This window comes from Sphingomonas sp. (assembly GCF_965227385.1).
GTDB lineage: Bacteria > Pseudomonadota > Alphaproteobacteria > Sphingomonadales > Sphingomonadaceae > Sphingomonas.
On record NZ_OZ245750.1, the window covers coordinates 1,927,481 to 1,981,053 of the forward strand.

The 53,573-nt window shown below is 66.3% G+C and carries 62 protein-coding genes (2 of these 62 running past the window's edge); 33 read left to right on the top strand and 29 right to left on the bottom strand.

Features of this window, described 5'->3' with window-relative positions; all coding sequences use genetic code 11:
* The 6 genes from tolB to ACO05N_RS09240 form a co-directional block, all read right to left on the bottom strand.
* Positions 1-980, bottom strand: the 5' portion of a protein-coding gene (gene tolB / locus ACO05N_RS09215) for a Tol-Pal system beta propeller repeat protein TolB (RefSeq protein ID WP_422056813.1). 394 nt of this gene lie to the left of the window's left edge; 980 of the gene's 1,374 nt are visible here — the first part of the coding sequence; the start codon lies at positions 978-980; its stop codon lies off the left edge, out of view.
* A complete protein-coding gene (locus tag ACO05N_RS09220; protein WP_422056814.1) occupies positions 981-1,838 on the bottom strand; it encodes a cell envelope biogenesis protein TolA in 858 nt (285 codons plus the stop codon).
* The gene (gene tolR, locus ACO05N_RS09225; RefSeq protein ID WP_422056815.1) at positions 1,838-2,272 is read right to left on the bottom strand and encodes a protein TolR; all 435 of its coding nucleotides are present in this window, start codon (positions 2,270-2,272) and stop codon (positions 1,838-1,840) included. Before tolR ends, ACO05N_RS09220 begins: the two co-directional genes overlap by 1 nt.
* On the bottom strand, positions 2,272-2,985 hold the full coding sequence (tolQ, locus tag ACO05N_RS09230; protein WP_422056816.1) for a protein TolQ: 714 nt from the start codon (positions 2,983-2,985) through the stop codon (positions 2,272-2,274). The genes tolR and tolQ overlap by 1 nt, the downstream gene beginning before the upstream one ends.
* A 7-nt stretch (positions 2,986-2,992) precedes the next feature.
* Positions 2,993-3,460: a tol-pal system-associated acyl-CoA thioesterase gene (gene ybgC / locus ACO05N_RS09235; RefSeq protein ID WP_422056817.1), complete on the bottom strand. Its 468-nt coding sequence runs from the start codon at positions 3,458-3,460 to the stop codon at positions 2,993-2,995.
* An 88-nt stretch (positions 3,461-3,548) separates the two neighbouring features.
* The gene (locus ACO05N_RS09240) at positions 3,549-3,950 is read right to left on the bottom strand and encodes an EVE domain-containing protein (RefSeq protein ID WP_422056818.1); all 402 of its coding nucleotides are present in this window, start codon (positions 3,948-3,950) and stop codon (positions 3,549-3,551) included.
* A gap of 178 nt (positions 3,951-4,128) precedes the next feature.
* On the opposite strand from ACO05N_RS09240, the gene ACO05N_RS09245 reads away from it, so the two are divergent.
* Both ACO05N_RS09245 and ACO05N_RS09250 read left to right on the top strand, forming a co-directional pair.
* Positions 4,129-4,497 carry a hypothetical protein gene (locus ACO05N_RS09245; protein ID WP_422056819.1) on the top strand — a complete coding sequence of 123 codons (369 nt, stop codon included), beginning with the start codon at positions 4,129-4,131 and terminating at the stop codon, positions 4,495-4,497.
* An 81-nt stretch (positions 4,498-4,578) separates the two neighbouring features.
* Positions 4,579-4,851, top strand: a complete 273-nt coding sequence (locus ACO05N_RS09250; protein WP_422056820.1) for a DUF3297 family protein — start codon at positions 4,579-4,581, stop codon at positions 4,849-4,851.
* Between the two features lie 122 nt (positions 4,852-4,973).
* Here ACO05N_RS09250 and ACO05N_RS09255 read toward each other — a convergent pair whose 3' ends face one another.
* The 3 genes from ACO05N_RS09255 to ACO05N_RS09265 all read right to left on the bottom strand — a co-directional run bounded on the left by ACO05N_RS09255 (position 4,974) and on the right by ACO05N_RS09265 (position 7,793).
* Positions 4,974-5,720: an isocitrate lyase/PEP mutase family protein gene (locus tag ACO05N_RS09255; protein WP_422056821.1), complete on the bottom strand. Its 747-nt coding sequence runs from the start codon at positions 5,718-5,720 to the stop codon at positions 4,974-4,976.
* Positions 5,721-5,794: 74 nt separating this feature from the next.
* Complete coding sequence (locus ACO05N_RS09260) at positions 5,795-6,595, bottom strand: LytR/AlgR family response regulator transcription factor (protein WP_422056822.1); 801 nt, start codon at positions 6,593-6,595, stop codon at positions 5,795-5,797.
* 100 nt (positions 6,596-6,695) lie between these two features.
* The gene (locus tag ACO05N_RS09265) at positions 6,696-7,793 is read right to left on the bottom strand and encodes a sensor histidine kinase (RefSeq protein ID WP_422056823.1); all 1,098 of its coding nucleotides are present in this window, start codon (positions 7,791-7,793) and stop codon (positions 6,696-6,698) included.
* Positions 7,794-7,932: 139 nt separating this feature from the next.
* Here ACO05N_RS09265 and ACO05N_RS09270 point away from each other — a divergent pair, with 139 nt between their 5' ends.
* On the top strand, positions 7,933-8,358 hold the full coding sequence (locus ACO05N_RS09270) for an OsmC family protein (RefSeq protein WP_422056824.1): 426 nt from the start codon (positions 7,933-7,935) through the stop codon (positions 8,356-8,358).
* A 127-nt stretch (positions 8,359-8,485) separates the two neighbouring features.
* On the opposite strand, the gene gpmA is transcribed toward ACO05N_RS09270, so the two are convergent.
* A complete protein-coding gene (gpmA, locus tag ACO05N_RS09275; RefSeq protein ID WP_224921531.1) occupies positions 8,486-9,172 on the bottom strand; it encodes a 2,3-diphosphoglycerate-dependent phosphoglycerate mutase in 687 nt (228 codons plus the stop codon).
* 68 nt (positions 9,173-9,240) lie between these two features.
* On the opposite strand from gpmA, the gene ACO05N_RS09280 reads away from it, so the two are divergent.
* On the top strand, positions 9,241-9,966 hold the full coding sequence (locus tag ACO05N_RS09280; RefSeq protein WP_422056825.1) for a dienelactone hydrolase family protein: 726 nt from the start codon (positions 9,241-9,243) through the stop codon (positions 9,964-9,966).
* A gap of 238 nt (positions 9,967-10,204) precedes the next feature.
* Here the strand turns inward: ACO05N_RS09280 and ACO05N_RS09285 are convergent, their stop codons facing one another.
* Positions 10,205-10,786, bottom strand: coding sequence for a hypothetical protein (locus ACO05N_RS09285; RefSeq protein ID WP_422056826.1), 582 nt, complete (start codon positions 10,784-10,786; stop codon positions 10,205-10,207).
* Between the two features lie 51 nt (positions 10,787-10,837).
* Positions 10,838-12,151, bottom strand: a complete 1,314-nt coding sequence (gene purB / locus ACO05N_RS09290; protein ID WP_422056827.1) for an adenylosuccinate lyase — start codon at positions 12,149-12,151, stop codon at positions 10,838-10,840.
* Positions 12,152-12,411: 260 nt separating this feature from the next.
* On the opposite strand from purB, the gene ACO05N_RS09295 reads away from it, so the two are divergent.
* Positions 12,412-12,972 (top strand): calcium-binding protein, encoded by a 561-nt coding sequence (locus tag ACO05N_RS09295; RefSeq protein ID WP_422056828.1) that lies wholly within the window; start codon positions 12,412-12,414, stop codon positions 12,970-12,972.
* A 216-nt stretch (positions 12,973-13,188) separates the two neighbouring features.
* The gene (locus tag ACO05N_RS09300) at positions 13,189-13,422 is read left to right on the top strand and encodes an excalibur calcium-binding domain-containing protein (RefSeq protein ID WP_422056829.1); all 234 of its coding nucleotides are present in this window, start codon (positions 13,189-13,191) and stop codon (positions 13,420-13,422) included.
* 5 nt (positions 13,423-13,427) lie between these two features.
* Here ACO05N_RS09300 and radC read toward each other — a convergent pair whose 3' ends face one another.
* Entirely contained in the window at positions 13,428-14,117 is a 690-nt protein-coding gene (radC, locus tag ACO05N_RS09305; protein WP_422056830.1) for a RadC family protein, read from the bottom strand.
* A 169-nt stretch (positions 14,118-14,286) separates the two neighbouring features.
* On the opposite strand from radC, the gene ACO05N_RS09310 reads away from it, so the two are divergent.
* The 6 genes from ACO05N_RS09310 to ACO05N_RS09335 all read left to right on the top strand — a co-directional run bounded on the left by ACO05N_RS09310 (position 14,287) and on the right by ACO05N_RS09335 (position 17,433).
* Entirely contained in the window at positions 14,287-14,604 is a 318-nt protein-coding gene (locus tag ACO05N_RS09310; RefSeq protein WP_422056831.1) for an AtpZ/AtpI family protein, read from the top strand.
* A gap of 63 nt (positions 14,605-14,667) precedes the next feature.
* Complete coding sequence (locus ACO05N_RS09315; protein ID WP_422058727.1) at positions 14,668-15,432, top strand: F0F1 ATP synthase subunit A; 765 nt, start codon at positions 14,668-14,670, stop codon at positions 15,430-15,432.
* Positions 15,433-15,474: 42 nt separating this feature from the next.
* Positions 15,475-15,702 (top strand): F0F1 ATP synthase subunit C, encoded by a 228-nt coding sequence (locus ACO05N_RS09320; protein WP_066658331.1) that lies wholly within the window; start codon positions 15,475-15,477, stop codon positions 15,700-15,702.
* A 67-nt stretch (positions 15,703-15,769) separates the two neighbouring features.
* Positions 15,770-16,261: an ATPase gene (locus ACO05N_RS09325; protein WP_422056832.1), complete on the top strand. Its 492-nt coding sequence runs from the start codon at positions 15,770-15,772 to the stop codon at positions 16,259-16,261.
* Positions 16,254-16,883, top strand: coding sequence for a F0F1 ATP synthase subunit B (locus tag ACO05N_RS09330; protein ID WP_422056833.1), 630 nt, complete (start codon positions 16,254-16,256; stop codon positions 16,881-16,883). Before ACO05N_RS09325 ends, ACO05N_RS09330 begins: the two co-directional genes overlap by 8 nt.
* 157 nt (positions 16,884-17,040) lie before the next feature.
* Positions 17,041-17,433: a YidH family protein gene (locus ACO05N_RS09335; RefSeq protein ID WP_422056834.1), complete on the top strand. Its 393-nt coding sequence runs from the start codon at positions 17,041-17,043 to the stop codon at positions 17,431-17,433.
* Here ACO05N_RS09335 and ACO05N_RS09340 read toward each other — a convergent pair.
* On the bottom strand, positions 17,423-18,742 hold the full coding sequence (locus ACO05N_RS09340; RefSeq protein WP_422056835.1) for an amidohydrolase: 1,320 nt from the start codon (positions 18,740-18,742) through the stop codon (positions 17,423-17,425). The two genes, ACO05N_RS09335 and ACO05N_RS09340, sit on opposite strands and share 11 nt — an antisense overlap.
* 106 nt (positions 18,743-18,848) lie before the next feature.
* Between ACO05N_RS09340 and ACO05N_RS09345 the strand changes: the two genes are divergently transcribed.
* Together ACO05N_RS09345 and uvrC are read left to right on the top strand one after the other, a co-directional pair.
* A complete protein-coding gene (locus ACO05N_RS09345; protein WP_422056836.1) occupies positions 18,849-20,336 on the top strand; it encodes a hypothetical protein in 1,488 nt (495 codons plus the stop codon).
* Positions 20,337-20,364: 28 nt separating this feature from the next.
* The gene (gene uvrC, locus ACO05N_RS09350) at positions 20,365-22,284 is read left to right on the top strand and encodes an excinuclease ABC subunit UvrC (protein WP_422056837.1); all 1,920 of its coding nucleotides are present in this window, start codon (positions 20,365-20,367) and stop codon (positions 22,282-22,284) included.
* Positions 22,285-22,360: 76 nt separating this feature from the next.
* Here uvrC and ACO05N_RS09355 read toward each other — a convergent pair whose 3' ends face one another.
* The 3 genes from ACO05N_RS09355 to ACO05N_RS09365 form a co-directional block, all read right to left on the bottom strand.
* Positions 22,361-22,789, bottom strand: a complete 429-nt coding sequence (locus tag ACO05N_RS09355; RefSeq protein ID WP_422056838.1) for a hypothetical protein — start codon at positions 22,787-22,789, stop codon at positions 22,361-22,363.
* A gap of 75 nt (positions 22,790-22,864) precedes the next feature.
* A complete protein-coding gene (locus ACO05N_RS09360) occupies positions 22,865-24,094 on the bottom strand; it encodes a DUF2254 domain-containing protein (protein WP_422056839.1) in 1,230 nt (409 codons plus the stop codon).
* 116 nt (positions 24,095-24,210) lie between these two features.
* The gene (locus tag ACO05N_RS09365; protein ID WP_422056840.1) at positions 24,211-25,050 is read right to left on the bottom strand and encodes a 23S rRNA (adenine(2030)-N(6))-methyltransferase RlmJ; all 840 of its coding nucleotides are present in this window, start codon (positions 25,048-25,050) and stop codon (positions 24,211-24,213) included.
* Positions 25,051-25,151: 101 nt separating this feature from the next.
* Here ACO05N_RS09365 and ACO05N_RS09370 point away from each other — a divergent pair, with 101 nt between their 5' ends.
* The 7 genes from ACO05N_RS09370 (at position 25,152) to ACO05N_RS09400 (ending at position 31,525) form a co-directional block, all read left to right on the top strand.
* Positions 25,152-25,472, top strand: coding sequence for a hypothetical protein (locus tag ACO05N_RS09370; RefSeq protein WP_422056841.1), 321 nt, complete (start codon positions 25,152-25,154; stop codon positions 25,470-25,472).
* 264 nt (positions 25,473-25,736) lie between these two features.
* On the top strand, positions 25,737-26,690 hold the full coding sequence (locus ACO05N_RS09375; protein ID WP_422056842.1) for a polysaccharide deacetylase: 954 nt from the start codon (positions 25,737-25,739) through the stop codon (positions 26,688-26,690).
* On the top strand, positions 26,687-27,607 hold the full coding sequence (locus tag ACO05N_RS09380; protein ID WP_422056843.1) for a GNAT family N-acetyltransferase: 921 nt from the start codon (positions 26,687-26,689) through the stop codon (positions 27,605-27,607). The genes ACO05N_RS09375 and ACO05N_RS09380 overlap by 4 nt, the downstream gene beginning before the upstream one ends.
* A gap of 9 nt (positions 27,608-27,616) precedes the next feature.
* Positions 27,617-28,348, top strand: coding sequence for a DNA repair protein RecO (recO, locus tag ACO05N_RS09385; RefSeq protein WP_422056844.1), 732 nt, complete (start codon positions 27,617-27,619; stop codon positions 28,346-28,348).
* A 49-nt stretch (positions 28,349-28,397) separates the two neighbouring features.
* Positions 28,398-29,444, top strand: coding sequence for a 3-isopropylmalate dehydrogenase (gene leuB, locus ACO05N_RS09390; protein ID WP_422056845.1), 1,047 nt, complete (start codon positions 28,398-28,400; stop codon positions 29,442-29,444).
* Complete coding sequence (locus tag ACO05N_RS09395; RefSeq protein ID WP_422056846.1) at positions 29,441-30,541, top strand: glycosyltransferase family 2 protein; 1,101 nt, start codon at positions 29,441-29,443, stop codon at positions 30,539-30,541. The genes leuB and ACO05N_RS09395 overlap by 4 nt, the downstream gene beginning before the upstream one ends.
* A 42-nt stretch (positions 30,542-30,583) precedes the next feature.
* Complete coding sequence (locus ACO05N_RS09400) at positions 30,584-31,525, top strand: TraB/GumN family protein (RefSeq protein WP_422056847.1); 942 nt, start codon at positions 30,584-30,586, stop codon at positions 31,523-31,525.
* A 65-nt stretch (positions 31,526-31,590) separates the two neighbouring features.
* Here ACO05N_RS09400 and ACO05N_RS09405 read toward each other — a convergent pair whose 3' ends face one another.
* Positions 31,591-32,829, bottom strand: coding sequence for a glycosyltransferase family 39 protein (locus ACO05N_RS09405; protein ID WP_422056848.1), 1,239 nt, complete (start codon positions 32,827-32,829; stop codon positions 31,591-31,593).
* A gap of 81 nt (positions 32,830-32,910) precedes the next feature.
* Between ACO05N_RS09405 and ACO05N_RS09410 the strand changes: the two genes are divergently transcribed.
* The 4 genes from ACO05N_RS09410 to ACO05N_RS09425 are packed head-to-tail and all read left to right on the top strand — an operon-like array spanning position 32,911 to position 35,854.
* Positions 32,911-34,119, top strand: a complete 1,209-nt coding sequence (locus ACO05N_RS09410; protein WP_422056849.1) for a trans-sulfuration enzyme family protein — start codon at positions 32,911-32,913, stop codon at positions 34,117-34,119.
* Positions 34,116-34,514 carry a Co2+/Mg2+ efflux protein ApaG gene (apaG, locus tag ACO05N_RS09415; RefSeq protein WP_422056850.1) on the top strand — a complete coding sequence of 133 codons (399 nt, stop codon included), beginning with the start codon at positions 34,116-34,118 and terminating at the stop codon, positions 34,512-34,514. The genes ACO05N_RS09410 and apaG overlap by 4 nt, the downstream gene beginning before the upstream one ends.
* A gap of 3 nt (positions 34,515-34,517) precedes the next feature.
* Positions 34,518-35,312 (top strand): LysR family transcriptional regulator, encoded by a 795-nt coding sequence (locus tag ACO05N_RS09420; protein WP_422056851.1) that lies wholly within the window; start codon positions 34,518-34,520, stop codon positions 35,310-35,312.
* Entirely contained in the window at positions 35,309-35,854 is a 546-nt protein-coding gene (locus ACO05N_RS09425) for a GNAT family N-acetyltransferase (RefSeq protein WP_422056852.1), read from the top strand. The genes ACO05N_RS09420 and ACO05N_RS09425 overlap by 4 nt, the downstream gene beginning before the upstream one ends.
* Here the strand turns inward: ACO05N_RS09425 and ACO05N_RS09430 are convergent.
* The 4 genes from ACO05N_RS09430 to parE form a co-directional block, all read right to left on the bottom strand.
* The gene (locus ACO05N_RS09430) at positions 35,836-37,149 is read right to left on the bottom strand and encodes a serine hydrolase (RefSeq protein ID WP_422056853.1); all 1,314 of its coding nucleotides are present in this window, start codon (positions 37,147-37,149) and stop codon (positions 35,836-35,838) included. The genes ACO05N_RS09425 and ACO05N_RS09430 overlap by 19 nt on opposite strands.
* Positions 37,150-37,160: 11 nt before the next feature.
* Positions 37,161-37,754 (bottom strand): hypothetical protein, encoded by a 594-nt coding sequence (locus ACO05N_RS09435; protein WP_422056854.1) that lies wholly within the window; start codon positions 37,752-37,754, stop codon positions 37,161-37,163.
* Positions 37,751-38,299: an RNA polymerase sigma factor gene (locus tag ACO05N_RS09440; protein ID WP_422056855.1), complete on the bottom strand. Its 549-nt coding sequence runs from the start codon at positions 38,297-38,299 to the stop codon at positions 37,751-37,753. The genes ACO05N_RS09435 and ACO05N_RS09440 overlap by 4 nt, the downstream gene beginning before the upstream one ends.
* Positions 38,300-38,360: 61 nt before the next feature.
* A complete protein-coding gene (parE, locus tag ACO05N_RS09445; RefSeq protein ID WP_422056856.1) occupies positions 38,361-40,343 on the bottom strand; it encodes a DNA topoisomerase IV subunit B in 1,983 nt (660 codons plus the stop codon).
* Between the two features lie 145 nt (positions 40,344-40,488).
* Here parE and ACO05N_RS09450 point away from each other — a divergent pair, with 145 nt between their 5' ends.
* Positions 40,489-41,313, top strand: a complete 825-nt coding sequence (locus tag ACO05N_RS09450) for an outer membrane protein (RefSeq protein WP_422056857.1) — start codon at positions 40,489-40,491, stop codon at positions 41,311-41,313.
* A gap of 60 nt (positions 41,314-41,373) precedes the next feature.
* On the opposite strand, the gene ACO05N_RS09455 is transcribed toward ACO05N_RS09450, so the two are convergent.
* The 3 genes from ACO05N_RS09455 to ACO05N_RS09465 form a co-directional block, all read right to left on the bottom strand.
* On the bottom strand, positions 41,374-42,924 hold the full coding sequence (locus ACO05N_RS09455; RefSeq protein WP_422056858.1) for a methyl-accepting chemotaxis protein: 1,551 nt from the start codon (positions 42,922-42,924) through the stop codon (positions 41,374-41,376).
* Positions 42,921-43,232: a hypothetical protein gene (locus ACO05N_RS09460; protein WP_422056859.1), complete on the bottom strand. Its 312-nt coding sequence runs from the start codon at positions 43,230-43,232 to the stop codon at positions 42,921-42,923. The genes ACO05N_RS09455 and ACO05N_RS09460 overlap by 4 nt, the downstream gene beginning before the upstream one ends.
* A 68-nt stretch (positions 43,233-43,300) precedes the next feature.
* Entirely contained in the window at positions 43,301-43,987 is a 687-nt protein-coding gene (locus ACO05N_RS09465) for a GcrA family cell cycle regulator (protein ID WP_422056860.1), read from the bottom strand.
* Between the two features lie 63 nt (positions 43,988-44,050).
* Here ACO05N_RS09465 and ACO05N_RS09470 point away from each other — a divergent pair, with 63 nt between their 5' ends.
* Positions 44,051-44,896, top strand: coding sequence for an ABC transporter permease (locus tag ACO05N_RS09470; protein WP_422056861.1), 846 nt, complete (start codon positions 44,051-44,053; stop codon positions 44,894-44,896).
* Here the strand turns inward: ACO05N_RS09470 and ACO05N_RS09475 are convergent.
* Positions 44,893-46,758 carry a sensor histidine kinase gene (locus tag ACO05N_RS09475; RefSeq protein WP_422058728.1) on the bottom strand — a complete coding sequence of 622 codons (1,866 nt, stop codon included), beginning with the start codon at positions 46,756-46,758 and terminating at the stop codon, positions 44,893-44,895. The two genes, ACO05N_RS09470 and ACO05N_RS09475, sit on opposite strands and share 4 nt — an antisense overlap.
* 274 nt (positions 46,759-47,032) lie before the next feature.
* Here ACO05N_RS09475 and ACO05N_RS09480 point away from each other — a divergent pair, with 274 nt between their 5' ends.
* From ACO05N_RS09480 to queE, 6 genes are all read left to right on the top strand, one after another.
* Positions 47,033-48,229 carry an aspartate aminotransferase family protein gene (locus ACO05N_RS09480; protein WP_422056862.1) on the top strand — a complete coding sequence of 399 codons (1,197 nt, stop codon included), beginning with the start codon at positions 47,033-47,035 and terminating at the stop codon, positions 48,227-48,229.
* Between the two features lie 57 nt (positions 48,230-48,286).
* On the top strand, positions 48,287-49,210 hold the full coding sequence (gene argF, locus ACO05N_RS09485) for an ornithine carbamoyltransferase (RefSeq protein ID WP_422056863.1): 924 nt from the start codon (positions 48,287-48,289) through the stop codon (positions 49,208-49,210).
* Between the two features lie 159 nt (positions 49,211-49,369).
* Entirely contained in the window at positions 49,370-50,260 is an 891-nt protein-coding gene (locus ACO05N_RS09490; protein ID WP_422056864.1) for an Hsp33 family molecular chaperone HslO, read from the top strand.
* Between the two features lie 50 nt (positions 50,261-50,310).
* Positions 50,311-50,712 carry a DUF3617 domain-containing protein gene (locus tag ACO05N_RS09495; RefSeq protein ID WP_422056865.1) on the top strand — a complete coding sequence of 134 codons (402 nt, stop codon included), beginning with the start codon at positions 50,311-50,313 and terminating at the stop codon, positions 50,710-50,712.
* A gap of 54 nt (positions 50,713-50,766) precedes the next feature.
* Entirely contained in the window at positions 50,767-51,453 is a 687-nt protein-coding gene (queC, locus tag ACO05N_RS09500) for a 7-cyano-7-deazaguanine synthase QueC (RefSeq protein WP_422056866.1), read from the top strand.
* A 10-nt stretch (positions 51,454-51,463) separates the two neighbouring features.
* The gene (queE, locus tag ACO05N_RS09505) at positions 51,464-52,096 is read left to right on the top strand and encodes a 7-carboxy-7-deazaguanine synthase (RefSeq protein ID WP_422056867.1); all 633 of its coding nucleotides are present in this window, start codon (positions 51,464-51,466) and stop codon (positions 52,094-52,096) included.
* Between the two features lie 18 nt (positions 52,097-52,114).
* Here queE and ACO05N_RS09510 read toward each other — a convergent pair whose 3' ends face one another.
* From ACO05N_RS09510 to lipB, 3 genes are all read right to left on the bottom strand, one after another.
* Entirely contained in the window at positions 52,115-52,798 is a 684-nt protein-coding gene (locus ACO05N_RS09510) for a hypothetical protein (RefSeq protein ID WP_422056868.1), read from the bottom strand.
* 207 nt (positions 52,799-53,005) lie between these two features.
* Complete coding sequence (locus ACO05N_RS09515) at positions 53,006-53,254, bottom strand: hypothetical protein (RefSeq protein WP_422056869.1); 249 nt, start codon at positions 53,252-53,254, stop codon at positions 53,006-53,008.
* 100 nt (positions 53,255-53,354) lie between these two features.
* Positions 53,355-53,573, bottom strand: the final stretch of a protein-coding gene (lipB, locus tag ACO05N_RS09520; protein ID WP_422056870.1) for a lipoyl(octanoyl) transferase LipB. 441 nt of this gene lie beyond the right edge of the window; the window shows 219 of its 660 coding nt (coding positions 442-660); its start codon lies beyond the right edge, outside the window; it ends in the stop codon at positions 53,355-53,357.

A 53,573-nucleotide genomic window follows, 5' to 3' on the forward strand; every position in this document is an offset into this window, starting at 1 on the left:
ATCTTGCTGCCATCGGGCGAATAGCTGCCGCCGGTGTCGATCCCCGGCGCGGTGGTCAGCCGCTGCGGCGTGCCGCCGCTCGCCGCGATGCGATAGACATCGGCATTGCCCGCCACCGACATGGTGAACAGGATCCACCGGCCGTCCGGCGAAAACCGCGGCGCAAAGGCCAGGCTGACATTGGTCACCAACAGCCGCTGCGTACCGTTCGACAGGTCATAGACATAGAGCGACGGCTTGTCGTTCTGGTAGCTCATATAGGCGATGCGCCGCTCGTCCGGCGAGAAGCGCGGGGTCAGCACGATCGACTGGCCATTGGTCAGGAAACGGTGGTTCGCGCCGTCCTGATCCATGATCGCCAGTCGCTTGATGCGGCGGTTCTTCGGCCCGGTCTCGCTGACATAGATCACCCGGCTGTCGAAATACGGCCCCTCGCCGGTCAGCCGGGTATAGATCGCGTCGGAGCATTTATGCGCCGCGCGCCGCCAGTCGGCCGGGCGCACGACAAACCCCTCGCGCGCCAGCTCGGAGCCCAGCGCAACGTCATAGAGATAGCAGCCGACGGTCAGATTGCCGTCGCCATTCGCCCGGACAAATCCCTGCACCAGCGCCTGCGCGGTGGCGCCGCGCCAGTAACCAAAGTCCGGCGCGCTCACCTCGCTCACCGGAATCGCGCGTACGCCCGTAGGGCCGAGCGGCTTGAACAGCCCTGAATTGCGCAGATTGTCGGCGATGATCTGCGACACCTGCCGCCCCAGCACATCGGTGCTGCCCGCCGGCGTGCTGACGACCTGCTGCGTCGGCATCGGCGGGATGATGATGGTCAGGTCCTGCGTGCTCTCATCGGTTACGTCGATGGTCGGCAGCTCCTGGCTCTCGGCGGCCGGCGCTGCGGGCGGGGTGGCCGGCTGTTGCTGAGCCAGCGCGGGAGCCGCCAAGATCAACGCCGCCGATGCGGCGAACAGGGTGCGCAACTTCATTTACAGTCTCCTGTCGAAGGACAGTCGGAAGGCTTTCCAGCCGTCATAATATTCCTCGGGCAACCCTTCAAAGGGCGCCGCAAGCCGGATCGCGGCCAGCGCGCGCTCCTTGTGCAGCTCCTGCTGCGGGCGGTTGCTGTCCGTCTGGCCGGTCTGCTGGACGACGCGCGGTTGCCCCGCCAGCGATCCGTCGCGGTTCAGCCTCACCTCGACAATCGTCGCGAGCAGGTTGACATCGGCCCCGGTTGGCGCCCGCCAATGCGGCTTCACCTGTCGCCGGATCAGGCCGAACACCGACGAGCGGACCTCAGCGCCCATCTGGACCGCCTGCGGAGTCGTCGCCTTGCCCTTGCTCTGCTGATCGGTCAGCCCGTCGGTGATCCCGGTCAGCCGGCCGGTCGGGCGCACCGCCTGGCGCGCGCTCTTCGGCTGCGCCTTGGACTGCGCCGCGTTGGTCTGGGCCTGGGTCCGGCTGTCCGGGCGCGGCGGGGTGGGCGCCTTTTTCGGCTCGGCCTTGGGCTGCGGCTTGGGGGCGGGGGCGGGGGCCGATTTGGGCGGGGTCGGATCGGCGCGCGCGATCGGCTGCGGATCGGGCTGGGGCGCAGGCGGGGGCGTGTCGGGCTCGACCGGGCCGGGCACTTCGGCGAGCTTCTCGGCCGGCGCCTCGCGGTTGATCACCGGCGCCTCGCTCTTCAGCCCGACTTCGTCGGTGATCGAAATCTCGATCGGCGTCGCTTCCAGCTTGACCGGATTGGGGGTGGCGAGGAACCCGACCGACAGGATGCCGAACAGCGCGACATGGCCGATCACGGCCACGCCGATCCCGGCACCCTCCCTGCGGTCGATCGCCACCGCCATCAGCCGCCGTCCGCCGGCGTGGTGACCAGCGACACCTTGTTCAGGCCCACGCGGTTGAGCTCGCCCATCACCCGCATGACCTTGCCATAGTCGAGGCGCATGTCGGCGCGCAGATAGATTTGCGGCTTGTCCTCACCCGCATTGGCGGCAATCTCCTCCAGCATCGGGGCGAGCGCGGTTTCGCTCAGCTCCTGATTGTCGAGGTAGATCACGCCCTTTTCGTCGATCGAGATCTGGACCGGCTTCTGCTCCTGATCCAGCGGCTTGGCGCGGCTTTCGGGCAGGTTCACCTGCACCCCCGCGGTCATCAGCGGCGCGGTGACCATGAAGATGATCAACAGCACCAGCATCACGTCGACCAGCGGCGTGACGTTGATGTCCGCCATCGGCGCGCGCCGCCCCTTGCCGCGCGAGGAGGGGAGCTTGGCCCCCATCAGAGCACCGGCTTGCCGCCCGCCGGCGCGCTGTCGAGCTGGCGGCTGAGCGTCGCGTGGAAGCCGTCAGCGAAGCGGTTCAGCCGCGCTTCAACCCGGTCGATGCCATGGCTGAAGCGGTTATAGGCGATCACCGCCGGAATTGCCGCGAACAGGCCGATCGCGGTCGCGAACAGCGCCTCGGCGATGCCCGGCGCGACGATGGCGAGCGAGGTGTTCTGCTCGGTCGCGATCGCGGTAAAGCTGCGCATGATGCCCCACACCGTGCCGAACAGGCCGACGAACGGCGCGACCGATCCGACCGTGGCCAGGATGTTGAGCCGATCGGACAGCCGGTCGATCTCCAGCGCGACTGCCGCGCCCATCGTCGTCGCCAGCCGCTCACGCGTACCCTCCTTGTCCAGGCCACGCCCGCCGGTGGAGCGCCGCCATTCGGTCACGCCCGCGGCAAACACGCGCGCGGTCGGATGATCCTCGTCGCCATGCAGGCGGTGGAAGGCGTCGATATCGTCGGTCTTGCGATAATCGCCCTCGAACCGGTCGGCGGCCTTGCGCACCTTGGCGATGCGGCCGCGCAGCGACAGGATGATGCCCCAGGTCCAGATGCTGGCCAGCAACAGGCCGATCATCACCGCCTTCACCACCCAGTCGGCCTGAAGGAACAGACCGATGGGGGACATCGAATCGGCGTTGAGATTTACGAACCAGTCCATGTGTCGCTCAGTTTCCCTTCCAGACCAGCGGCACGAACGCTTCGACCCACTCCGGCGGTTGCCGCCGCGCGCGCCCCATCGGGGTCACGAACGCCGCTTCCACATCCGCCTGGGTCAGCAATTCCCCGTTCCGCATGACTCGTTGCTGAATATTCACCGCCGCCGCACGCACGCGCAGAACCCGGCTGACGACCACCAACGCATCGTCGAGCCGTGCGGGTGCGACATAGCGGATGGCGATGTCGCGCACGACGTAAACCCCTTCGCCCGCTTCATGCGCCGCCCGCTGATCGATCCCGGCACAGCGCAGCATATCCGATCGCGCGCGTTCCATGAACCGCAGGTAATTGGCGTGATACACCACCCCCGACAGGTCCGTGTCCTCAAAATAGACACGTACCGGAAAGACATGCTCGACGCCGTCGAAACGGCCCGACGCGGGGGAAAGGTCGAATTCGCTCACCGCATTGCCCATAGCGGCGGGGGGAATCCAAGTTCAACTGTCATGGGCAGGATGGGGCGCACGCGCGATGAACGGGGCGGGGGCGGCGGGGTTCCGCGGGTCAGGCTTTGGCCATCTCCAGTACTACGTCCCATTCCGCCGCGCTGACCTTGCCCACCGACAGCCGCGAATATTTGACCAGTTCCATCGCTTCCAGCCGCGGCTCGGCCTTGACCTGCTTGAGCGTCACGGGGTTGGGCAGCGGTTCGACCGGCTTCATCTCGACCGAAACCCAATGCTTCCCCTCGCCATCGGGCTTGGCCTCGCGGCTCACTTCCATGATGCCGACGATCTCCAGCCCGATATTGCTGTGGTAAAAGAATGCGCGGTCGCCGACCTTCATCGCCCGCAGGTTGCCCGCAGCGGTGTGATTGCGCACGCCGTCCCATTCGGTGCTGCCGTCGCGCACCAGATCGTCCCAGCTGAACACATCGGGTTCGGATTTCATCAGCCACAGGGCCATCGCGGAGTCTCCTTTTGCGGCCCCCATCGCGTCCCTCCACCCAAACCGCAAGTGCCAGCTAAACGCCAAGTGAACGCACGATTCCGCGCCCATTCAGTTCGACTCGTCCAGACAGGCATCCAGACGGACCTCAAATGCGTTGAGACGTCGGAATGTGCAGATGCACGAGGAGGAAGCCATGAAGACGATGATCACCAAGGCGGTGCTCGGTCTCACCCTCGGCGCCACCGCGCTCACCGCGGCCGCGCCGGCAGAGGCCCAGCGCTATCGCCACCGCGACCGCGACAATACCGGTACCGCCATTGCAGCCGGTATCGCCGGTGTCGTGATCGGTGCGGCAATCGCCAGCTCGAGCCGCGACCGTTATTATGACCGCGGCTATCGCGGCTATGACCGCTATGACGGCTACTACCGCCAGCGCGGCTATTACCCGCGGGAGAGCTATTATTATCGCGATTACGAACGGCGCGGCTGGCGCGGCTGCACCATTCGCCGCGTCTACGACCCCTATCTGGGCCGTCGCGTGAAGGTGCGTTACTGCCGCTGAGCGGCGGGATCTCAGGGCGGCGCGAAACTCCGGTTTCGCGCCGCTTTTGTTTGCGTGCATTTCGGGTTAGAGGCGCGCGCCATGAGCGACACTCCCCCCGACCGGCTCTCGGTCAATCCGAAGAGCCCCTATTTCGACCAGACGCTGCTCCAGCGCGGCATCGGCATCCGTTTCAAGGGCGTGGAGCGCCGCGATGTCGAGGAATATTGCATCTCCGAAAGCTGGATCCGCGTCCAGGTAGGCAAGACCATGGACCGCAAGGGCAATCCGCTGACGATCAAGCTCGCCGGCCCGGTCGAGGCGTGGTTCGAGAGCACGCCCGAAGGCGAAGCCGATCCCGAGGCCGAAGCCTGAAATATCGCGTCACCCCGGCCTTGTGCCGGGGTCCGTGGCTCCCCGCGTCCAACGCTTGAGCCTCTTGTTCTGCGCTCGCCTCCCGGCGGACCCCGGCACAAAGCCGGGGGAACCATCGCTGTTCAGCGGAGCACCCCCCGCGCCGCTTCTTCCACCGCGCGCATCGCCGCGCGGAACGGGAAAGGCCCATGGCTGATCCGCGCAACGCCCGCCGCAGCCACCGCCGCCGCGTCCGGCGCCCCCGGAAACGCCATGAAATTCACCGGCAGCGGCGAGTCGCGGCAGACCCGCGCCAACAGGTCGAGATCGGCCAGCCCCGGCACAAAGAACCCGCTCGCCCCTGCCGCCGCATAGGCGTGCGCGCGCACGATGGCGGCGTCCGCTTTGGCCGCGTCATGCGTTTCGGGCGCCGCCTGCAGGAAGATGTCGGTGCGCGCGTTGATAAAAAAGTCCGGCCCGGTCGTCGCGCGGATCGCGGCGATGCGCGCCGCCTGCACGTCGGGCGCGTGCATCCCGCGCCCGCCGATCACCTGATCCTCGAAATTGCATCCGATCGCCCCGGTCGCCGCGAGCAACGCGACGTTGGACGCCACCGCACCGGGATCGACCGCATATCCGCCCTCGAAATCGATGGAAACGGGCAGGTCGACCGCCCCGACGATCCGACGCGCATTGCCCAGCGCCAGATCCAGCGGCAGCGTCTCGGCATCGGAATAGCCGTTCGTGGCAGCGACGGACGCGCTGCCCGTGGCGATCGCCTTCGCGCCCGCCGCAGCCACCGCCAGCGCCGATCCGGCGTCCCACACATTGACCAGCCTCAGCGGCGCACCCGGCACGTGCAACGCGGCGAACTCTTCAAATCGGCTCATGACCGCTCCCTTTCGTCCCGCCCTAGATAGGGCTGGAACGAAAGTGGAACAATCCGATTTTTCCGATCAGACGGTCAGTGAACGAACCGCGCCACCACGTCGCGATAGCTGCGGCTCACTTTCACCTGCGATCCCGAATCGAGGATCAGGAAGCATTCGCCATTGGTATGCGGCTTGACCTGCTTGACCTGATCGAGATTGACGATGGTCGAACGGTGCACGCGCTGGAACCGGCGTGGGTCGAGCCGCTTTTCCAGATCCTTCATCGTTTCGCGCAGGACCAGCGTATTGTCCGCGGTCTTGATGCACATATAATCGCCAGCGGCCTCGACCACCTCGATCGTGTCGACGTCGACGCGGAAAATCTGCCCGCGATCCTTGATGTTGATCAGCTTCTCGTAGCGGCTCGCCGACACGTCGCCATCGCTTGCGGCGAGTTCCTCGGCCGCCTCGGGCGCGACTTCGGCAAGCACTTCCTTGAGCTTCTCGACTTCTTCGACGCCGCGCTTCTCGGTCAGCCGCTGGCGCACGCGCTCCAGCGTGTCGGCCAGGCGCCCTTCGTCGACCGGCTTCATCAGATAATCCATCGCATTCGCCTCGAACGCGCGGATGGCATGGTCGCTATAGGCGGTGACGAACACGAACAGCGGCGGCTCGATCTCCATCAGCCCCTGCACGACCGAAAATCCGTCGAATCCGGGCATCTGGATGTCGAGGAAGACCAGATCGGGCTTGTGCGTCTTGATCGACCGGATGGCCTCACGGCCATTCTGGCATTTGTCGATGATCTCGACATCGTCATGCGCCTGCAATCGCAGTTCTAGGCCCTGAATGGCCAGGGGTTCGTCATCGACCAGGATGGTGCGGATCGTCATATCTCTCTCTACTCAAAAATTCGTCGTTCCGATGCCCCCGGCCCGACGCCCACAACCCCTGCCTTTAATCTCCCAACCAATGATTACGGTCCGGTTCCGGTCAAGCTGCTTCCTTGGCCTGCTCCTCGAACTGGAACGGAATTTCGATCTCAACGCGGAAACCGCCTCCCGGGTCCGAATGTGCCGAAAAGCGGTGTTCCGCGCCGAATGCCTGCGCCAGTCGTTCACGGATATTGGTAAGCCCAACCCCGGTTGAAAGGCTTGGCCGGTTCTTGCTCTCGATCAATCCCGGACCGGTGTCCGATACGGTGATCTGCACCCGTTCGCCGTTGAGCCGAGCGGAAACACGGATTTCGGCTCCTTCCTCCTGCGGCGTCACGGCATATTTGATCGCATTCTCGACCAGCGGCTGGAGCAGCAGCGACGGCAGGCGCGCCTTGGCGGTGCGCGGGTCGATATCGAATTCGGGCTTCAACCGCGAATCGAACCGCATCTTCTCGATCTCGAGATACAGTTTGAGCGTCTCCACCTCCTGCGCCAGCGTGACATGCGCCGTCGGCTCGTTGGCCAGCGTGTAGCGCAGGAAATTGGCGAGCCGCGCGAGCATCGCATTGGCCCGGTCGGTCTGCTTCAACAGCACCAGGGTCGAAATCGAATTGAGCGTGTTGAACAGGAAATGCGGGTTGAGCTGATAGCGCAGCATCGCCAGTTGCGCCGAGCTTGCCTGGCTTTCCAGCACCTGCATGCGGTCGATCTGGTCCTCGACGATCAGATAGAAGTTGATCCCGAAATACAGCGCCGACCACCCCGCCAGCACGGTGAAGTTGAGGAACAGGCTGCCCAGGATCAGCGGCAGCTCGATTCCCGGGTCGCCGCGCATTACCGACACGGTAAAGGCGTTGAGCACGGCATAGACCAATGTCGCCGCCGCCAGTGTCGCGATCGACGCGAGCACGCCCGTGATCCGCGGGAACCGCCGATAATAGCCGTACAGCGCCGACAGCAGCAGCGTGAGGCAATATCCGACGATCGCCTCGATCGTGACGCGGATCAGATCCTCGAAACTGAACGTCCGGTTCGAGAAGTTGGACACCGCGCGTAGCAGCAGATAGCCGCCCCAGCCCGCGCCCTGCAGCATCCAGAAGGCGCGGCTCTTCTGTTCGAAAAAGGGGCGGGAGAAGATGGTCGGCTTGGTCATCGCGTTCGCGGCTCTCTACATCGCGGCTCGCCCGGTGGGAAGAATATGCGGAACGTGACCGTCACGATATCGTTGCAACAGCGGCTATAGTGCACGCTGTGCCCCGTGTCGGGGCAGCCCATGATCAGGAGACATGCCGATGACCACCCGCACCGCCACCGCCCGCTACACCGGTTTCGGCAAGGAGGGGAAGGGCGCGATCACCACCCAGTCCGGCGTGCTGACCGATCAATTCTACGGCTTCAACACGCGCTTCGAGGAAGAGCCGGGCACCAATCCCGAGGAACTGATCGCTGCGGCGCACGCCGGCTGCTTCACCATGGCATTGAGCTTCGCGCTGGCCAAGGCTGGGTTCAGCGAAGGCACGCTCGAGACCAAGGCTGCGGTCAAGCTGGAGCCGAAGGATGGCGGTTTCACCATCACCCGCTCAGACCTGACGCTGGAAGCCACCGTCCCCGGCATCGACCCCGACCAGTTCGCCGACCTTGCCGACGAAGCGAAGAAGAACTGCCCGGTGTCGAAACTGATGACCGCCGAAGTCAGCCTGGCGCACAAGCTGAACTGATTTACCATCGTCACCCCGGCCTTGTGCCGGGGTTCACTGAGTGGCGTGCGCGAAGCAAGAGGCTCTAGCGCCGCGCGTGCGTCTCGGTGGCCCCCGGCGCGAGTTCGGGGGGACGACTTTTTTCGTTTCAGCGCTCGCTCAGATAATAGCGATCCGTCGCCGTCAGATCATCCGCCAGCTCATACACGATCGGCTGTCCGGTCGGGATTTCCAGCGACGCGATGTCCGCATCCGAAATCCCCGACAGATGCTTCACCAGCGCACGCAGCGAATTGCCGTGCGCTGCAATCAGCACGCGCTTGCCCGCGCGCAAATCCGGCGCAATCCGCTCTTCCCAATAGGGCAGGACGCGCGCGATCGTGTCTTTCAGGCTCTCGGTCTGCGGGATCGGGATTCCCTTGTAGCGCAGGTCCTTGGCGAGGTCCCACGGCGAACCCTCCTCGGGCAGCGGGGGCGGAATGTCGAAGCTGCGGCGCCAGATCTTGACCTGGTCGTCGCCGTGCAGCGCCGCGGTCTCCGCCTTGTCGAGCCCGGTCAGCCCGCCATAATGGCGCTCGTTCAGCTTCCAGCTCTTCTCGGTCGGCAACCACAGCCGCCCCATCGCCTCCAGCGCCAGGTTGAGCGTCTTGATCGCCCGGCTCTGAAAGCTGGTATAGGTCATGTCGAAGTCGAGACCCTTGTCGCGCATCAGCTCGCCCGCGGCCCAGGCTTCCTTCACGCCCTGCTCGGTCAGGTCGACGTCCCACCATCCGGTGAAGCGGTTTTCCAGATTCCAGGACGACTGGCCGTGGCGGATCAGGACGAGCGTGGGCATGGGACCTCCTTGCAGGACTTTGCCCGCGTCCTTAGCGGATAGGGACGACAGGGCAACGGAGGATGGCCATGGCAATCGAAAGACAGACCATCATCTATGACGGCCCCGGCGGCCCGTTCGAGGGCGTCGCCGCGTTCGACAGCACTGCGCCCGGCGCGCGTGCCGGCGTGCTGATCGTCCCGAATGTGCTGGGCGAAAAGGAACAGGATCGCGTCACTGCCGAGCGGATCGCGGCGCTCGGCTATGTGGGGTTCGTCGCCGACCTCTACGGACAGGGCAAGCGCACCACCCGCGAATCACCCGATCCGGCGATGTATATGAACGCGCTCAACGCCGATCGGCCGCTGCTCCGCGACCGGCTGTTCGCCAGCCTTGCCGCGCTGCATGCATTGCCGCAGGTCGATGCGACCAGCACCGCCGCCATCGGCTATTGCTTCGGCGGCAAGTCGGTCATCGACCTCGCCCGTGCCGGGGGTGACGTGCGCGGGGTCGTCGCCTTCCACGGCATCTTCGACCCGCCCGGCTATGAGTACCCGACCCCGATCAAGCCAAAGCTGCTGATCTGCCACGGCTGGGATGACCCGCTCGCCCCGCCTGACGCAGTGACTGCGCTCGCCGCCGAACTGACCGCAGCCGGGGCGGATTGGCAGATACATGGATATGGCGGGGCAGGGCACGCGTTCACCGACGCTAGCCTCACCGGCTCGACCCGCCCCGGCTTCGGCTACGACGCCAACGCCGACCGCCGCAGCTGGGCCGCGATGACCACGTTCCTGGCGGAACTGTTCGCCTGACAAATTCCTCCCCCAGCTTGCTGGGGGAGGGGGACCGCCGCCGAAGGCGGCGGTGGAGGGGCGGCCGCGCAGACGGGCGTGAACAGTTCGGCAAAATTCCGCCCTCTGTGCGGGCGGCTTGCTTTGCAAGCCGGCTCCGCTGCTGCGATATGCCCCCGGCATATCGCTGATCGCAGCTACGCCCCCTCCGTCAGCTTCGCTGCCACCTCCCGTGCGGGGCAGGGGAGGAATGAACTCTTCAGGCCGACGGCGTCTTGGGCTTCGCAGCACGCGGCGCACGCGGCTTGGCGGGAGCCTTGGCCGCAGCCGGAGCCTTCGCCGCGACAGGCTTCTTGGCAGCAGCCGGCTTTTTCGCGGCAGCCGGTTTCTTTGGCGCAGCGGGCTTTTTCGCTGCCGCTGGCGCAGCCTCCGCGACCGGGGCCGCTGGAGCCTCGGGCGCCTTCTCCCCCGTCAGCTTCGCCGTGATCTTCTCCGCGGCTCGCGCCGCAATCAGCGTGGCGAGCGAGGACGCCGTCTTTGCGAAGTCATCCATCCCCGAGTTCTTCGGCGCATCGGTCGGGGCAGGGGCGGGGGCGGTAGCCGCCTTCGCATCCGCCGCCTTCTTGCGCACATTACCCGCGAGCGCGACGAGTCCAGCCGCGACGATATCGGCGACCAGCGGGTGCTTGGTCAGCTCGAGCAGCTTGGCGCCCTGCTCGCGCAATTCCTTGGGCAGTTCGATCCCGGCGACGGTCTTGGGCAGCTTGGGTGCCTTGCTCGTCTTCGGTGCCTTGGCAGCCTTGCTCTTCTTCGCTTTCGCTCCGTCCTTCGCCTTGGCCATTGTCACGCCTCCTTGGTGTGTCATTCGACTGACACACCCGGAGGCGTGCCGTCAATCCGCGAATACCCGTTCGAAAATGGTATCGACCGACTTGAAATGATAGTCGAGGTCGAACTTCTCCTCGATCTGCTTCGGCGACAGCGCGGCGGTGACTTCGGGGTCGGCTTTGAGCAGCTCGAGCAGCGACAGCTCCCCGTCGCTCTCCCACACCTTCATCGCGTTGCGCTGGACGAGGCGATAGCTGTCCTCGCGGCTCACCCCCGCCTGGGTCAGCGCCAGCAGCACGCGCTGCGAGTGGACGAGGCCCCCCATGCGATCGAGATTTTTCTGCATCCGCGCGGGGTAGACCAGCAGCTTGTCGATCACCCCGGTCAGCCGCGCGAGCGCGAAGTCGAGCGTGATCGTCGCGTCCGGCCCGATATAGCGTTCGACCGACGAATGGCTGATGTCGCGCTCATGCCACAGCGCGACATTCTCCATCGCCGGGATCACCGCGCTGCGGACCATGCGGGCAAGCCCGGTGAGGTTTTCGGTGAGCACCGGGTTGCGCTTGTGCGGCATCGCCGAGCTGCCCTTCTGCCCCGGCGAGAAATATTCCTCCGCCTCCAGCACCTCGGTGCGCTGAAGGTGGCGCACTTCGACCGCGAGCCGCTCGATCGAGCTGGCGATCACGCCCAGGGTCGCAAAGAACATCGCATGCCGGTCGCGCGGGATGACCTGCGTCGACACCGGCTCGACCGCGAGGCCGAGCTTGTCGGCAACATGCTGCTCGACGCGCGGATCGATATTGGCAAAGGTGCCGACCGCGCCCGAAATCGCGCAGGTCGCAATGTCCGCGCGCGCCGCGATCAGGCGGGTCTTGCAGCGCTTGAACTCGGCATAGGCCTCGGCGAGCTTCAGCCCGAACGTCACCGGCTCGGCATGAATGCCATGGCTGCGCCCGATCGTCGGGGTCAGCTTGTGCTCATAGGCGCGGCGCTTGAGCACCGCGAGCAGCTGGTCGAGCTCGTCGAGCAGGATGTCCGCCGCGCGCGTCAGCTGCACCGCCAGGCAGGTGTCGAGCACGTCGCTCGACGTCATTCCCTGATGCATGAAGCGCGCTTCATCGCCGACATTCTCCGCGACCCAGGTCAGGAACGCGATCACGTCATGCTTGGTCACCGCCTCGATCGCGTCGATCGCGGCAACGTCGATTGTCGGGTTGGTCGCCCACCAGTCCCACAGCGCCTTCGCCGCCGATTCGGGCACCACGCCCAGTTCGCCCAGCTTCTCGGTCGCGTGCGCCTCGATCTCGAACCAGATGCCGAAGCGGGTTTCGGGCGACCAGATCGCGGTCATGGCGGGACGGGAATAGCGGGGGACCATAGACAAGCCTTTCTTGGGACGCGGCGCCCCTAGCAAAGCCCCGGCGATGCGGCAAACGGTGCAGGACGCAAGTGTTCCACTCGGTTCGTCGCAATCGAGGCACAGTATTGGCACGAGTCGGGGCGCAGCATCGACTAGTCGATCGCCTTGAAATAATCTTGTGGAACGTGACAAATATGCAACGCGTTATCCCGTCACATGAACCGCAAATAAACACGCGGCGTCATCAGATTTGTTAGATGACAATACTGGAGAATGACATGTTGAAATCTATCCTTCTTGCCAGTGCCGTTGCAATTTCGGCGCCTGCTTTCGCTCAGGACATGCCGCAGCAACAGACCCCGCCGCCGCAGGAGCAGCCGGCTCCGACCGAATCCACCGAACCGGTCCCGCAGGACGCCCCGGCACCCGCGCCGCAGCCTGAAGGCGATCCGATGCCGGAGGCAACGCCGACGCCAGCCCCGACTCCGACCCCGACTCCCTCGCCAACTCCGGAGCCGCAGGCAGCGGAGCAGCAGGCTCAGGCAACCCAGCCCGCATCGTCGGCGCAGAAGCCCGCAAATGCGGACCAGATTGCGCAGATCATCGATCAGGGGTTTCCGACCTATGACGGCGACAAGGACGGCAATCTGACCGGTGAAGAGTTCGGCCGCTGGATGGTCGCGCTGCGCTCGGCCACCGAACCCGCCTTCACCGGCGAATCGGCTGCCGACAAGGAATGGCTCGGCCGCGCAATGGCTGCTGCTGACGCAGACAAGTCGGGTACCGTGAGCAATCCCGAACTCAAGACCTTCCTCGCCCCCGCCGCCGCGGCGTCGTAATCAGGTCTCCCCGGATGAGCGGACCGCATCCCGCTCATCCACCGGCCGCCGGAGTTCGCTCCGGCGGCCGTTTTCATATGCTGGGATTTGTTAATCTCCGTGATGCAAGTTCACGAAATGGTCGAATATCAGTCAGCTGGTAGGCGAGGCCGGCGGCGCGGAGGTCGCCCGACGCACTTTGCGCCGAAAGAAAGTTTCGCGGCCACTCTGATCGCCATGTCGCTTATGGTCGGCGCGGTAACGTTCTTCGCCGCCCCGCAACTCGAACTGATTTGGGCTTCATGGACACGCCCGCCTGAAGAAATCGCCGCGATCGAGCGCAGTCGCTATTTCGCCGGGTGTGACGATGCCCGGGCGGCCGGGGCAGCCCCGGTCTACCGTGGAACGCCGGGATATCGTTCCGAAATGGACGGCGATGGCGACGGCATCGCCTGCGAACCTCACTACTGAGTCTGCTACATCAATCCCTGGGCGCGCAGGCTGACATGTCCGCCGGTGCCGATGACGATATGGTCGTGCACTGCAATCCCCAGCCGCTTGCCCGCCTCGACGATATTGCGGGTCAGTTCGATGTCTGCCCGGCTCGGGCTGGGGTCGCCGCTCGGATGGTTGTGCACCAGGATGATCGCGGTTGAGCCGAGGTCGATTGCGCGGCGGATCACTTCGCGGACGTAGACCGGCGCCTCGTCCACCGACCCTTCCTGCATCAATTCGTCGCGGATCAGCATGTTGCGGCTGTTCAGATGCAGCACGCGCACGCGCTCGATCACGTGATGCGCCATGTCTGCGCGCAGGTAATCGAGCAAAGCCTGCCAGTTCGACAGGATCGGGCGTGCCGCCACCTCGCCCCTTAACAGGCGCAGCGCCGCGGCATGGGCGATCTTGATCGCGGCGGCGGAGGTGTCGCCCATTCCCGGCACGCGCGCAATCGCCTCCGAGTCCGCCGTCAGCAGCCCCGCGATCCCTCCGAACTGGTGGAGCAGGGCCTTGGCCAGCGGCTTGGTATCCCGCCGCGGAATCGCGAGCGTCAGCAGATATTCGACCAGCTCATGGTCCATCAGCCCGTCGGCATCGGCCAGCAACCGCGTCCGCAGCCGCGCGCGATGCCCGGTCCCATCGGTAATCGCCTCGCCGCCGTCCCTCATCGGGCGAGCCTAGCGGCAGAGTGCGGCCAGCGAAAGAGCGAGACGGTTGCAACAATGTTGCACCGCGGTTGACTCGGGATGCCCCCCTTTCTAAAGCGCGCGTGCCTTGGCGGGCTCGCCGCTCGGCCCATGCGTTTCGCCCTGGTATCTGACTGGCGGAGGAAGCGAAATGACCGATAACGAGCCCGGACTGGACCCCCTCAAGGAGGATGACCGCATCACTTCGCTCAATGAGCGGCTGGCGCGGGCGAAATCCGAAGAGGCGGATCGGCGGGGCGAGGGGCAGCAGGCCGGCGATCGTGATTATCGCATGGGCAACCGCGTCCTCGCCGAGCTGATCGGAGGAATGGTCGGGGGGGCGCTGATCGGGTGGGTGCTCGATCGGTTCCTGGGAACCTCGCCATGGCTCCTGCTCACGCTGCTTGCCCTTGGCATCGTCAGCGCGTTCAGGAACATCATCAGGATTTCGAACCAGCGCTCGAAGTGACTTTCGGGCGCTTGCGTTACATGGGAAACGGGCGTGGCTGAAGAAGCAGGCAAGATCGATCCGATGCACCAGTTCGAGGTGACGTCGATTGCCGACATGTTCACCATCGGCGGGCAGCAGATCGCCTTCACCAACAGCGCGCTGTGGATGGCGATCGCCGCCGTCGCGCTGTGGATCTTCATGCTGGGCGGCATGAAGCGGGACGTGATTCCGGGCCGCTGGCAGATGGCGGTCGAGGGTTTCACCGGCTTCATCGACAATCTGCTGAAGGCGAATATCGGTCATGAGGGGCGCAAGTTCCTGCCGTACGTCTTCTCGCTGTTCATGTTCATCCTGTTCGCCAACGTGATCGGCCTGCTGCCGTTCGGCGCGATCCCGGGCGTGCATCCGTTCACCGCGACCAGCCACTTCACCGTGACGGGCGTGCTGGCGATCCTGTCCTTCTCGATCGTCCTCGTCGTCGGCTTCGCGAAGCACGGCCTGCGTTTCTTCTCGTTGTTCGTGCCCAAGGGTACGCCGATCCCCGTGCTGATCCTCGTGGCGCCGATCGAGTTCGTCTCGTTCATGGTTCGCCCGTTCAGCCTGGCGCTGCGACTGTTCGTCGCGATGACCGCGGGCCATATCCTGCTCAAGGTGCTGGCCGGTTTCATCATCAATTCGGCCAATGCCGGCGCGGGCTGGGGCCTGCTGGTCGGCGTGCCCAGCTTCGCGCTGATGCTCGGCGTATCGGCCCTCGAGATCCTGGTCGCCGGCGTCCAGGCCTATGTGTTCGCGCTGCTCACGTCGCTGTACATCAATGACGCGGTGCATCTGCACGATCATCACTGAGTTTTTTCCCACCAAGACCTGATTTTCTAAGGAGTGATTTCAATGGAAGCAGAAGCATTCAAGCTGCTCGGCGCCGGTCTCGCGGCGATCGGTGCTGGCCTCGCGGCGCTGGGCGTGGGTAACGTCTTCGCAGCGTTCCTCCAGGGCGCACTGCGCAATCCGGGTGCGGCTGCCAGCCAGCAGGGCAACATGTTCATCGGCTTCGCGGCTGCCGAGCTTCTCGGCCTGCTCGCGTTCGTCGTGGCGGTCCTGCTGATCTTCGTCGCCTGAAGTCTCTCCCGCCCTGCGCGTTGGTGCGCGGGGCGGACTTGAGGACGGACCGCGAGAGGACGGACCAATGCCCCAGATCGAACAAGTCGCAGCGACCTATGCGTCGCAGATCTTCTGGCTGCTGCTGACCTTCGGGCTCACCTTCGTGATCGTCGGCCTGGGCATTCTGCCCAAGGTGTCGGGCACGATGGATGCGCGCGACAAGTCGGTGGCGGACGACCTCGCGGCTGCGGAAGCGGCACGCGCGGCGGCCGATCAGGCCGAAGAGACCTGGCGCGCTCAGGAAAATGCGGCGCGTGAAGCTGCCCGCAAGCGTCTGGCCGAGGCCCGCGCCGCCGGTCAGGCGGAAAGCGACGCCGCACTCGTGGCCGCCAATGCCGAGATCGAGGGTCGCGTCGCCGCGGCCGAAGCCCGGATCGCGGAGACCAGCGCCGCCGCAGCGGGTGAAATCGAATCGGTCGCCACCGATGCCGCGCGTGATATCGTTGCGCGTCTGTCGGGCGTGACCGTCACCCCGGCCGAAGCGGCGCAGGCAGTGAAGGCAGCACTCCATGGCTGAGGCAGCACAAGTGACCGCGAGCACGGCGACCGATCCAGTCGCACAGAACCTGAGCGAAGCGAGCAAGGGCGAAGGCATGGGCGTCCCCCACGCCGGAACCGAGGCTGCGGGTGAGACGTACCACGCGGCGCCGGCGGTGCTCGGCATCGACGCGACCATGTGGGTCGGTCTGGCGATGCTGGCGCTGATCCTGATCGTCGTGTGGAAGAAGGTGCCGTCGGCCATCGGTGGCATGCTCGACAAGCAGATCGCGGCGATCCGCACCCGGCTGGACGAAGCCAATCAGCTGCGCGCCGAAGCCGAAGCGCTGCGCGAGGAATATGCGCGCAAGCTTGCCAATGTCGAGCAGGAGGCCGCCGCCATGGTCGCCCATGCCGACGAGGAGGCACAGGCGCTGCTGGTCAAGGCCAAGGCCGACGCCGAGGATCTGATCCGCCGCCGCACCAGGATGGCGGAGGACAAGATTGCGGCTGCCGAGCGCGCCGCACTCGATCAGGTCCGCGCCACGGCTGCCGAAGCCGCGACCAAGGCCGCCGGTGCGATCATCGCGCAGAAGCACGATGCGGGCGCCGACAAGGCACTGGTCGACCAGACGATCGCGGGCCTCTCGCGCCTCAACTGAGCGGCAGGTTCCGGACAAGAAAAGGGGCGTCGGTCGCAGGACCGGCGCCCCTTTTCTGTCTTAAGCCACTTCGCTGAAGGGGAGGGGCTGCAGACCGCACGAGCAAATCCGAGCGCATGCCCCCGAAGCCAATCGCTCTCCCACGCGTTGCCTCGCCATGCCCGACGACAGCCCCTCCCGCTCCGAACTTGCCGAAGACCGCACCGACCTGGCCGAGGATCGCACGCTGCTCGCCAATGAGCGGACCTTCAGCGGGTGGGCGCGCACCGCGCTCGCGACCATCGGCATTGGCCTCGGCTTTCACGTCCTGTTCGGCGCGCTCGAACCGGACTGGTTGCCAAAAGCCATCGCGTCTGTGTTCATCGCGCTGGGCGTCGCGATCATCTGGATGGCCGAGCGGCGGGCGTGCGCGATCCAGAGCCGCCTGTCGGCGCACAAGATCCACACGCTGCGGTCGCTCAACCTTCGGCTGATCGCGTGGGTCTATACGCTCGGCGCACTCGCGCTGACGGTCGCGCTGTGGCTCATCAACGGCGATGCTATTTCCTGAGCAGATCCAGCACCGCCACCGTCATCGCCGTCGTCCCCAGCGTCACCGCCGGCTTCGCCTCGACCTTGAAGAAGGGCGAATGGTGCGCGGGCAGCGTCTTCTCGCCGCGCTTGGCCGCGTCCAGTTCGGCCTGCGGCGTCCCGCCGACCACGAAATAGGCGCCCGGCACGCCCAGTTTCTGCTCGATGAAATAGGCGAAATCCTCCGCCCCCATGCTCTCGCGCGGTTCGGTCTTCAGGGTGTCCTTGCCGAATGCCTTGGTGAACGCCCCGCGCACCCGCGTGGTCAGCGCCGGATCGTTGAGCGTCACCGGGGTCGATTCAAAGCCGACCCGCACCTGTGGCAGCTTGTCCTCGGGCAGGCCGTTCATCCGCCCGACATTGGTCGCGATCCGCTTGATCCCGTCGAGCAGCTTCTTGCGCGTCTCCTCGTCATCCGACCGCACGGTCAGCTGCAGCTCGGCCTTGTCGCTGATGATGTTGTGCTTGAACCCCGAATGGAACGACCCGACCGTGACCACGCCGGGCTTGAGCGGCGCGATTTCGCGGCTCACCAGCGTCTGCAGCGCCATCACGATCTGCGACCCCATCACGATCGGGTCCTTGCCCATATGCGGCGCGGCGCCATGCGTGCCCACGCCAAAGATGGTGATGTCGACGCTGTCGGACGAGGATGAACTGATCCCCGGCTCCAGCCCGATCTTGCCGGTCGGAAAACCCGATGTGACGTGGAACGCGACCGCATAATCGGGCTTGGGGAAGCGGGTGTAGAGCCCGTCCTCCATCATCTTGCGCGCGCCGCCGATCCGCTCCTCGGCCGGCTGCACGACGAACACGACCGTGCCCTTCCACCGGTTCTTGAGCTTCGCCAGCTGCCGCGCGGTGCCGATCATCGACGTGATGTGCACGTCATGCCCGCACGCATGCATCACCGGCTTCACCACGCCGTCGATATCCTCCTGCGTTACACTCGACGCATAGGGCAGGCCGCTATCCTCCTTCAGCGGCAACCCGTCCATATCGGCGCGCAGCAGGATGGTGGGCCCATCGCCATTCTTCATCACGCCCACCACGCCGGTCCCGCCAACCCCCTCGGTTACCTCGATCCCGCCGACCGCACGCAGCTCCTTCGCCATGATCGCAGCGGTGCGGCTCTCCTTGTACGACAGCTCGGGATTCTTGTGGAAATCGACGAACAGCGCCTCCAGATGCGCCGAATAATCCGCCTCCACCGCCGGCGCGAAGTCCGGCTCGGCCAGCACTGGCGTGGCAAGAAGGCTGGAGGCGAACAGGGCGGTGAGCAGGCGCATGATGGTTCCCCCGGACGTAAGGCGTGTAGGCTAGCCCGGCGCGTGAGGGGGTGGAAGGGGGCAAAAGCGCTGATATGCTCGCCGAGTCTTTCCGCGGAGGGATCGGATGAAGTCGGTGTGGCTTGGCGTTGTTGCAGCGTTTCTGGCAGTCCCTGCTCTGGCACAGACTCCCGCGCCCGTTGCGGAGGCGCGCGATTACGCTGCGCTGCTGCGGCAGGACGCGACCGCGTTTCGCGATGCCATTCTCGATTCGCACCCCGGCCCGATCGATCGCGAAAATCCCGGCTTCAACGCGCTGCTGGAGCGCAATTACCGGCTCGCCATGGCGCGCGCCAAGCCCGGCATCGGCTATCGCGACTATTATTGGGCGATGACCGAATTCGGCAACGCGTTCGACGACGGTCATCTCGGCGTGACGCCGATCGACCGCAGCTATCGCCATCCCTGGGACTATCGCTGGCCCGGCTTCGTCGTCGCGCTGCGCGACGGGGTGTGGTCAGTGGTGCATAGCGAAGGGGAGGGGCGTCCCGCGGTCGGCGCGCGGCTGATCGGTTGCGATGGCAAGGGCGTGGAGGCGTTCGCCGCCGACCGGCTCGGCCCGCTCACCGGACGCTGGTCGCTCACCGCCACGCGGGTGCGCAATGCGCCGCGCCTGTTCCTGCGCTCCGACAATGTCTGGCGCGCGCCCGCCCGCCACTGCACCTTCGCCGATGCGGGCAAGCGCCGCGCTTATCGCCTGAACTGGACCCCGATCACCGCCGAACGGCGCGGCCAGCTGATCACCGAAGCGGTCGGCACTCGCTTCACCACCGGCATCGGCATGAGCAAGCTGCCCGATGGCAGCGTGTGGATCGACATGGGCAGTTTCGAAAGCGATCCGCAGAGCGAGGACGGCACCCGGCTGACCGAACTGGTCCGCGCGATTGAGGCGCAATCGACCGAACTCGCCGCCGCCCCGCGCCTTGTCTTTGACCTGCGCGGCAATAATGGCGGATCGTCCGAATGGATCGCGCGCAGCGCCCGCGCCCTGTGGGGCAAACCATGGTTCGACGCCAAGACGTGGAGCGAGTCTGCCGCCGACTACCGCATTTCCGAGGGGAACATCGCCAATTTCGCCGACTTTGCGGCCAAGCTCGATCCCAAGGACAATCCCGAACTCCACCGCCTGGTCACCCTGCTGGTCACCGGAATGAAGGGCGCGCAGGCCCGGGGCGAACCCTTCTGGCGCTTCACCGATCCCGCCGCGTCCGGCGCCGTCCGTCCGCCGCTCCCCGCCGGGCCGGACCCGGTCACGGCGCGCGTCTTTGTCCTCACCGATTTCGGCTGTGCCTCCGCCTGCCTCGACGCGGTCGATATCCTCACCGATCTCGGCGCGACGCATGTCGGGCAGGAGACCGACGCCGACACGCTCTACATGGAGATTCGCGGGTTCGAACTGCCCGGCGGTATCATGCGCGCGTGGCTGCCGACCAAAGTCTATCGCGGGCGTCAGCGCGGGTCGAACGTCCCCGCCACGCCGCGGCATCGCTGGACCGGCGCGCTGTCCGACACACCGGGCATCCGCACGTGGATCGCATCGCTTCCGGCTGGCTGAATCGGCGGGGACTCCCTACATCCCCCCGGTGACCAGCGACCCCAATTCCCCCAACCGTTTCAACGAAGACTCCGCCACCTATGCCGTGCGCGGGTCGGAGACGCCCGACCTCGACGCCGGGGTCGCCGCGATCCGCAACGTGCTGGCCACGCTGCCCGTCCGCCCCGGCGTCTATCGCATGCAGGATGCGCGCGGCGATGTGCTCTATGTCGGCAAGGCGCGCGCGCTCAAGAACCGCGTCGCCAACTACACGCAGCCGGCCAAGCTCTCCAACCGCCTGCGCCGCATGATCGCCCAGACGCGGTCGATGACCGTGGTGACGACCAATAACGAGGCCGAGGCACTCCTCCTCGAAGCCCAACTGATCAAGCGCTTCCGCCCGCCCTACAACGTGCTGCTGCGCGACGATAAGTCGTTCCCCTACATCCTCCTGCGCAAGGACCACGACTTCCCCCGCGTCCAGATGCACCGCGGCGCCCGCCGCGCGCAGGGCGATTATTTCGGCCCATTCGCCGGCGCCGGTCAGGTGCGCAAGACATTGAACGCGCTCCAGAAACTCTTCCTCCTGCGCAGCTGCACCGACAGCTTCTTCAACACCCGCGACCGCCCGTGCCTGCTCTACCAGATCCGCCGCTGCTCGGCCCCGTGTGTCGATCGCATCGACAAGGCGGGCTATGCCGAGCTGGTCGCGGATTCCCGCGACTTCCTGATGGGCAAGTCGACCAAGGTTCAGGCGAAACTCGGCGAGCAGATGCAGGCCGCGGCCGAAAATCTCGACTTCGAACTCGCCGCAATCCTGCGCGACCGGCTCAAGGCGCTGACGTTCATTCAGGGCAGCCAGGCGATCAACGCCGAGGGGATCGGCGACGCCGACATCTTCGCCATGGCCGCCAAACAGGGCCAGATCGGCATCCAGGCCTTCTTCATCCGCGGCGGCCAGAATTGGGGCCACCGCGCCTTCTTCCCCGCGCACACCGCCGACGTGCCGGAGGATGAGGTGTTCACCCAGTTCCTCATGCAATTCTATGAGGAAGTGCCCCCGCCGCGCACCATCTTCGTCGACCGCAACCTCGACGACCTGAAGCTCCTCTCCGAAGCGCTCGCCGAGCGCGCCGGGCGCAAGGTCGCGATCGGCATGCCGCAACGCGGCACCCGCCGCCGCCTGCTCGATCAGGCCAAGCGCAACGCGATCGAGGCGCTCGACCGCCGCATGGCCGAATCGACGACTCAGGCAAAGATACTGCGCGACATCGCCGACCTGTTCGGCCTGCCCGAACCGCCCGACCGCATCGAAGTCTATGACAACAGCCATATTCAGGGCGCCCACGCCGTCGGCGCGATGATCGTCGCCGGTCCCGAAGGCTTCCGCACTGGCCAGTATCGCAAGTTCAACATCAAGAGCGCCGCCACCAACGACGATTTCGCGATGATGCGCGAAGTCTTCACCCGCCGCTTCGCCCGCGCGCAGGAGGAAGACCCCGACCGGGATAGGGGCGTATGGCCCGACCTCGTCCTGATCGACGGCGGCAAGGGCCAGCTCAGCGCCGCCCGCGCCGTGCTGGAGGAGCTGGGGATCGAAGATGTGTGCATGGTCGGCGTCGCCAAAGGCCCGCACCACGGCCGCGAAGGGCGCGAAGTCTTTCACCTGTTGGACGGCAGCGAACGCATTCTCCCGACCAACGCCCCCGCATTGTTCCACATCCAGAAGCTCCGCGACGAAGTCCACCGCTTCGCCATCGGCGCGCACCGCGCCAAGCGCGCCAAGGCGATCGGCGCCAGCCCCCTCGACGACGTCCCCGGCATCGGCCCGGCGCGCAAGAAAGCGCTGCTGATGCACTTCGGCACGGCCAAGGCAGTGCGGGGGGCGAGTTTGGAGGATCTACAGAAGGCGCCGGGGGTGAGCGCGGCGGTGGCGCAGCAGGTGTATGACTTCTACCATTCGCGGTGACGTTGGGTGGTGAATGGATAAATGGCCGCTATCGGGGCAGCGGGGTGGCGTCGGCTACTCGGTGGACAGCCGACGTTTATTCCACGTCGCTATATTCGGCTACGAGCGTCGCTCGCTCGTCCGGCTTGAAAAAGTCAGCTTGATAACAATAGACGGGCGATCCACCTAAGTTTGCCAGCCTAAGGCGGAGTTCAATGCAGAGCATGCCCTGACCTTGATTCCGCGTCGGAATAAACATCGAGCGGGGCTGATAGGCCTCGCGCACTATTTGCTCATTTTGGCGTGACTTCTGAGACCAGCGGCGCACGGCGTCGTCAATCTGGGGTTTCAGTTCGGCGAGTTCTGCCTCATCGACAGCAGCGCTCTGCGGTTCTTCTGCAAAGCTCGCCCGTTTGTCCGCATGTGCGGCTGAACCGAGAGAGCCGCGACCCGCTAGCAGACCGACCCCAAATGCAACTACGACAATACCAAAAATGGCTAGCAGGCGAACAGGCGTGATCATCATCACGGTTGTACCTCTGCCAGATATATGTCCGCAACGGGGGCGTTTGCGGAATGGCCGCATTTTTGAAGCCACTCCCTAATCCGGCCAATCCTCAAACGCCCGCACCACCGCCAGCCGCTCCTCCTCCGTCGTCAGCGCAGCCCGCGCCCGCGCCTTGGCGTCCTCCGCCGCATGCTGCGCCGCCGCCGCCCAGTCGGGTGCAATCGCGCCCAGCGCCGCCAGCACCGACTGCAGCTTTATCGCCACCTCGACCATCGCCGCGCCGTCGCGCCCGATCGGGCGAAACGCATCGACCACCAGCTTCTCGATCTCCAGCGCCGGGAACACCACGCGCTCGTCCGCCGGCTGGCCCGTCACCCGCGCCATCCTGTCGAACACCCGCAACTGCGCGCCCAGCACCGCAATCGCCGTCCCCGGATCATTGACCGCCGGCGACAGCGCCCGCGACGCAATCTCCGACAGCACGATCAGGCCAAAGCGCGGGTCATGGTCGAAACTGCGGTCGCGCTGCACCGTAATCGCCTCGGCAATGCGCGCATCCACGCCTACATCGCCGCCGACCACCCACGCCACCACCCGGCCGGGATCGACAAAGCTCCCCGGCAGCACCGCCAGCTGCACCGTCCCGCCGCAATCCGCCATCGCCTCGCCCAGCTTGGCGACATCGATATTGGTGACATAGCCGATCCGCCCGCCACAGCGCACCGCGCGCGCCCCGTCCGGCAGCGGCGGCACCGCCAGCCCGGCGATGCGCGGGCGATGCGGCATCCGCTCCGCCGCCGCGATCCCCGCACGCTCGACCCGCTTGATCGTGTCATGCACCCGCCCGAGCAGCGCGATATGCTGGATCCAGCGGAGCAGCGTGACGACGATCACCCCGATCAGCGCGATCGTGCCCGCGAACAGCAGCACGCGGCCCTGCTCGCCATAGAATCCGGTCGACAGCGCGATGATGCCCACGATCGCGAACAGGAACGCGCCCAGAAAGGTCGACAGCGCGTTCTGCGACGTGGAATCCTCGACCAGCAACGCCACGGCGCGCGGCGTCACATTCGACGTCGCCGCGCCATAGGCCGACACCATCGCCGTCAGCGAAAAGGTGGTGACCGCCAGCATGCTCGACGCGATGATGCCCAGGATATTGTCGACCGCATCCGCGCCGATCTTTGCCCCCAGCGTATAGGGGACCAGTGGCGCAACCAGCGGCGCCAGCAACGCCAGCACCACCGCCGCCAGCGAAAACGCCGCCGCACGAAACCACAGCCGCCGCGACACCACGCGCCATACCCACGCCCAGCGACTCATCGCGTGGACCGAACCGGATTCGTAACGATCATGGGGCGACCAACCCGCCGGGACGGGGGAGGTTCCGGGGGAGGGCAGGCAGGCGACGACGATATGGCTTTAGGCGGGCGCGCCCATTACCGACCGTCGGCTTCCAGCCAATCCGCCATGATCACGCCCTTATGCCCGTCCGGCGCGAGCGTGGCGCGCAGCGCTTCCAGCAGCGGCGGCAACCCCTGGGTGAAGGCATAGGGCGGATTGACGATGAACAGGCCCGCGCCGTTATAGATGCCGGGCTGGTCGGCATCATAAAGCCAGTGCTCAACGACCAGGAATTTCGGGATGCGCAGGTTCCGCAGCTTGTTCTTCCACTGCTGATGCGTCACGCGGTCCTTCAGCGGAAACCAGATGACCGTCACGCCATGCGCCCATTTGCGGTGCGCTGCGGCCAGGGTGGCGGTGATCCGGGCGCGCTCGTCGGTCTGCTCATAGGGCGGATCGACCACCACCACGCCGCGCGCCGTCCGCGTCGGCAGCATCGCCAGCCACAGCTCATAGGCATCGCGCTCATGCAAGGCCGCAGGCGACCCGCGCATCACGCGGCGCAGCGCATACGCGTCCTCGGGATGCTTTTCGTTGACGATCAGCGCATCTTGCGGCCGCAACAGCTGCGCCAGCACCTGCGGGGATCCGGGATAGAGTTGCGGCTCCTCCCCGACATTCACAACCCGCACGGCAGCGCGATAATCGTCCAGCAACGGGTTCGCACCGGCAAACACCCGAACCACCCCCTGTGCGGCCTCGCCGGTCCGCTGCGCCTGTTCGCCACCCAGGTCATAAATCCCGCACCCGGCATGGGTGTCGATCAGGGTCAGCGCACCCTCCTTCAGCTGCAATGCCCGGACCAGCGCGATCAGCAGGCTGTGCTTCACGACATCGGCGCTGTTGCCGGCATGGAAGGAATGGCGATAGTTCATTGAAAACCCAAAACCCTGCCGTTCGGCCTCTGGGCCGATGGCAAACCGTGCCTAGACGTTCGGCTAGTCCTTGCAAGACCGGTCATGCTAGGGCGGGTGACATGTCGAAGTCTCAAAGCAAAGGTGGTGCCGTCCAGGTCGATGGCATCCTCTACGATTGGCACCTGCAACGCGAACCGCACCTGTCCGATGACGAAGGGTGGCGGGGCATGACGATCTGCCTGCAACAGCGCGATGCCCGGCGCGAGGCGCTGGTGGAATTTCCCCCGCCCAAGCGGTTGATGAAGGGGTTGCCGCCCGGTCGCCTCCAGCTCGACGACGCGACGATCTCGCGCTGCGTCCGCGCCGCGCTGGCGGCGGGATGGGAACCGACGACGCGGGGAAAACCGGTGACGTTCATGGTCGATGCCGACGGGAATTGAGGTGGCTGGCGCGGCGACGTGAAGGCTCCACCGTTACGGAAGGCAGCGTCACCTCCGGGGGCTGTCCTACAAGCCGCCAAATCACTACACTCCCGCCATGCCCAGCGCCCCGCCATCCCCGCACGCCCTTGCCGCGCGGAAGTGTCAGGCGGCTGCCTCACATACGGCGTTTTTTGTCAGAATTGTCAGTATAGTGAACGCGGGCGTTCACCAATCCCGCCGACATTTTGCGATTTCTTCACCCAAGCTCGCTAGGCCGCAGCCATGCCCACGCGCGTTTTCCTGACGGTCGATACCGAATTGATGTGGCGGCACCACGCCGCCGGGCTGCCGCTGGCGGAGATTGCGGAGCGGTCGCTGGAGCCGGCCGGGGTCGGCATCGGCTATCAGCTGCGCCGCTTTGCGGAGCATGGGCTCAAGGCAACCTTCTTCGTCGATCCGATGCCGGCGGTGGCGCATGGCCTCGATCCGATCCGCCGCGTGGTCGCGGCGATCCTGGAGGCGGGGCAGGAGGTTCAGCTGCACCTCCACCCCAATTGGGCCGCCGCGCGTGACGAGGATCGCAGCGCCGCCGCCTCGTTCGAACTGATCGATTTTACCTTCTCCGAACAGCGCGACCTGATCGCCGCCGCGTCCGACCTGCTCGTCGCCGCCGGGGCACCGCGCCCGATTGCCTTCCGCTCGGGCAGCTACAGCGCCAGCGACGACACGCTCGCCGCATTGGCCGAACTCGGCATCCGCTACGACAGCAGCCATAATGGCTCCGAACATCCCTGGCCCAGCGCGATCGGCCTCGCCCCGCGTCAGATCGCCCCGGTCGAACATCGCGGCGTGATCGAAGTGCCGGTGACGCTGATTGAGGATGTCCGCGGCCATCTGCGCCATTTCCAGATTTGTGCGCTGTCGACTGCCGAGATGCGCGACGCGCTCGACCATGCGGTGGCGGCGGGCCATGCGGCAGTGACCATCGTCAGCCATGGCTTTGAGCTGGCCAACCGCGCCGGCACCCGCCCCAATGCGGTGCATGTCGCCCGCTTCGACGCGCTGTGTGCGATGCTGGCCGAGCGGCGCGGGGGGATGGAGACGGTGCATTTCGCCGGCCTCAGCCATTTGCCGCTGGGTCAGGACGACGCTCCGCTCGGCCCCAGTCTGATCCGCACCCGCATGCGTCAGGCGCAACAGCTCTGGTCGAACCTCGTGTCGGAACGCGCCGCATGACCGCGACCGCGCGTCCCACCCCGCTCAATTTCCGCATCGGTGCGCGCACCCTGATGGCGGTGCAGCGCGACATGGTCCGCGTGCCGCTCAGCCTCGACGAAGCGCGCGAAGGCCGGTTGCCGGTGCTGCCCCCGCTGCCGCGCGATGCGCATGGCTATGTCGTGACCTCGCTGCCGGAGGATCGGCTGGAGGCGATGGTCTATGCCTCGGGCAAGATGATCGGCTTCGTCCGTCAGAAATATACGCGCTATTATGCCGATCTGACCGGCGGGTTCGACGCCTATATGGTGGGGCTGTCGGGCAATGCCCGGCAGGGGGCCAAGCGCAAGGCGAAGAAGATCGCACAGGTCTCAGGCGGCGATCTCGACATTCGAAGCTATCGCTCTCCGACGGAGCTGGAGGCGTTCCACGACATCGCCCGCCGCATCGCGCTGCGCACCTATCAGGAAAAGCTGATGGGGGAGGGGCTTCCGGCGTCTCCCGAGTTCATCCGGGGGATGCTGACCGCGGCGGCGGCGGATAACGCCCGCGCGTGGCTGCTGTTCATCGCCGGAGAGCCCGCCGCCTATCTCTACTGCCCCGCGCATGGCGAGACATTGGTCTATGAATATGTCGGCCACGATCCCGCCTTCAACGACCTGTCCCCCGGCGCGGTGTTGCAAGTGGAAGCGTTCCGCGACCTGTTTGATGAGGGCAAGTTTGCCCGGTTCGATTTCACCGAAGGCGACGGCCAGCATAAGCGCCAATACGCAACTGGCGGCGTCCCCTGTGTGGATCTGCTGCTGCTGCGCCCGAGCCTCACGAACCGCGTGACGACGGCGGCACTCGGCGGGTTCAACAAGACGGTGGCCGGCGGCAAGGCATTGGTGGACGCGGTGGGGCTGGAGAAGCTGTCCAAGAAGCTGCGCCGGGGATAAGGGCAGGGCATGCATCTGCGTGCTCCCGCCATCATCGTCGCGATCCGCCCCCATGGCGAAAGCGGCGCGATCGTCCGGGCGCTGACCGCCGACGCAGGGTTGCTGGCCGGCTATGTCCGTGGCGGAAGGTCGCGACAGCACCGCCCGGTCCTCCAGCCGGGCAATGTGATCCTCGGCGACTGGCGCGCCAGGACCGAGGATCAGCTGCCAGCGCTGGTGGCGGAACTGGTGCACAGCCGCGCGCCGCTGTTCCGCGAGCCTTTGCCCGCCGCAGCGATCGACTGGGCCACCGCGCTGACCGCTGCAGCGCTGCCCGAAGGCCAGCCCTATCCACCGCTGCATTCGGCGCTGGAGGGGCTGCTCGACGCCATCGAAGCCGCCCCGGCGGCACGGGGCTGGGCAGTGGCGATGGTCCGCTACGAATTGTTGTTGCTGGCCCTGCTCGGGTTCGGATTAGACCTCGACCAGTGCGCCGCCACCGGAGCGACCGAGGATCTGGCGTTCGTCAGCCCCAAAAGCGGCATGGCCGTCAGTGCTGCCGCAGCCACCGGCTATGAGGCCCGGCTGTTCCGCTTGCCCCCCTTCCTCCGCCAGGGTGGGGCGGCGGAGTGGGACGACATCCTCGACGGCCTGCGCCTCACCGGCCACTTCCTCGACCGCGACCTGCTCCACGGCAAGGCAGCGGAGATCCTCGCCGCCCGCTCCCGCCTGGTCGACCGCATCAACAGGGCAGTTGCGTGACGCGGCGCAGCGCGGCAAGGGGTCTGCACCCTGAGCAGGTGGAGTAACCATGCCGTTGATCGCAATCCTTCCCGGCGACGGGATCGGCCCCGAAGTTACCGCGCAGGCGCGCCGCGTCCTCGACGCACTCGATCTCGGCCTGACGTTCGAGGAAGCCCCGGTCGGCGGCGCGGCCTATTTCGACAGCGGCCATCCGCTGCCGTCTGCGACGCTCGATCTGGCGAAACGCGTCGACGCGATCCTGTTCGGCGCAGTCGGCGATCCGCGTTGTGACGCGTTGGAGCGGCATCTGCGCCCCGAACAGGCGATCCTCGGCCTGCGCAAGGAACTCGGCCTGTTCGCCAATCTGCGCCCTGCCACGCTGTTCCCAGGCCTCGAGGATGCGTCCGCGCTCCGCCCCGAAGTCGCCGGCGCGATCGACATGGTGATCGTCCGCGAACTCAACGGCGACGTCTATTTCGGCGAGAAGGGGATGCGCACCACCGCATCGGGCCGCCGCGAAGGCTATGACGTCATGTCCTATAATGAGGATGAGGTGGTCCGGATCGCCAAGGTCGGCTTCGAAACCGCGCGCGCCCGCCGTGGCAAGCTCTGCTCGGTCGACAAGGCCAATGTGCTCGAAACCTCGCAATTGTGGCGCGACGTGGTGATCGAGGTCGCCGCCGACTATCCCGACATCGCGCTCAGCCACATGTACGTCGACAACGCCGCGATGCAGCTGGTGCGCAACCCCGGCCAGTTCGACGTGATCGTCACCGGCAATCTGTTCGGCGACATCCTGTCGGATCAGGCGAGCATGTGCGCGGGTTCGATCGGCATGCTCCCCTCCGCGTCGCTCGATGGCAGCGGCAAGGGGCTGTACGAACCGATCCATGGCAGCGCGCCCGACATTGCGGGGCAGGGCAAGGCCAATCCCTGCGCGACGATCCTGTCGGCGGCAATGCTGCTGCGCTACTCGCTCGGCATGGCGGAAGCGGCGGACCGGATCGAAGCGGCGGTGACTGCGGCACTGACCGGCGGCGCGCGCACCGCGGATCTGAGCGGTGCGCTGTCGACGCAGGCCATGGGCGATGCGGTGGTGCAGGCGCTGGCGTGAGCGCGGGCCTCGAACTGGCGGTCGTCGTCCCGACCTTCAACGAATCGCGCAACGTGCCGTTGATGGTCGCGGCGCTGGATGCGGCGCTGGCGGGCCGACGCTGGGAAGTGATCTTCGTCGACGACAACAGCCCCGATGGCACCGCCGACGTGGCGCGCACGATCGGCCGCAGCGACCCGCGCGTGCGGGTGGTACAGCGGATCGGACGGCGCGGCCTGTCATCGGCGACGATCGAGGGCATGTGCGCCACCGCCGCCCCGTTCGTCGCGGTGATCGACGGTGACATGCAGCATGACGAGACGCTGTTGCCCAAAATGCTCGATACGCTTCTGGCCGACGAGAGCGTCGACGTCGCCATCGGATCGCGCTTCGTCGAGGGCGGCGGCACAGGCGAATGGGACCGCGACCGCGTCGCCAAATCCGAACTCGCAACCCGCATCTCGCGCAAGGTGATCAAGGCCGATCTCAGCGACCCGATGAGCGGCTTCTTCATGATCCGCAGCGATGTGGTGCGCGGCATCATCCCGCATCTGTCGGCGATCGGGTTCAAGATCCTGCTCGACATCCTCACCGCCAGCCCGCGCGCGTTGAAGTTCGTCGAACTCCCCTATGTGTTCCGCACGCGCCAGATCGGCGAGAGCAAACTCGACCATGTCGTCGCGATGGAGTTCCTGATCGCGCTGTACGATCGCATGTTCGGGCGGGTGGTGCCGGTCCGCTTCGTCATGTTCTCCGCAATCGGCGCGCTCGGCGCTGGCGTGCATTTCGCTGCGCTTTGGCTGTTCTTCCGCCTGTTCGGGTACAGCTTCCTAACCGGCACGATCGTCGCGACTCTGATCGCGATGACGTTCAATTTCTTCCTCAACAATGCGCTGACCTACCGCGATGCGCGGCTGAAGGGGTGGCGGCCGCTGCTGGACGGTTGGGTCGGTTTCTGCATCGTCTGCTCGGTCGGTGCGGTGGCGAATATCGGCGTCGCCGCGTTCCTGCACGACGTTCAGCAAGCGCAATGGGCGCCCAGCGCGCTGGCCGGGATCGCGGTAGCGGCGGTGTGGAATTTCGCGCTGTCGTCGCGCTTCGTGTGGGGGCGATACTGAAGCTGCCTTATTGGTGCTGCGATTGGCGGTGAAGCTGGCCCGATGATCCGCCCGCGTTCGCTGCTCGTCTCGCTCGCACTCGCACTGGCGAGTATCCCGCTCCCTGCCGCCGCGCAGGAGGCCGCACCCGACTCCGTCGAAGAGGTGGTGGTCACCGCCCGCACCTCCGGCGCGCCGATGTGGACGGTCCGGACCGAGGCGGGGGTCGTATTGCTCGTCGGCGAAATCCGCAACGTTCCCAAGGCGACGCCCTGGTACCCCGACCGGCTCGAACGCGCCGCCGGGGGCGCGCAACGGATCATCCTCGGCACCAAGGCAAAGGTGTCGCCGGGTGACATCCTGCGGCTGATCTTTGCGGGCGGGAAGCTCACGAAATTGCCCGACGAGCGGGTTGCTGCGGACTATCTCGATGCGACGCGACTGGCGCGGTTGCGCGCGCTCGAAGCGCGTTACGAGCAGGATTACAGCCGGCGCAACTTCCTGATCACGTCGTTCGACCTGCTCTCGCGGCGGCTGGCATTCAGCAAGGATACCGGCGACGATGCGACCGATGTCGTCCGCAAGGCCGCCCGGCGCGGCGACATGGCCACCCGCCCGGTCGGTGAGGTGCGCGGAGAGGATATCATCGACAATCTCTTCGCCGCCGCGCCGGAAACGCATCTGCCCTGTCTCGACGCGGCGATGGCCGCCGCGGAGATCGGTCCGCAGATCGTGACCGCGCGGGGCAGGGCGTGGACCAGCTTCGATGTGCCGGGGTTGATGGCGAACCCGCTCGAGACTGCGCTCGGACGCTGCTGGCCCTGGACCGACAACCAGCTCGGCACGGAACTGCGCGGGCAGTGGGTGGCCGCACTCGACGAGGCGGTCAAGCAGCCCGGCGTGACGCTGGCCGTCGTGCCGATCCGGGTGCTGGCCGAAGCGGGCGGCGTGCTCGACCAGCTCAAGGCGCGCGACCTGGACATCAGCGGTCCACGCTGGCGCTAGGCTATATCGACGTCCATTCCCCTCCCTTTCCGGGAAAGGGGTAATGCGCTGAATATTGATACGCGCTAAGCCCAGCTGGGCAGCCACATCCAGCCGGTGAAGGCGCGCGTGTGGGGCAAATCCTGCGCTGCGATGATCGGGTAGAAATAGGCGAATAGCCCGACGGCGGGTACCAGCAGCCACTCGTCACGCCGCTTCAGCGCGTCGCGCCAATGGTGCATCGCGACTGCCAGCACCACACACAGGATGATGCTCGGGAGATAATAATAATAGAAGAACCCCAGCGACTTGGGGATTACCGCCCATACCCCGAGGGAGAAGGTCCACAGGATCGCGGCTGCGAGTGGCACGCCCGCGCGCTGCTTCACCCCGGCCCACCAGCAGGCGGCAACCGCGATCAGGCCGGTCCACAGGACCGCCGGATTGCCGATCAGCAGCACGCCGCGCATCGCGCCCTGATCGGGCTCATAGAAATACCAGATCGGGCGCAGCATCAGCGGCCAGCTCCACCAGCTCGACTGGTAATTATGCGGCGCCAGCACCTGCGTCTGCAGCGCCAGCATCTCGAACTGGAACGGGATCAGCCGCGCCAGCGTCATCGGATCGGTGCGGTAGAAAAAGGCGGGGGCAAAGGTCGCGAGATAGGTGGCGATACTGACCACGCCCATGACAGCGAGTGCGGGCAACCAGTGGATGCCGCCGAAGCGCCTGGAGTCACGGTGCCGCAACCACAGAAACGCGACGCCCGCCAGTGCGACATAGGGGATGGCCGCCCACTTCACGCCCACCGCCGCGCCGAACAACACCGCACAGGTCAGCCAATAGCCCCATGCCGACCGTGATTCGGCGCGCATGGCGGCGAGAAAGGCGACACCGGCCCAAACCAGAAACCCGCCCATGAACACGTCCAGCATCCCGATTCGCGCCTGCACGAAGACCAGTTGCCCCAGCATCGCAAAGATCGCGGCAAACAGGGCGGGGCGGGGCGCGCGGGTCAGCAGCAGCGTAAAGGCATAGACCCCCGCGATCGTCGCGCTGCCGAACAGCGTCGAGAAGATCCGCCACCCCAGCGCATTGTCCCCGATTAGGTGAATGCCCAGCGCGATCAGCGCCTTGCCCAGCATCGGATGCTCTGGATTGGTGATGTGCGAGAAGTCGAGCAACACCCGCGCCGCGGTGACATAATGCACTTCGTCGAACAGCAGGATGCTGGGACGTTCGACGCCGATCGTGAAGAGACATTGGGCAACGACCGCGAGAAGCAGGCCGAGCAGGACGGGGCGCTGTTCGAGACGGTCGAGCATCGCGGTGTGAATAGCTGAGCTTGATGCGTGCGTCACCCGTTGCGCTTGCGCGCCCGCGCTATCCGCTTCTAGAGGGGGAGCATGAAGCGCCGCACCGGACAAGACCGCGAGATTACCCGCAACTGGAAGCCCGCAACGCTCGCGGTGCGCGGCGGGACCGCGCGCAGCGAATGGGGAGAGACGAGCGAAGCGCTCTTCCTCACCTCGGGCTATGCCTATGACTGTGCCGGGGACGCCGCCGCGCGCTTCGCCGGCGAGCAGCAGGGCATGACCTATTCGCGCCTGCAAAACCCGACGGTCGAGATGCTCGAACAGCGTATCGCGCTGCTCGAGGGGGCCGAGGCGTGTCGTGCGACCGCATCGGGCATGGCCGCGATGACGGCGGCGCTGCTGTGCCAGCTGTCGGCGGGTGACCATCTGGTCGGCGGGCGCGCTGCCTTCGGATCGTGCCGCTGGCTCACCGATACGCTGATGCCGCGCTTCGGGATCGAAACGACGGTCGTCGACGCGCGCGATCCGCAGCAGTTCGTCGACGCGATCCGCCCGAATACCAAGGTATTCTTCTTCGAAACCCCGGCCAACCCGACGATGGACATCGTCGACCTGAAGGCCGTGTGCGACATCGCGCGCGAACGCGGGATCACGACCGTGGTCGACAACGCCTTCGCGACTCCGGCGCTGCAGCGGCCGATGGATTTCGGCGCGGATATCGTCGCCTATAGCGCGACCAAGATGATGGATGGGCAGGGCCGTGTGCTCGCTGGCGCGATCTGCGGGACCGAGGAGTTCATCACCAACACACTGCTGCCCTTCCACCGCAATACCGGCCCGACGCTTAGCGCGTTCAATGCCTGGGTGGTGCTCAAGGGGCTGGAGACGCTCGACCTGCGCATCCGCCGCCAGAGCGAGAATGCGATGAAGGTCGCCCGCTTCCTCGAAGGCCGCGTGCCCTTGGTCAACTATCCCGGCCTGCCCAGCCATTCGCAGCACAATCTGGCGATGAGTCAGATGGCGGCGGTCGGCCCGATCTTCTCGTTCGAGGTCGATGGCGGGCGGAGCCAGGCGCATGGATTGCTCGACGCGCTCGGCCTCATCGACATTTCGAACAATATCGGCGATTCCCGGTCGCTGATGACGCACCCCGCCTCCACCACGCATAGCGGCGTCGCCGAAGAGCAGCGGCTGCTGATGGGCGTGCGCGAAGGGATGCTGCGACTCAATGTCGGTCTGGAAGACCCGGACGACCTGATCGCCGATCTCGATCAGGCCTTGAGAGCGGTCGGGCTGTGAAGGCGCTGTTCGGCCAGGAAGCGGTCACGCGCGACATCACGGTGCGCGTGTCGGTCAGCTACCTGCTCGAACAATCGGAGCCGGGCCGGGGTCGCTGGTTCTGGGCCTATCATATCCGCATCGAAAACGGGTCGTACCAGCCGGTGCAGCTGCTCTCGCGCCGCTGGACAATCACCGACGGACGCGGTGGCCAGCATATGGTCGAGGGGGAGGGCGTGGTCGGCGAACAGCCGATGATCGCGCCGGGCGCCAGCTATGATTACGTATCCGGCTGTCCGCTCACCACGCCGACCGGCTGGATGGAAGGCAGCTATTTGATGGTCGGCGCGGACGGACACACATTCGACGTAGCGATCCCCCGCTTCGCGCTGCGTGCGCCGGCGGTGGCGGAGTAATCGATGAAGCGTACCCATCTTCCCATGAACGGCCTGCGCGTGCTCGACGCGGCGGCGCGGCACCTGTCCTTCACCCGCGCGGCGGACGAGCTGGCGGTGACGCCGGCGGCGGTGGGGCAACAGATCCGTGCGCTTGAGGACACGTTGGGCGTGGTCCTGTTCCGCCGCACCACCAAGGGGCTGGAACTGACCCCCGAGGCGGAGGCCGGGCTGGACGCGTTGCGCGCCGGTTTCCTCCAGTTCGAAGAAGCGGTGCGCGCGATGCAGGCGGGGCAGTCGTCCAAGTCGCTGACGATAGCAGCGCCGCGCGACCTCACCGAAAAATGGCTGATGCCACGCCTCGCCGAAATCGCGCGTGAGGATTCCGAACTGCGCTTCGTGCTGATCGCGGCGGACGAGGCGATCGACTTTACCGAAGCCAATCTCGATCTCGCCATCCGATGGGGCGAAGGCCCGGGCGAGCATGAGGGCGAGGCGCTGGAAAGCGACGGCATGGTCACCGTCGCCAAGCCTGGCGGACGCGGCGAAACCCCGATCGGCTGGCCCGGCTGCGTCGCGGAAGACGGCACGGCGCTGGTCAAGGTGGGCGATGCCGGCCTCGCGCTCGATGCCGCCGCCGAAGGGCTCGGTCGCGCGACCGTGCCCGAACTGCTCGCCCGCGCCGACATCGCCGCCGGGCGCGTCGCGGTGGTGGGCGACCCGATCCCCTCGCGCCTCGGCTACTGGCTGGTCGCACCGCTGCCGCAATGGCGGCAAAAGAAGGTAAAAGCGCTGGTCGAGGCGCTGGCGGAGACGTGAGCCCGCTTCCCGTGCTCGAGACCGCGCGGCTCCGGTTGCGGGGGATCGTCCCCGATGATGCCGAGGCGATGTTCCCGGTGTTGTCGGACGCCGCGCTGATGCGCTGGTGGTCCAGCGCACCCCATCGCGATGTTTCCGAGACCCGCGCTTACCTGACCTATACACCTGACACCGACGGCATGCGCAGCTGGGCGATCACGCTTGGCGAGGCCGCCCCGGCGATCGGCTGGGTGACGGTGATACGGCGACGCCCCGGGGTGAACGAAATCGGCTATATTCTGGCGCGCGATCATTGGCGCGGCGGAATCGCGCGCGAGGCCGTAGCGCGGGTGCTCGACCTCCTCTTCCACCATGAAGAGCAGCGCCGCGTGTTTGCAGATGTCGACCCGGACAATGCCGCCTCGCGCGGCCTGCTCGAACGGCTGGGGTTCAAGCTCGAGGGCTATCTGCGCGCCGAATGGGAAACCCATATCGGCGTGCGCGACACGACGCTCTACGGCCTGCTGCGCGACGAGTGGGCTGCTCAGCGCGTCGCCACCTGACGCATCAGCCGCTGCATCAGGCTCATGAACGTCAGCGTTTCGACTGCGGCGTCCGGTCGCGACCATCCCCCGGTGACCGCATACCATTGGCCAGCCCTGGTCCGGACCAGCCAGCTGCCATAGATGACGCCGGTTTCCGACCCGCCCTTGAACCCCGCATAGGCGAAGTCGGCATCGCCGGGCGTTTGCGGATTCACCGCCATGATGGCCAGCGCCTCGGCTCCGCCGCGGGTGCGCAGCCAGTCGAGCAGCGCCGCCTGGTCGCGGGGCGACGCGAACCATTCGACATCCAGCGCCAGCGGCTTTGGGCCGAACATCGCCGCGTCCGGCCTGGTCGCCGCCAGTCGCCCGGCATTGTCGCGCAACAGCTTGCGGCGACCGTCCGGCCCCGCCGCCTTCCACGCCACCGCCAGATCGGCATTGCCCGGCGATTTCAGCTGGAACGCCTCGATCGTGCTCAGCACGGGCAGGGTGGCCCCGGGATCGGACGCTCCGGCGCGTGCGACCATCGCATCGACGGCGTCGCGACCCAACGCGCGCAGCAGCGTGTCGGTCGCCGTATTGTCGCTGATCGAGATCATCAGCGTGGCCAGGCTGTGCAGCGTCACGGGTGCGCCGGTCGGCCAGTTCTGCGTGATGCCGGAGGGAAGCGATCGCGTGTCGAGGGTGACCACGTCGCTCCATTTGCGCCTGCCCGCCTGCACCTGTCTTGCGGCTTCGGCCAGCACCCACAGTTTGAAGGCAGAACCGAGCGGCATCGCCGCATCGCCACGATATTCGGCGACCGGCGTCCGGCTGTCACCCAGGCGATAGATGCCGTACGCTGCAGTTCCCGGCAGCGCGCGGAACTCCGCCTCGATCTGCGCCAATCCGTCGCCGCGCGGTTCGACCTGACTGATCAGCAGCCCGGTGACGGCGTGCGGCGGGGCAGGATCCACGATGATCTGGATTGTCGCCACCGACTTTTCGAACCCGACCCGAACCACCGCCTGATGCGGTGTGCGCGGGGCGACGCGTTCGATACCGACGGCCTTGCCATGTTGCGCGCGGAGTTGCGCGCCAAGCGCGTCGAACTGCGCCTTCGGCACCTGCGCCTTGAAGCTGGCGTCGAAGGTGCCTTCGAAATCACCGGTGCCGTTGATCAGCGCGGGGAGCGCGTCGATCCGGCGGGTGAGCTCCGGTGCGGCCTGAACCGGTGTGGCTTGAGCGGAAGCAGGAGCGGACGGGGCGGCCGTCTGCGCTTGCGCCGTGATCGGCAGGGTCAACAGGGCGAGGGCGAATATTAGGGTGCGCATGGGCCGTCCTTTCAGGCTTGGAGCGGGTGGTTGTCGGAAGAAGGGGGGGCGAGCGCGGCGAGCTGGGCGTCGAGCGTGCGGGCGGCGTTGCGGTTGAGCCGCAGCACGCCGTACAGCACGCCGGATGCGATCGCCGTCGCCAGCGCTGCGACAGCCAGTGCTGGCCCCCATCCGGTGCTTGCTGCGGTCACGCGGGTCACGGCGGCAAGGAACAGGATCATGCCGGGCAGCATCGGACCGATATACCAGCGACCGACACTGGCCAGTACATCCCGCTGCGCCGTCAGCAGCGCGCGCAGGTGGCTCAGGGCGTCCCGGTCCAGCGCCGCCGGATCGTCGACCGGGCGACGCGTCCACAGGTTGCGCATGACCAGCAGCAGCCCGGCGATTTGCACCAGACAGGCAGTGCGCACGCCCCAGTCAGGACTGGCCAGTCCCATCCAGCCAAAGACGCCAGCGGCCAGGGCACCGGCGGCATATTCGGTCGCGTCACGCCTCCATACGCGACGGCGAAGCACGCGCGCGCGTTCGGTCAGCTCGGCAGGCGAGGGCGCGCGCGCATCTTTGTGCTGGGCGGTCCACAGGGTGACGATGGGATCGCTCATCGCGGGTCTCCCGATGCGAAATGGCGGGTGAGCATCGTGCGGATGCGATGCAGCTTCACCGCGACATGGTTGGCGGACAGACCGGTAATCTCACCGATCGCCGCCGCCTCGAGCCCTTCGAGGTGGAGCAGCATGACGCTGCGATCCGGCTGGCGCAGCGCGGCGATCAGCGCATGGATGCGGGACAGCAGCTGCACGGTTCCTGCTGCGCCCTCGGGATCGTCGGCGGCGGGCAGGTCGGCAATGTCTTCGAGCGCCACCCCCTTGGCCGACCGTGCGCCGCGCGCGGCATGGCTGGCGGCGACATTATGCGCGACGCGATAGACGAAGGTGGACAGGGCGCTGCGCCCAGCAAAGCCCGCCAGGCTCCGCCATATCGCCAGATGGATATCCTGCTCCAGATCGCGGGCGCGGTCGGGGTTGCGTTCGACCGCATGGGCCAGTCGCGCAATGGCCGGCGCGTGTGCCGCGATCGCCTCTTGATACAGCCGCTCCTGCACGGCGGCCGGAGCAGCATCGGTATCGGCATCGATCGGGGCGGTCATCGCGTCCATGCCCCTTTAGTCGCCTGAGGCAGCGCGATCTTACAGCGCCGCCGAAAATAAATCAGGCGTCGATCGCTTCCTCGTCCAGCCGCGCCGCGTTTTCCTGGATGAAGGCAAAACGGTGCGCCGGGTTGGTGCCCATCAGCCGATCAACCAGATCCTTGACGCCCGCGCGCTCCTCATATTCCTGGGGCAGGGTGATGCGGATCAGGCTGCGCGTCGCCGGGTCCATCGTCGTTTCGCGCAGCTGGCCCGGGTTCATCTCGCCCAGCCCCTTGAAGCGCGACACTTCGACCTTGCGGCCCTTGAAGGGCCCCGCCTCGATCTCGGCGCGGTGCGCATCGTCGCGGGCGTACAGGCTCTTGGCACCGGCGGTGAGGCGATAGAGCGGCGGCTGCGCGAGATACAGATGCCCGCGCCGGACGATGTCGGGCATTTCCTGGAAGAAGAAGGTCATCAGCAGCGTGGCGATATGCGCGCCGTCGACATCGGCGTCGGTCATGATGACGATGCGTTCGTAGCGCAGATTGTCCGGCTGGCAGTCCTTGCGCGTGCCGCAGCCAAGCGCCTGGATCAGGTCCGCGATCTCGCTGTTCGCGCCGATCTTGGCGCTGGTGGCAGACGCAACGTTCAGAATCTTGCCACGGATAGGCAGGATCGCCTGCGTCTTGCGGTCGCGCGCCTGTTTGGCGCTGCCGCCCGCCGAGTCACCTTCGACGATGAACAATTCGGTCCCGGCAGGGTCGTCGGCGGAACAGTCGGTGAGCTTTCCGGGCAGGCGCAGCTTGCGGCCGCTGGTTGCAGTCTTGCGCTTGACCTCGCGTTCCTGCTTGCGGCGCAGGCGATCGTCCATCCGCTCGAGCACATAGCCGAGCAGCGCCTTGCCGCGCTCCATCTTGTCGGTGAGGAAATGGTCGAAATGATCGCGCACCGCCTTTTCGACCAGGCCGGTTGCCTCGGGCGAGGTCAGCCGGTCCTTGGTCTGCGACTGGAATTGCGGGTCGCGGATGAACACCGACAGCATCAGTTCGGACCCGACCATGATGTCGTCGGCGGTGATGTCCTTGGCCTTTTTCTGGCCGACCAGCTCGCCGAACGCGCGGATGCCGCGCACCAGCGCCTGCCGCAGCCCCTGTTCGTGGCTGCCGCCATCGGGAGTGGGGATGGTGTTGCAATACCAGCTGTACGAACCGTCGCTCCACAGCGGCCAGGCGACCGCCCATTCGACGCTGCCCTGCGCTTCGCCGGGAAAGTCCTGCCGCCCCGCAAAGAACTCCGCCGTCGCGCCCTCGCGCGTGCCGAGCTGTTCCTTGAGGTGGTCGGCAAGGCCGCCGGGGAACTGGAACACCGCCTCTGCCGGGGTGTCGTCCGAAATCAGTTCGGGCGCGCATTTCCAGCGGATCTCGACCCCGGCGAACAGATACGCCTTGGACCGGGCGAGCTTGTAGAGGCGCGCCGGCTTGAAGTGCATCTCCCCGAAAATCTCGGTGTCGGGGGTAAAGGCGACGCTGGTGCCGCGGCGATTGGGCGCGGCGCCGACATGATCGATCGGGCCGAGCGTCACGCCCTGGTTGAACCGCTGGCGATAGAGCTGACGGTCGCGCGCGACCTCGACTACCATGTCGGTCGACAAGGCGTTGACCACGCTGCTGCCGACGCCATGCAGGCCGCCGGAAGTCGCATAGGCCTTGCCCGAAAACTTGCCGCCCGCATGCAGGGTCGAGAAGATCACCTCGAGCGCCGACTTGTCCGGGAATTTCGGGTGCGGATCGGTCGGAATGCCGCGGCCATTGTCGACAATGGTCAGCCGGTTGCCTGGCTCCAGCGTCACCTCGATCCGGCTGGCATGGCCCGCCACCGCCTCGTCCATCGCATTGTCGAGGATTTCGGCGGCGAGGTGGTGGAGCGCGCGTTCATCGGTACCGCCGATATACATGCCCGGGCGACGACGGACGGGCTCCAGCCCCTCCAGCACCTCGATAGAGCTGGCGTCGTAGCTGTTGGTGGGGGTGGCGGAACCGGACTGGAAAAGATCGGACGACATTTGTTCTGGCTAATCCCCCGCGACGGTCCCGGCAAGCGCGGGTGTTGCTGCGAAGCAACATGAAGGCGGAAATTCGGAACGGGGCGGGAAAGAACCGCGCCATGCCTCGTTAAGCCCCGGCAAGTTCAGTTGGAGTAACCTGTATATGCGTATACGTACCCTGATGGGGGCCGGTGTGGCCGCCCTGACCCTCGTTGCAGCCCCGGCCATGGCCCAGGACGGCGAGCCCGCTTTCGACGGCGTCTATGTCGGCGGCTCGTTCGGCTATACCGTCCAGAACAACGATGTAGGCGAGACGATCGAGTTCGACGCCGGCCGCAACGGCAGCTTCGGTGACACGATCGCGACGTCGACCGGTGCCGACGCGTTCTCGCCCGGCTTCTGCAACGGCGCGGCCACGTCGAGCGCCAACGTCGCCTGTCTCAACGACAAGGACGATATCGAATATTATGGCCGCATCGGCTTTGACAAGCAGATGGGCAAGTTCGTGCTCGGTGCCGTCGCCGAATTCGGCAAGACCGAGGCGCGCGACAGCGTCACCGCCTACAGCACGACCCCGGCCTTCTACACCATGACGCGCGAGCTCGACTGGAACGCGGCGCTGCGCCTGCGCGCCGGCATGGTCGCGGGCGAGAGCACGCTGTTCTACGCCACCGGCGGCGGCGCCTATGCAAAGCTCAACAACAGCTTCAGCAGCAGCAATGCCGCCAATAGCTTCGCCGTCATCGGCGACGACATGGCATGGGGCTGGCAGGCTGGCGGCGGTGTCGAGCAAAAGCTCGGCCGCAACTTCTCGATCGGCCTCGAATATCTCTACAGCCGCTATGACGATAGTGACTCGCGCGTTCAGGTCGGCACGGGCAGTGCGGGTGCGACCAATCCGTTCGTCCTCGCGGGCGGCGCGGACTTCCGTCGCAGCCAGGATTTCGACTTCCATTCGCTGCGCGCGACGGCGGCATTCCGCTTCTAAAGCGGCTTCCCGAGCGGGAGTCTGGGGCTGGCGGAGCAATCCGCCGGCCCCTTCTTTTTGTCACGCGACGTCGAGATTGCCCAGGAACGCGCGGGTTGAATCGTCGAGCGCGCGCGCCGTGCGGGACAAGGCGCCAGCGGCCGCTGCCACGCGGTCCGACAGATCTTCCGTTTCATTGGCCATCGCCGCCACTCCACGCACCCGCTCGGCCATGAAGGAGGCGCCGGTGGCGGCATCGCGCGCCGACCGGTCGATCGCGGTGGCCGTTTCGCGCTGGGCATCGACGGCAGCCCGTATTGCCTCGGCGGCCGTGGCAAGGTCGCCCACCATCGCCGTGATTTCGGACAGCGCATCCTGCGCCACCTCCGCCCCGCCATGCATCGAATCGGCAAGGTTGCGGATTTCGCCGGTCGCGCGCGCCGCCTCGCTGGCCAGCTGTTTCACTTCGTGCGCCACGACGGCGAAACCGCGCCCGGCCTCGCCCGCGCGCGATGCCTCGATCGTGGCGTTGAGCGCGAGCAGGTTGGTGCGCGTTGCGATCTCGTGGATCGACCCGGCAAAGCCGGTGATAGCCTGCGACCGCTGCGTCAGCGCGACCACGGCGCCGCGCCCGCCGTCCGATATGCTGCTGGCATCGTCGCTGCGCCGCGCCTGCTGATCCGCGCTCGCGGCGATCGCGGTGATTGATTTCGACAGGTCGTGGAGCCGGATTGCGAGCGTTTCCGCCGCGCTCGACGTCTGGCTCGCGCTGGCAGCGGTTTCCCCCGACTCCAGGCTGACGCGCCGCGCCACGCCGTTGAGCGATCCGGCGAGTTGGTCGAGCTCGCTCGCCGCGGTCCCGACCGTGGCAACGATGCCGCTCATCGATTGCTGGAAATGATCGGCCAGGCGGCGATGGTCGGCGCGGCGTTCGGCTTCTGCCTCGCGCCGCTGGGCCTCTGCTACATGCGCTATCGACTCACGCGCGGCGCGCTCGTGACGTTCGCGGCGCGCCGCCTCTGCCGCCTCGCGCATCGCCGTTTCGGCCTCGATCCGCCGTTGCTCGGCAATCGCCGCCGCCCGTTCGCTCTGCGCGCGCGCCTCGGCATTGCGGTCGAGCAGGGTGCGGATCGTGACGGTCAGGTACACCAGCACCGCCGCCTGCAGCACAACCGCAAGCGCATGAAATAGCACGCGGCCCAGATCGCCCGCGCCGCTGAACACCCAGGCGGGCGCGGCATATTGCAGGACCAGGTGATGGACCGCGATCAGCACTGATGCGAACAGGATCGCGCGCACGTCGCACAGCACCGTTAGCCCGGCGAGTGCGACGAAGAAATACATATGGCCGTCCATCTGCCAGCCATGACCGCTCAGCGCATAGACTATCAGCGCCGGCTGAACCGCGGCGAGCGAGGCGACGACCAGCCGCGCCTGGTCATCGGCGCGGCCTTGCCGGGCCATCACCGTCGGCAGCACATTTGCGAGAATTCCGGTCAGCGCGATCGGGAGCAGCCTGTCGCTGCCCGCGATCAGGCTGATCAGGATGACCGCCGCCGTGTTGACCCAGCTGGCGACGACCAGGACGCGAACGCCGCGCGCGCGCAGGCGGTTGATATCGCTCAGGATCATGCCGTCGTCTCCGCTCCGCACAGGCCGCGCGGCGCGGCGATCAGGATGACGCCGTGCCATGCGAGCGGTGTCAGGCGACGACGCACACCGGTCACGACAATGGTGTTCGACAGCGGGCCGCGCGCGGCCAGCGCGGCCCCTGCATCAAGCGCCGGGCCGACCAGTCGTCCGGCATCGCGCCCGTCGAGCGCGACCAGCATCATCGCCCCTTCGCGCGGTGGCCACAGCGCGAGGGCGGCGACGCCGATCAGGACAAGGCTGGCCTGAAGAATCGGTACGATGGAGCGGGGAAGGGTCGGGGCATGCATGACATGCCGGCCCTAACCAGCCGTGGGTTAAACGACCGTTTACCCAAATCGCGCTTTATCCGCGGAAGTTAACGGACGCGCGGACCGCCATAGGGCAGCGGCGGCGGCGGGCGACGGTCGCGGCGCGGCAGCTGCGCCTGATAGGCATGGCCGCAATGATCGACGCAATAGGGGAACCCGGGATTCACCTTCTCGCCGCAGAAATGGAAGTCCGGCTCGCCCGGATGGCCCAGCGGCCATTTGCAGATACGGTCGTTGAGATCGAGCAGCGTCGTCTTGCCCTCGATCTCCTTGCTCGGCTTGGCCGGGACCAGGCGGCGCGGCGGGGCCGGGGCGATCGGCGGGGCCTGTTCGCCGGGGTTCTGGCGAATGAAGCCGCCAGGGCCGACCGAACGCAGCACCGGGCCTTCCCGAACTACGGGTGCGGGCGCTTCGACCTCGTCCTCGTCTTCATCCTCGATCACTGGCGCGGGGGCGGGGGCAGGCGCTGCAACCGGGGCAGCGGCGCGCGGCGCGGGAGCGGCCGGCGCCGGCTTGGGTGCGGGCGGTGCGGCGGGGGCGGGAGCCGGGGCCGGCTTCGCCTCGGCTGCATTGGCCTTCACCGGCGACGGACGCGAGGCGAGGCCGAGGCGATGCGCCTTGCCGATCACGGCATTGCGGCTCACGCCACCCAGTTCCTCGGCAATCTGGGTCGCGGTCAGGCCGCTGTCCCACATCTTGCGCAGCGTCTCGATCCGTTCGTCGGTCCAGCTCATTTGTCGTCCCTAAAGAATCAATCCCGTTGCCGGGTGTGGCCGCAGCGATTAACCGGCCTTTGCATGACCGACCAGTCCCCGAAGCCCGAAAGCATGATCGCCGGCCCCGGCGTTCCGATCATCCGTAACGTGAACTGGGGCGGGCTGTGGACCCTCTATGTGAAGGAGGTGCGCCGTTTCTTCAAGGTGCAGCTCCAGACGGTTTGGGCGCCGGCGGTCACGACATTGCTGTTTCTGGTCGTATTCACCGTCGCGCTGGGTGGTGGCGGGCGGGTCGTGACGCTGGACGGCGTCGCAATTCCGTTCGCGAATTTCATCGCGCCCGGCCTGATCGTGATGGGGATGCTTCAGAACGCATTCGCCAATTCCAGCTTCTCGCTGCTGGTCGGAAAGATCCAGGGGACCATCGTCGATTATCTGATGCCGCCCTTGTCGACGGGCGAACTGCTGGCGGCGTTGTGCGGCGGGGCGGTCACGCGCGCCTTCTGCGTCGGCGCGGCGGTGTGGATGGCGATGGCGCTGTGGCCGGGCGTCAGCGTCACGCCGGCGCATCTGTGGGCGATCCTGTGGTTCGGTTTCCTGGGTTCGCTGTTCCTGGCGCTGATGGGGGTGCTCACCTCGATCTGGGCGGAAAAGTTCGACCATGCCGCCGCGGTCACCAATTTCGTGGTCGCGCCGCTCGCCTTGCTGTCGGGCACCTTCTACTCGGTCGATCGCCTGTCGCCGATGTTTCAGGCGATCAGCCACGCCAACCCATTCTTCTACATCATCTCCGGCTTTCGCTACGGCTTTCTGGGGGTCGCGGACTCGCCGATCCTGGTCGGCAGCGCAGTGATCCTGGGGATCGACATTCTGCTGGCGCTATTATGCTACGCGCTGCTGCGGGCTGGCTGGAAGATCAAGAGCTAATCCAGCGCACCCGCCAATTGGGCCATCTTGTTCAGCGCCGGCACGGTGAACCGGAATGCCGCGCCCTGCGGCTCGCGGCTCTCGGCCACCAGCGTTCCGCCATGCGCCTCCACGATCCGCTTCGAGATGTTGAGGCCGATCCCGAGCCCGCTTTCCCCCTTGGTCGACGAGAAACGCTGTCCCAGTCGCTCGGCGAACCCTTCGGGCAGGCCTGCGCCATTGTCGGCGACCTCGATTTCGACAAGATGTTCGCCGACGCTGCATGCCGTGATCCTGATCTGCGGTTCGCGTCCCGCCTGATCGCACGCTTCGAACGAGTTGCGCAGAAGGTTGACCAAGACCTGCTGGATCTGGATGCGATCGACATAGACCGCCGGCATGTCGCGCGCGATATCGACGATTACTCGACCGGTCAGTCGACGCGATCCGATCCGCACCAAATTGACCGCATCCTGCACCACGTCCTTCAGCGATTCGCGGCGCAGTTCGATTTCGCGGTTGGCGAGAAACGCGCGCAACCGGCTGATGATACCCCCGGCACGCAGCAGCTGCGCCGTGATCTCGGTCAGGAACCCGCGTACCTTGCCGGTGTCGCCGCCATGCTCCAGCACATGCGCGGCGGTTGAGGCATAGTTGGTTGCAGCGGTCAGCGGCTGATTGATCTCATGCGCGATATCGCCGGCCAGTTCGCCCATCGCATTCTGTCGCGACAAGTGCATCAGTTGAAAGTGCAGGCCATTGAGCTGGTCTTCCATCGCCATCCGCTCGGTCAGGTCGCGGACAAAGGCCACGCACACCCGCTCGCCTTCCTGCTCCGCGATGCCCAGACGCAGCTCGGCCGGAAACCGGACGCCGTCCGCGCGCGTCCCGGTGGTGAAATGGGCAGTGTTGGCGCCCGTGCCCCCACTTGCCACGTCCGGCAAGCTGATCGGCTCATCGAACAGCGTGGACAGCGATCGACCGCGCAGATCGTCGGGGTCGAGGCCCCAGAGCAACGGCGCGGAGCGGCTGAAGGTCCGGATTACCAGCTGGTCGCTGGTCACGATCAGCGCGTCCGGCGCGGTGTCGAGGATTGAACCAAGCCGCGCTTCCCCTGCGGCAAGCGCGCGGTTCTGGCGGTCGGCGCGGTTGATGACATGCGCCACCAGGACCGCCATCGCCAGCAGGTTGGACATCGCCATCGCATAGTGGAACTCGGCATCGGTCATGGCGACGACGTTCCGGAACCCCACCAGCGCCATCACCGGCAAGATCGCACTGACGATGATGATCGGATGAATGCGCTGCAGGATTTTCCAGGGTGATTTGGCAAACCGGTCCGACCTGCCGCCCGGGTCGGTGCTGAGCACCGTGGCGACGGCCAGGAGAAACACCGGGATGCCCGCCGTGGTGGAAACTCCGACGAACCGGGCATTGGCGTCGGTGTCGCTGACGGTGAAGGTCAACACCAGCAGTAGCGCAGCCAGTGCCGCGCTTGCCAGCGGCGCGGCCCAGTCCTGCCAGCGTTCTCGCGATGCTTGCGCGAGCAGCGCCAGGTTGAGCAGCAGCAGCACCGAGAGCGGCCCGAGCGGGGTCGCGCGGCGCCCATGCAGCCAGGATAATCCGCTCGCCCCGACGAGGCTGTCCAGCGGTTTGGCGAGGATGCCGAGAATGTGGTGCAGCAACAGCAGGGCGATGACCGCCATGACCCCGCGATACACGATACGGGCCGGCTTGGCGCGCCCCTCCATGAACACCAGGGCACCGATCGCCAGCGACAGGAACGTGGTGGCCGTCAGCGGGTGGATCGCGCTGCGCCTGTCGCCCAGCCCGCGCAGCAGCGGACTGTCGACGATCCATCCGACCAGCACCAGCGCCGGCATCACGGCTGCGGCAATCGCAATCCATCGCGAAACCCTGGTCGACCAGTCCCCGGACCGCATCGTCGCTGGCGGATGTGCCACTGCCCTCTCCCACACCGGAATGCCACCGAGCCCGATCGCCTGTCACGCTAGAGGCGCGCGGAGATAAAGTCATCCCGCGTTAAATACGGATGCATCCGGCGCGATATTGACGTTGGCGGGGCCGCAATCGTAGGGTCCGCGCCCGGGCGGTTCGCAGATGGGCCGCCCTTTTCTGTTTAGAAGGAGGCTGCCCGTGTCGATCACCCCGCTCATGCCCGTTTACCCGCGGTGCGGTGTGCGTCCGGTGCGCGGCGAAGGCTGCTACCTGATCGGCGAGCGCGGCGAGCGCTATCTCGATTTCGCCGCCGGGATCGCGGTCAACGCGCTGGGGCACAGCCATCCCGATTTCATCAGGAAGGTGCAGGATCAGGTCGCGACGCTGATGCACGTGTCCAACCTCTACGGCTCGCCGCAGGGTGAGGCGCTGGCCGCACGCATCGTCGATGCGAGCTTTGCCGATACGCTGTTCTTCACCAATTCGGGAGCCGAGGCGATCGAGTGCGCGATCAAGACCGCGCGCCGCTATCACTATGTCAACGGCAACCCGCAGCGGACCAAGATCATCACCTTCCACAATGCCTTTCATGGGCGGACAATGGGCGCGATCAGTGCGACCAATCAGGCGAAGATGCGCGACGGATTCGAACCGCTCCTCCCCGGTTTCGCCTACGCCCCCTTCAACGACCTCGAAGCCGCGCTCGCCCTGATCGACGACACCACCGCCGGCTTCATGGTCGAAACCGTGCAGGGCGAGGGCGGCATGACCGCGGGCAAGACCGAGTTCATTCAGGGCCTGCGCAAGGCATGCGACGAACACGGCCTGTTGCTGATCCTCGACGAAATCCAGTGCGGCTATGGCCGCACCGGCAAGATGTGGGCGTATGAGCATTACGGCATCGCGCCCGACATCATGACCGTCGCCAAGGGGATCGGGAACGGCTTCCCGCTCGGCGCGTGCCTCGCGACCGAGGACGCGGCGAAGGGCATGGTGTTCGGCACCCATGGCTCGACCTATGGCGGCAATCCGCTGGCGATGGCGGCGGGCATGGCGGTGCTCGACGTGATGCAGGAGCCCGGCTTCCTCGAGCACGTCACCGCGATGGGCGATCGGCTGCGCGCTGCGTTCGAACAGATGATCCCCAACCACGATCACCTGTTCGACGAAATTCGCGGCAAGGGCCTGATGCTCGGGGTCAAGCTGAAGGAACCGGCGGTCGCGCGCGACTTCGTGGCGCATCTGCGCGATCAGCACGGGCTGCTGACCGTCGCGGCTGGCGAGAATGTGTTCCGCGTCCTGCCGCCGCTGATCATCGATGACAGCCATGTCGCCGAGGCGGTCGAAAAGCTGAGCGCGGGCGCGCATAGCTACAAGATGCCGGAGGCGGCATAGCCAACTGCTCCCCCGGCACGCTGGGGGACGCAACCCTGGCCGTAGGGGGACGTATCAATGACCTACCGCAATTTCCTGTCGCTGAGTGACGCCGGTCCCGATGGCCTCGCGGCGATCCTGGCCGAGGCGATCGAGCGCAAGGCGGCGCGTGCGGGGCTGCCCAAGGGCGCGGTTGATGGCGACGCCCCGCTCGCCGGCCACACCCTTGCGATGGTGTTCGAGAAAAGCTCCACGCGCACCCGCGTTAGCTTCGAAATGGCGATCCGTCAGCTCGGTGGCAGCGCGATCGTGCTCGATGCCGCGACCAGCCAGCTTGGGCGCGGCGAGACCGTCGCCGACACCGCGCGCATCCTGTCCGGCTATTGCGACGCGATCATGGTGCGCACCGATGACCATGCCAAACTGCTGGAAATGGCCGAATATGCGACCGTCCCGGTGATCAACGGCCTGACCGACGACAGCCATCCGTGCCAGATCGTTGCCGACCTCCAGACCATCCTCGAGAGCGGCAAGGCGCTGCCCGGCCTCAAGGTCGCGTGGCTGGGCGATGGCAACAACGTCCTTTCCTCGATCGTCGAGGCGGCGGGGCTGATGCAGTTCGACGTCGTCGCCGCCTGTCCGCAGAGCTTTTCGCTGCCCGAGGCGGCGATGGCGCTGGGCAGGGGGCGCGCAACCTGCGTCAACGATCCGCACGAGGCGGTGGCCGGGGCCGACATCGTCGTCACCGACACTTGGATCTCGATGGGCCAGCTGCATGCTGAGGCCAAGCTCGCCGCGCTCGCCCCCTATCAGGTCGATGCCGCACTGATGGCCAAGGCCAAGCCCGACGCGAAATTCCTCCACTGCCTCCCCGCGCACCGCGGCGAGGAGGTGACGCCGGAGGTGATCGACGGTCCGCAATCGCTGATCTGGCCCGAGGCGGAAAACCGCCTGCACGGGCAAAAGGCGGTCCTGCGCTGGTGCTTCGGCCAGATCGGGTGAGTTGAACGTAGGCGGGGGCGCAACTATCTGCGCTCCGTCTCCTGGAACCCGGTAGCCCTGAGCTTGTCGAAGGGCAGTTCCTCCTTCCTTGCTCGGGCAAGGGGGAAGGACGGGCTTCGACAACCCCGGATCAGGCCGGGGCCCAACGGATGTTTTGCAATGACCACCGACCTCGACCGCACGCTCAACTTCACTATCCCGCAACGTCATGCGCGCGGGCGCATCGCGCGACTCGGCCCGGTGCTGGGCGAAATCCTCGCCGCGCATGCCTATCCACCGCCGATCGAGCGGCTGCTGGCCGAGGCGCTGACGCTGACCGCGCTGCTCGGCTCGACGCTCAAGGATGCGGGCGGCCAGCTCACGCTGCAGGCGCAGGCACAGGGCGGCATCGTCAGTCTGCTGGTGTGCGACTACCAGGCCGGGGAGCTGCGCGGCTATGTCCAGTACGATGCCGACCGGCTGGCGGAGCTTGGCGGCAATCCGTCGCTTTATGCGCTGTTCAATCAGGGCTACCTGGCGATGACCTTCGACCAGGCGACGACCGGCGAGCGCTATCAGGGCATCGTCCCGCTCGACGGCGGATCGCTGGCGGAGGCGGCGGAGAATTATTTCGACCAGTCGGAGCAGATCCCGACGCTGGTCCGGCTGGGCGTCGGCCATGACGCGGCGGGCAATTGCATCGGCGGCGGCCTGTTCCTTCAGCACCTTCCCGAAGGCGAGGAGGGCGGCGAGCGCCTGCATGCGCGTGAGGTTCATCCAGAATGGGAGCATGTCGAGGCGCTGGGCGGCACGCTGAGCGAGAGCGAGCTGGCCGATTCCGCGACCCCGCTCGAAACCCTGTTGTGGCGCCTGTTCAACGAGGATGAAGTGCGCGTCCGGTCGGGCGGCGCGCTGGTGCGTGGCTGTCGCTGCGACCCCGACTATATCGGATCGGTGCTGGCGAAATTTTCCGCAGAAGATCGCGTCGATATGGCCGAGGACGGCTTCATCACCGTTGACTGTGCGTTCTGCGCGAAGAAGTTTCCAATCGCGCTGGACAGCTTTACCTGACCGATTTCGTCAGCGAATTGACAGGTGAAACGTGGTAAAGGAGCGATGAAATGAAAATACTTCGCCCCCTCATGCTCGCGACTGCGCTGCTTGCTCCCCTCGCTGCGGGCAATGCCACTAGTCGCCCCGACAATGGCCTCACCGCGCTGGCGGGGATCGAGCGGGGTGAATGGACGCTGCGCGCGGCCGATGGCACCACCCGGTCGATCTGCATCGCCGATCCACAGGTGCTGCTCCAGCTGCAGCATCGCGGCGGGAGCTGCTCGCGTTTCGTGGTCGAGGATGGACCGTCCGGTGGCCGGGTCACCTATAGCTGCCCCGGCATCGGCAATGGCGCCACCCGCGTCGTCGTCGAAACGCCGCGTCTGATCCGGTTGGAAAGCCAGGGGGTCAGCCGCGGACTACCCTTCTCCTTTGAATATGAGGGGCGCCGCACGGGCGCCTGCCGCTGACGAGCGTGCCACGCTTTCTTGCCGCATTGCGGCAAAGACGGTAGCGCAGTTGAGATGAGCCAAGTCAGCTATGCCGTCGCCCTCGTGTCGGGCGGACTCGATTCCTATGTTTCCGCAGCATGCGCGCGGGCCGACGGGCATCGCCTGCTGGCGCTGTCGATTGACTATAACCAGCGCCATCATGTCGAGTTGGCGGCCGCGCGCCGGATTGCCGCTGTTCTGGGTGCAGAGCGACATATAGTCCTTCCACTCGACCTATCGTTGTTCGGCGGATCGGCGCTGACGGCCGACATCGCAGTGCCCAAGGACGGGGTCGGTGCGGATATTCCGGTCACCTATGTCCCGGCGCGTAACACGATCTTCTTGAGCCTCGCGCTCGGCTGGGCCGAGGCGATGGGCGCGCGCGATCTGTATCTTGGGGTCAACGCGCTGGACTATTCGGGATACCCCGATTGTCGCCCGGAGTTCATCGCCGGATTCGAACAGCTGGCCGAGCTTGCCACCAAGGCCGGGGTCGAGGGGCATCCGTTCCGTATCCGCGCACCGCTGGTGTCGATGACCAAGGCGGATATTGTGCGCAAGGGGATCGAACTGGGCCTCGACCTGGGGCTCAGCTGGTCATGCTACGACCCGGCACCGGGCGGGGTGCATTGCGGCCTGTGCGACAGCTGTCGTCTGCGCGCCAAGGGGTTCGAGGAGGCCGGCATTCCCGACCCAACCCGCTATGCGGTCGTGGCGTGAGGCGATCGACATGAGTTACGCGGTCAAGGAAATGTTCCTGACCCTGCAGGGGGAGGGGGTGAATGCCGGCGCGCGCGCGGTGTTTGTCCGCTTCGCAGGCTGCAATCTCTGGTCGGGACGCGAACAGGACCGCGCCACTGCGATCTGCAAATTCTGCGACACCCAATTTGTCGGGACCGATGGCTTGGGCGGCGGCAAGTTCGCCGACGCCGACCAACTGGCGGATGCCGTTGCGGGCTTCTGGGGCGCGGGGCAGGAGCGCCGTTTCGTCGTGCTCACCGGGGGCGAGCCGATGCTCCAGGTCGATGACGCGCTGGTCGATGCGCTGCACGCGCGCGGGTTCCGCATTGCGATCGAGAGCAACGGGACGCTGCCCGTGCATCCCGGCATCGATTGGATCTGCATCAGCCCCAAGGCGGGGAGCGAAGTGGTGCAGCGGCGCGGCGACGAGCTCAAGCTGGTCTGGCCGCAACCGGGCAGCGATGTCGCGGAGATCGAGCAATGGGACTTCGCCCATTTCCTGATCCAGCCGATGGACGATGCCGACGCCGCCGCCAATGTTCAGGCGGCGGTCGACTTCGCGCTCGCGCGGCCGCGCTGGCGCCTGACGCTTCAGGCGCACAAGACGCTGGGACTGCGCTGACCGGCCGAGTGCGGGACCCTAGCGCCGCCGCTTCTTCGAACCGGGTGCGCAGCGTGCGGGCACGTAACCGCCCTTGACCCAGCAATCCTCGTTCGCAAACTCGGGATAGACGATCAGCGCCTCTGGCGGCATCCGCATCGAAAATTGCTGTTCGCCCCAGCGGTTCAGGCTGTTGCGGATCATCGGAAGCCCCTCGGCTGCCAGGTCGCCGAACTTTCCGCGCGGAGTGAATACCGCTGCGTTCGAGATCCCGTCTGCGGTCTGGCAAAAGGTCAGCTGCGCGTGCACCGCCGAATAGCTCGAGTAGACACGCGTACCATATTGATCGAGCGCGGTCTGACCGGCCTTGGGCGCCTTGTTGGTGCGCATGAAATATTTGGTGAGTACGGCGTAGGAATCGTTCAGCTCGACCTTATGATCGCGCAGGATCGCATTGTAATTGGGCAGGGTCAGCAACGTCGGGCCGAACTGGCACTGAAGCGCGGCGACGTTGAGCGCCGCACGCAAGTTCCACACCATCGCCGCCCGCAGCTCCGCCGGCGTCGCACCGGGTAGCGGCTGAGCCAGCATCCCCGGCTCGACCCCCGTGATCCGCGGTGCGCCGACCTCGGGTGCCCTAAAATAGAATTGTGCGGACGCGGGCGTGGCCGCCAGCACTCCCGCACCCAGGACCGCCGAGAACATCACACGCAAACCGAACATCAACCAACCCTCTCGAACCCTGATCTGGCGCTGGGTTACGGAGTTTTCGCGCCGCGCCCAAGAGGTTTTTGGCACGGGTTCGTTGCGCATGCGGAAAGGGCCGCGCTCCACCGTGGGACAGATTTAACCACCGGGGCCATCCAGCACGAAAAAGGGCCGCCCGAATGCCGGACGGCCCTTCATCAACGCATTGCCGTGGGCGGCAGATTACATGCCGTTGCCCATGGTGTCGTTCGCCATCATGTCGCCGGCCATGCCGGTGTCGTTGCCGGTGGCGCCATCGACCATGGTCATGTTGTCGCTGGTGGTGCCGTCCAGAACCGGGTCGGTCGCGTTCACGTCCATGACCGTCGTGTTGTCGGTGGTGTTCTCAGTGGTACCACCGCACGCCGAAAGCAGCAGCGCGGCGCTGGCGATCATCGAACCGGCAACGGCCTTGGTGAAAACTGCACGCATAAGATTGGGCTCCCTAGATGATGGTGGGGGCGGAACACCGCTTAATCCCCTGACCGAGATAGACATTAAACGCTTCGCGACACGCCCTCAAGCCCCGCCATCAGGCGCGCGCGCACGCCCCACCCACGGAATTGAGAAAGGCCGGAAACACTAACGCCAAGGCTGCGTCGAAAGTTTCAGGGGAAATCGATTTTCCCAGCTGCGCCGCGCTCGTCACCGGGAATTCGGGCAGGCCGCAAGGCACGATTCCGCCGAAATCGGCCAGGTCGGGGTCCAGGTTCACGGCAAATCCGTGCATCGTCACCCAGCGCCGCACGCG

Bases quoted from the DNA above. Each gene is read 5' to 3' on its own strand.
- ACO05N_RS09220 (WP_422056814.1), bottom strand. From the start codon at position 1,838: ATGGCGGTGGCGATCGACCGCAGGGAGGGTGCCGGGATCGGCGTGGCC.
- tolR (WP_422056815.1), bottom strand. From the start codon at position 2,272: ATGGGGGCCAAGCTCCCCTCCTCGCGCGGCAAGGGGCGGCGCGCGCCG.
- tolQ (WP_422056816.1), bottom strand. From the start codon at position 2,985: ATGGACTGGTTCGTAAATCTCAACGCCGATTCGATGTCCCCCATCGGT.
- ybgC (WP_422056817.1), bottom strand. From the start codon at position 3,460: ATGGGCAATGCGGTGAGCGAATTCGACCTTTCCCCCGCGTCGGGCCGT.
- ACO05N_RS09240 (WP_422056818.1), bottom strand. From the start codon at position 3,950: ATGGCCCTGTGGCTGATGAAATCCGAACCCGATGTGTTCAGCTGGGAC.
- ACO05N_RS09245 (WP_422056819.1), top strand. From the start codon at position 4,129: ATGAAGACGATGATCACCAAGGCGGTGCTCGGTCTCACCCTCGGCGCC.
- ACO05N_RS09250 (WP_422056820.1), top strand. From the start codon at position 4,579: ATGAGCGACACTCCCCCCGACCGGCTCTCGGTCAATCCGAAGAGCCCC.
- ACO05N_RS09255 (WP_422056821.1), bottom strand. From the start codon at position 5,720: ATGAGCCGATTTGAAGAGTTCGCCGCGTTGCACGTGCCGGGTGCGCCG.
- ACO05N_RS09260 (WP_422056822.1), bottom strand. From the start codon at position 6,595: ATGACGATCCGCACCATCCTGGTCGATGACGAACCCCTGGCCATTCAG.
- ACO05N_RS09265 (WP_422056823.1), bottom strand. From the start codon at position 7,793: ATGACCAAGCCGACCATCTTCTCCCGCCCCTTTTTCGAACAGAAGAGC.
- ACO05N_RS09270 (WP_422056824.1), top strand. From the start codon at position 7,933: ATGACCACCCGCACCGCCACCGCCCGCTACACCGGTTTCGGCAAGGAG.
- gpmA (WP_224921531.1), bottom strand. From the start codon at position 9,172: ATGCCCACGCTCGTCCTGATCCGCCACGGCCAGTCGTCCTGGAATCTG.
- ACO05N_RS09280 (WP_422056825.1), top strand. From the start codon at position 9,241: ATGGCAATCGAAAGACAGACCATCATCTATGACGGCCCCGGCGGCCCG.
- ACO05N_RS09285 (WP_422056826.1), bottom strand. From the start codon at position 10,786: ATGGCCAAGGCGAAGGACGGAGCGAAAGCGAAGAAGAGCAAGGCTGCC.
- purB (WP_422056827.1), bottom strand. From the start codon at position 12,151: ATGGTCCCCCGCTATTCCCGTCCCGCCATGACCGCGATCTGGTCGCCC.
- ACO05N_RS09295 (WP_422056828.1), top strand. From the start codon at position 12,412: ATGTTGAAATCTATCCTTCTTGCCAGTGCCGTTGCAATTTCGGCGCCT.
- ACO05N_RS09300 (WP_422056829.1), top strand. From the start codon at position 13,189: ATGTCGCTTATGGTCGGCGCGGTAACGTTCTTCGCCGCCCCGCAACTC.
- radC (WP_422056830.1), bottom strand. From the start codon at position 14,117: ATGAGGGACGGCGGCGAGGCGATTACCGATGGGACCGGGCATCGCGCG.
- ACO05N_RS09310 (WP_422056831.1), top strand. From the start codon at position 14,287: ATGACCGATAACGAGCCCGGACTGGACCCCCTCAAGGAGGATGACCGC.
- ACO05N_RS09315 (WP_422058727.1), top strand. From the start codon at position 14,668: ATGCACCAGTTCGAGGTGACGTCGATTGCCGACATGTTCACCATCGGC.
- ACO05N_RS09320 (WP_066658331.1), top strand. From the start codon at position 15,475: ATGGAAGCAGAAGCATTCAAGCTGCTCGGCGCCGGTCTCGCGGCGATC.
- ACO05N_RS09325 (WP_422056832.1), top strand. From the start codon at position 15,770: ATGCCCCAGATCGAACAAGTCGCAGCGACCTATGCGTCGCAGATCTTC.
- ACO05N_RS09330 (WP_422056833.1), top strand. From the start codon at position 16,254: ATGGCTGAGGCAGCACAAGTGACCGCGAGCACGGCGACCGATCCAGTC.
- ACO05N_RS09335 (WP_422056834.1), top strand. From the start codon at position 17,041: ATGCCCGACGACAGCCCCTCCCGCTCCGAACTTGCCGAAGACCGCACC.
- ACO05N_RS09340 (WP_422056835.1), bottom strand. From the start codon at position 18,742: ATGCGCCTGCTCACCGCCCTGTTCGCCTCCAGCCTTCTTGCCACGCCA.
- ACO05N_RS09345 (WP_422056836.1), top strand. From the start codon at position 18,849: ATGAAGTCGGTGTGGCTTGGCGTTGTTGCAGCGTTTCTGGCAGTCCCT.
- ACO05N_RS09355 (WP_422056838.1), bottom strand. From the start codon at position 22,789: ATGATGATCACGCCTGTTCGCCTGCTAGCCATTTTTGGTATTGTCGTA.
- ACO05N_RS09360 (WP_422056839.1), bottom strand. From the start codon at position 24,094: ATGAGTCGCTGGGCGTGGGTATGGCGCGTGGTGTCGCGGCGGCTGTGG.
- ACO05N_RS09365 (WP_422056840.1), bottom strand. From the start codon at position 25,050: ATGAACTATCGCCATTCCTTCCATGCCGGCAACAGCGCCGATGTCGTG.
- ACO05N_RS09370 (WP_422056841.1), top strand. From the start codon at position 25,152: ATGTCGAAGTCTCAAAGCAAAGGTGGTGCCGTCCAGGTCGATGGCATC.
- ACO05N_RS09375 (WP_422056842.1), top strand. From the start codon at position 25,737: ATGCCCACGCGCGTTTTCCTGACGGTCGATACCGAATTGATGTGGCGG.
- ACO05N_RS09380 (WP_422056843.1), top strand. From the start codon at position 26,687: ATGACCGCGACCGCGCGTCCCACCCCGCTCAATTTCCGCATCGGTGCG.
- recO (WP_422056844.1), top strand. From the start codon at position 27,617: ATGCATCTGCGTGCTCCCGCCATCATCGTCGCGATCCGCCCCCATGGC.
- leuB (WP_422056845.1), top strand. From the start codon at position 28,398: ATGCCGTTGATCGCAATCCTTCCCGGCGACGGGATCGGCCCCGAAGTT.
- ACO05N_RS09400 (WP_422056847.1), top strand. From the start codon at position 30,584: ATGATCCGCCCGCGTTCGCTGCTCGTCTCGCTCGCACTCGCACTGGCG.
- ACO05N_RS09405 (WP_422056848.1), bottom strand. From the start codon at position 32,829: ATGCTCGACCGTCTCGAACAGCGCCCCGTCCTGCTCGGCCTGCTTCTC.
- ACO05N_RS09410 (WP_422056849.1), top strand. From the start codon at position 32,911: ATGAAGCGCCGCACCGGACAAGACCGCGAGATTACCCGCAACTGGAAG.
- ACO05N_RS09420 (WP_422056851.1), top strand. From the start codon at position 34,518: ATGAAGCGTACCCATCTTCCCATGAACGGCCTGCGCGTGCTCGACGCG.
- ACO05N_RS09430 (WP_422056853.1), bottom strand. From the start codon at position 37,149: ATGCGCACCCTAATATTCGCCCTCGCCCTGTTGACCCTGCCGATCACG.
- ACO05N_RS09435 (WP_422056854.1), bottom strand. From the start codon at position 37,754: ATGAGCGATCCCATCGTCACCCTGTGGACCGCCCAGCACAAAGATGCG.
- ACO05N_RS09440 (WP_422056855.1), bottom strand. From the start codon at position 38,299: ATGACCGCCCCGATCGATGCCGATACCGATGCTGCTCCGGCCGCCGTG.
- parE (WP_422056856.1), bottom strand. From the start codon at position 40,343: ATGTCGTCCGATCTTTTCCAGTCCGGTTCCGCCACCCCCACCAACAGC.
- ACO05N_RS09450 (WP_422056857.1), top strand. From the start codon at position 40,489: ATGCGTATACGTACCCTGATGGGGGCCGGTGTGGCCGCCCTGACCCTC.
- ACO05N_RS09455 (WP_422056858.1), bottom strand. From the start codon at position 42,924: ATGATCCTGAGCGATATCAACCGCCTGCGCGCGCGCGGCGTTCGCGTC.
- ACO05N_RS09460 (WP_422056859.1), bottom strand. From the start codon at position 43,232: ATGCATGCCCCGACCCTTCCCCGCTCCATCGTACCGATTCTTCAGGCC.
- ACO05N_RS09465 (WP_422056860.1), bottom strand. From the start codon at position 43,987: ATGAGCTGGACCGACGAACGGATCGAGACGCTGCGCAAGATGTGGGAC.
- ACO05N_RS09470 (WP_422056861.1), top strand. From the start codon at position 44,051: ATGACCGACCAGTCCCCGAAGCCCGAAAGCATGATCGCCGGCCCCGGC.
- ACO05N_RS09475 (WP_422058728.1), bottom strand. From the start codon at position 46,758: ATGCCGGCGCTGGTGCTGGTCGGATGGATCGTCGACAGTCCGCTGCTG.
- argF (WP_422056863.1), top strand. From the start codon at position 48,287: ATGACCTACCGCAATTTCCTGTCGCTGAGTGACGCCGGTCCCGATGGC.
- ACO05N_RS09490 (WP_422056864.1), top strand. From the start codon at position 49,370: ATGACCACCGACCTCGACCGCACGCTCAACTTCACTATCCCGCAACGT.
- ACO05N_RS09495 (WP_422056865.1), top strand. From the start codon at position 50,311: ATGAAAATACTTCGCCCCCTCATGCTCGCGACTGCGCTGCTTGCTCCC.
- queC (WP_422056866.1), top strand. From the start codon at position 50,767: ATGAGCCAAGTCAGCTATGCCGTCGCCCTCGTGTCGGGCGGACTCGAT.
- queE (WP_422056867.1), top strand. From the start codon at position 51,464: ATGAGTTACGCGGTCAAGGAAATGTTCCTGACCCTGCAGGGGGAGGGG.
- ACO05N_RS09510 (WP_422056868.1), bottom strand. From the start codon at position 52,798: ATGTTCGGTTTGCGTGTGATGTTCTCGGCGGTCCTGGGTGCGGGAGTG.
- ACO05N_RS09515 (WP_422056869.1), bottom strand. From the start codon at position 53,254: ATGCGTGCAGTTTTCACCAAGGCCGTTGCCGGTTCGATGATCGCCAGC.